This is a genomic window from Streptomyces sp. NPDC028928 (assembly GCF_055564915.1).
In genome coordinates this window covers 1-57,055 of the sequence record NZ_JBVHVI010000003.1, presented here as the reverse complement: position 1 = coordinate 57,055, position 57,055 = coordinate 1, and the positions used below count along the sequence as shown (strand labels likewise).

The window sequence follows — 57,055 nt, the reverse complement described above, 5'->3', positions numbered from 1 at the left end:
ACCGTGCTGGTCAACCTCTCCGGCAGCCCGATCACCGTCGGCCGGGCCGAGGACCGCAAGCTGCTGTGCCGCTCGGCGTCCTCCCGCTGCCTCGCCGCGTACGTCTACGCGGCGGCCGGACTGGGCGAGTCCACCACGGACCTGTCCTGGGACGGGCAGACCATGATCTACGAGAACGGGGTGCTGCTGGCCGAGACCGACCGGTTCCCGCTCGGCGACCAGTACGCGGTCGCGGACGTCGACCTCGACCTGCTGCGGCAGGAACGGCACCGGATGGGGACGTTCGACGACAACCGGCGGGCCCACGCGGCGCGGACCGGGGACTTCCGGACGGTCTCCTTCGAGCTGGACCCGCCGCTCACCGACCTCGGGCTGCGCCGGCGCATCGAGCGCTTCCCGTTCGTGCCCGCCGACCCCGAGCGGCTCGCCCTGGACTGCTACGAGGCCTACAACATCCAGGTCGCCGGGCTCCAGCAGCGACTGGCGGCGATCGGCGGACCCAAGGTCGTCATCGGGGTGTCCGGCGGGCTCGACTCCACGCACGCGCTGATCGTCGCCGCCCGGGCGATGGACCGCGCGGGGCGGCCGCGCAGCGACATCCTGGCCTTCACCCTGCCCGGCTTCGCCACCAGCGACCACACCAAGGACAACGCGCACAAACTGATGCGGGCGCTCGGCGTCACCGCGGCCGAGCTGGACATCACGCCGACCGCGCGGCTGATGCTCCAGGAGATCGGCCACCCGTTCGCCTCCGGCGAGCCGGTGTACGACGTCACCTTCGAGAACGTCCAGGCCGGCCTGCGCACCGACTACCTGTTCCGGCTGGCCAACCAGCGCGGTGGCATCGTCCTCGGCACCGGTGACCTGTCCGAGCTGGCGCTCGGCTGGTCGACGTACGGCGTCGGCGACCAGATGAGCCACTACAACGTCAACTCCGGTGTGCCGAAGACGTTCATCCAGCACCTGATCCGCTGGGTCATCACCAGCGGCCAGTTCGACGACGAGACCGGCAAGATCCTCGCCGCGATCCTGGACACCGAGATCAGCCCGGAGCTGGTGCCGGGCGAGGAGATGCAGTCCACCGAGTCGAAGATCGGCCCGTACGCGCTGCACGACTTCACGCTGTTCCACGTCCTGCGCTACGGCTTCCGCCCCTCGAAGATCGCCTTCCTGGCCTGGCACGCCTGGCACGACCCGGACGCCGGCGCCTGGCCGCCCGGCTTCCCCGAGGCCAAGCGCGGCGCGTACGGCCTCGCGGAGATCCGGCACTGGCTGGAGGTGTTCACCCGCCGTTTCTTCGCGTTCTCCCAGTTCAAGCGCTCGGCCATGCCGAACGGCCCCAAGGTCTCGGCAGGCGGTTCCCTCTCCCCGCGCGGCGACTGGCGGGCCCCGTCGGACGGCAACGCGGAGGCGTGGCTACGGGACCTGGCCCGCTTCGACTTCGACAGCGCGGCCGCGGACCGGTAGCCGGGGCCGGCTCAGGTGTTCCAGGTCTCGTCGTACGGGTCGCGCGGGGCCGGTACCGGTCGCGCGGAGGTGACCTTCAGGTACGGCACCGGGCCGTTGTTGACCGGGTCGCGGGCCAGTCGGGGGGTGTACGTGCCCGTGACCTCCAGCCAGGCGTCCGGGCGGAGGACGGGCGGGAGTTCGCCGGTCAGCGCGATCTTCACCGGCTGGGCGTCCGCCGCACAGCAGTTGAGGGCCATGCGGACCAGGTAGGCGGTGCCCGAGTGGTCCAGGGCGAGGAAGCCGGTGACGCGGACCGGGCGGCCGTGCAGGGAGCGGCCGTGGCCGTAGGCCGCGCGGGAGGCGTAGTCGACGACGGAGAGCGGCACCGGGTCGCCGGCGGGCAACGGGCCGTAGGCGTACGGCTTCTGCAGTGCCGTACCGGAGCGCAGGGCGCTGTAGGAACCCAGGGCCGGCGGGGCGATCAGGATGAGGGCGAGGAGGGGGAGCAGGAGGAGCCACGCGACGCGGGGTTCGGGGTGCTCATGAGACCCGGATCGCCGGTCGCGGCGGCGCTCGTACCAGGCCGTCGCCAGCGCCGCCGCGATCAGGACCGCGCCCGAGGCCAGCAGCAGCGGGCGCAGGCCCGCCTTGACGTACCGCAGGTACAGGTCGGTGGCGCCCGCGTGCAGCAGGGCCGCGCCGAGCAGGAACAGGACGGCCGCCTGCGCCTGGCGGTTCACAGCAGCACCGCCCCGGTCAGTACGGCGCCCGTGACGGCCAGCGCGAAGGTGGCGGGCGCGAAGCGGAGCGCGAAGGTACGGCCGAAGGTGCCGGCCTGCATCGCGAACAGCTTGAGGTCGATCATCGGGCCCACCACCAGGAAGACCAGCTTGGCCGTCGGGGAGAACTGGGTGAGGGAGGCCGCGACGAACGCGTCCGCCTCCGAGCAGATGGACAGCAGGACGGCGAGTACGGCGAGGGCGAGCACCGAGAGCAGGGGCGTGCCGGCGGCCGTGGCCAGCCACTCCGCCGGGACCGCCGCCTTCAGCGTGGCCGCGGCCGTCGCACCGAGCACCAGGAAGCCGCCGGCGTGCATGACGTCGTGCCGGACCGCGTCCCAGAACGCCTCCGCCTTGCTCGCGCCCTCGTACGCGCCGTGGACCGGCGGGCGCAGCCAGTCCGTGCGGCCCAGCCGCTGCCACAGCCAGCCCATCGCGCAGGCCACCAGCAGACTCGCCAGGAACCGGGCCAGGACCATCTCCGGGTGCCCGGGGAAGGCGACGGCCGTGGCGGTCAGCACCACCGGGTTCACCGCGGGCGCGGAGAGGAGGAAGGCGAGGGCGGCGGCGGGGGCCACGCCCCGGCGGACCAGGGCGCCCGCCACCGGCACCGACGCGCACTCACAGCCCGGCAGCACCGCGCCCGCGATGCCGGCCACGGGCACGGCCAGGGCGGGCCGGCGCGGCAGGGCGCGCGCGAAGAAGGACGCCGGGACGAACACCGCGATCGCCGCCGACAGCAGCACGCCGAGCACCAGGAAGGGCAGCGCCTGGACGGTCACCGCCACGAACACCGTCGTCCAGCTCTGCATCGCCGGGGTACCGAGCAGCCCCCGGATGGGCGACTGGGCGAGCACGGCCAACAGCAGGGTGAGCACCAGCACGAGCGGGGAGGTGAGCCGCAGACCGCCCGCACGGTCGGGCGGGGGATCGGAGCGGGGGGCCGAGGGGGACACGGCGCGACGGTCCGGCGAAGGCGTGGGGCCGGGGTCCGGTGGGGGCGCGGCGTGGGGGGCCCGTGGGGTGCCGGAGCCGCGGGTGTCCGTGCCCGGCGGGGCGTCTTCGGTGATGGCCACGGGTGGTTACCTCCGGCTGCTGCTCTCCCTCCCCTCCTCTACGCGCGCCCCGGCGCGACCGTTCAGACCGTTGCTGGAACCATGCATCTCCTTGGGGCACTCTTTCCCCTTGTGGCGAGCGTTCCGTATCAAGGGGGGCCGGGGACCCGGCCGCCGCACATGGTGGTGTGCGGCGACGACGGGCTCGCGCACCGGCTGGCCGCCGAGTTGCGCGGGGTCTACGGCGAACAGGTCACCCTCGTCGTACCGCCGAACGAACGCACCGCACGGCCCCCCGTGGTCGGCCGGGCCCGGGCCGCGTCGGCGGCGCTGTTCGACCGTGTGGTCAGCGCCGCCGTGGGCACCGTCGGCCGGGCCGGCGGGACCGGGCAGCCGCCGGGCACCCCGGCCGGTCAACGGCCCGACGGGGAAGGGGTGCTGGAGGCAGCCGAGCTGACCGAGGCAGTGCTCGCCGAGGCCGGGGTGGCCCGGGCCGCCGCGCTGGCCCTCGTGTACGACGACGACGAGACCAACATCCGCGCCGCGCTGACGGCCCGCCGGCTCAACCCGCGACTGCGGCTCGTCCTCCGGCTCTACAACCGGCGGTTGGGCCAGCACATCGAGGAACTCCTCGATCAGGCGGCCGCATTGGCCGCAGGGGACGACGACGGGGGCGCCCCGGGCGCCGGCGCGGAGGCCTCCACGACCGTGCTGTCCGACGCCGACACCGCCGCACCCGCACTGGCCGCCACCGCCGTCGCCGGCACCAGCCGGGTCGTACAGACCGAGGGGCTGCTGCTGCGGGCGGTGGAACGACCGCTGCCCGGGTACGGGCCCGACGCCGGCGCCGGCCCGGCGGATGCGGGTGCCGGGCTGTGCACCCTGGCCCTGCTGTCGGGCGGCGACCCGGGCGGCCTCGGGGAGCAACCGCGCCTGCTCCCCGACGACGAGGAGGTACGGCAGGCCGCCGGCCGGCAGGCCGTGGTGCTGGAACACGTCTCCTCCGGCACCGGTACGGAGTCCACCGCCCCCACCCGCCGCCTGACCGGCGTCATGCCGCTCGCCTCCCTCTTCTCCCGGCGGCTGCGCTGGTCCCTGGCCGGGCTGGTCGGCTGCGTGGTCGGTCTCGCCGTAGCCCTGTGGCTGGTCACCGGCATCCACCCGCTGCGTGCCTTCTACATCACCCTCCTCGACCTGTTCGCGATCGACGACCCGGCCTTCAAGGAACCCCTCGGCCGCCAGCTCCTGCAACTCCTCTCCGCGCTCGTCGGGTTGCTCCTCCTTCCGATCCTGCTGGCCGCCGCCCTGGAGGCGCTCGGCACCTTCCGCACCGCCTCCGCCCTGCGCCGGCCGCCCCGGGGCCTGAGCGGGCACGTGGTCCTGCTCGGACTCGGCAAGATCGGCACCCGGGTCCTGACCCGGCTGCGGGAGCTGAACATCCCGGTGGTCTGCGTCGAGTCCGACCCGGAGGCCCGCGGCCTCGCCACGGCCCGCCGGCTGCGGGTGCCGGTGGTCCTCGGGGACGTCACCCAGGAGGGCGTTCTGGAGGCCGCCCAGATCCACCGGGCCCAGGCGCTGCTCTCGGTGACCAGCTCCGACACCACCAACCTGGAGGCCGTCCTCTACGCCCGCACCGTCCGCCCCGACCTCCGCGTGGTCCTGCGCCTCTACGACGACGACTTCGCCACCGCCGTCTACCGCACCCTGCGCACCGCGTACCCCCACGCCCTGACCCGCAGCCGCAGCGTCACCCATCTCGCCGCCCCCGCGTTCGCCGGCGCGATGCTGGGCCGGCAGGTGCTGGGGGCCGTCGCGGTGGAACGCAGGGTGCTGCTGTTCGCCGCGATCGACGTCGACGGCCATCCGCAGCTGGAGGGCCGGACCGTACGGGACGCCTTCCGGGCCGGTTCCTGGCGGGTACTGGCGCTGCTGGGACGAACCGACACGTCCGCCGAGCACGTACTGGAGAAGGGGGACCGGGTGGTGGTCGCCGCCACCCGCAGAGGCCTGGCGGAACTCCGCTGACCGGGCGGAGACAGCCTTCGGAAAACCCGTTGCCGAGCTCCCGCCGATCATGGAACAGTGACCGTGCTCTGCGACCCGGCAGAGGAACTCACGGTGAGGAACGACAGCCAATGATTGCGGCGTCCCCGAGCGGCCGCCGTCGGCGCTGAGCGCCGCGCACGCTTCACGCTTCCGCACGGCGGCCCCACGATGCGGTGCCTGACGCACCGCCACTCCTTCCTGCCCCGAACTCGGCGAGACCGAGTTCGTCAGGGCTGCGTTCCGAGACTTCGTGAGGTCACACCCACCATGGACATGCAGGTCCAGAGCTTTGCCGTCGCCAACCTCCGCCGCCGGCCGGTCGTCGTGGAGACCGGCGGTTTCGTCGCCGGCTTCTCCCCCGACACCGACAGCCCCTACCTCAACTACGCGACCCCGCTGCCCGGGGCCGAGCCGACCGGGCGGGACGTCACCGCGCTGATCGGCGCCTTCCGGGAGCGGGGGCTGCTGCCCCGGCTGGAGTTCGCGCCGGAGGCCGCGCCCGCCGTGGCACCGGCTCTGAGGGCGGCGGGCTTCGAGACGGAGGCGGTGCACGAGTACCTCGTCTGCACCCCCGACCGGCTGACGGTCCCCCGGCCCGCCCCGGCCGTTCGGACCCCGGCGACCGACGAGGAGTACGCCGAGCTGGACGCCGCGCTCGCCGAGGCGTTCGGCGGTGTCTTCGCCTCCTCGGCGGAAGGCGCGGCCCGGCTGCGGCACACCCAGGAGGGCGGCGGGGCGGTGCGCTTCGTCCGTGCCCCGCAGGGCGGCTGCGCCGGTGGAGCCTCCTGCTCCGCGCCGGCCGAGGACACCGCCGAACTGTCCGGCGTCGGCACCCGCCCGGCCCACCGCGGCCGCGGCATCGCCGCCGCGGTGACCGCGTCGGTGACCGAGGCGATGTTCGCCCGAGGGGTCGGTTCGGTCTGGCTGGAGTACTCCGGCGAGGGCTCCCGCCGGGTGTACGAACGCGTCGGCTACCGGGCCCGGGGCACGCGCCTGTACGTGTCGCTGCCGCGTCGCTGATCCCGTCCGTTCCTCTGGACCCTCTCAGATGATCATGGTCACCTAGAGTGTGTCCATGTCACGTACACGCACCACCGTTCTCGCCGCTCTCCTCGGCGTCGCCGCCCTCACCTCCTGCTCCTCCAGCGACTCGGGCGACGACGCCGGGAAGCCGATCACGAAGGACCTCAGCCAGGGCGAGATCTCACAGGCTCTGCCGGGCGTCGGCGAGATCCTCCCCGGCTGGGAGCCGTACCACGAGAAGTCGGTGATGGAAGGCCGGTACTGCACGAAGGTGGACGGCCCGAGGGACGAACAGGCCCCCAAGGGCTGGGTGCGCAGCGGTGACGCCGAGTACCTCTACCAGGGCTCCACCGACAACATGATGGACGTGGCGATCTGCCTGTACGACACGCCTGAGAACGCCGCGAGCGCCTACCGGGACTGGAAGGGCTCCGAGAAGAAGAAGGAGCGGACGCCGGACGAGAAGATCGGTGACGAGACCACGTTCGTCGTGAACCCCGGGCTCAGCGAGGACTCGATCCAGGCGTTCAGCCGCTCCGGCAGGGTCGACATCAAGGTGGAGATAGACGGCACCGCGGGCGACACCACCCCCGCCCGGGACATGCTCGCCACCACGCTCAAGCGGCTCCAGCAGGTCCAGGACGGTGAACGGGCCACGGCGACCACCGCGGACGAGACCGCGGAAGACCAGAAGTAGGAGCCCCGCGAAGCCCTCCCGGGCCGGCCCGGGTCAGCCGCTCGGTACCGGTGTCTGTTCCGGCTCCTCCGGCACCAGCCCCAGCGCCGCGTCCCGCTGGAACTCGATCTCCCTGCGCAGCAACCGGAACCACATGAACACCACGAACCCGGCGAACACGAACCACTCGCCGGTGTAACCGAGGTTCTGGAACGCCTTCAGGTCCAGCCCCGTACCGCCCGGCGCCCGGGCCGGTACGGCCTTCATCCCGGCGTCGCCCTTGTCGAGGGTGACCCACGCGTCGTAGAGGCGGTACGGCACCAGGTTGACCAGCGACGCCGAGCTGATCGCCGCGGTCTGCCCGGCAGGCAGCCCGCCCTGTGCGCTCACCCCGTTGTCCCCGGGCGTCTCGGACGCCTGCAGCGCGCCGGTGACGGTGACGTCGCCGGCGGGCGGTGCGGGCGCCTCGGCCGCGTCCGCCGTCCCCGGCAGCCACCCGCGCACCACGGGCAGCGCCTTCCCGGAGTCGGTGCGCAGCAGGGTCAGGACGTAGAACCCGCGCTTGCCGTCCAGCTCCCGCCCGGGCACCAGCAGCTGCTTCCCGTACCGCCCGCTCGCCGTGACCCGCCGCCCCGCCGTGCTCTTGTCGACGGGCAGCATCGAGTCGAGCGGGCGCGCGGCCTCGGTGCGGCCGGACTCGACCCGCTCGGTCACGGTGCGGTGGTCCTGGACCCGGTCCTCGAACCGGCTCAGCTGCCACGACCCCATGAAGACGCAGAACGGGATGGCGAGCAGCACGAAGACGTTGATGCCCCACCAGCGGGGTGTCAGCAGGAAGCGGTACACGCCCTCCACGGTACGGCGCCCGGCTGGGCGGCCCGGCCGCGGGTCATCGTTCCCCGGCCGGCCCTCAGTCCTTCCTCGCCCTCAGCGAGTAGATCAGCGGGATGCGCGGACGGTCCGCCGGGAAGCGGTGGTAGCCGTCACGGACCTCGAAGTTCCTGAAGCGGGGGAAGACCGACACGTCGTGCTCGTGCAGGAACTCCACGCGCAGCCCCGTCGCGGCGAGAGCGGAGACCACGTCCCCGAGGGTGTGCTGCCACTCCACGCTGCGGTTGTGGACGGTGGCGGCGTCCAGGTCGGCGTAGGTGCCCGGCTCCTCGTACACCTGCGCGTCCCGGGTGAAGTAGTCGCGCACGATCCGGCTGCCGGTCTCGTCGTCCAGGGACTCGGTGAGCGGATGGAACTCGGCGAGGTAGAGGAAGCCGCCGGGCGCGACCAGCGAGGCGGCCGTCTCGGCCCAGCGCCGGATGTCCGGCAGCCAGCACAGGGCGCCGAGGCCGGTGTACACGATGTCGTACGACGGCTCGGGTACGGCGGCGGGCGCGTCGTAGACGTCGCTGGTGACGAACGCCGCCCGGTCGGGGCCGTAGCCGAGGTCGGCCGCGAGGGCGCGGGCCGCCTCCACCGCCGGTGCCGAGAAGTCCAGGCCCACGACGCGGGCGGCGCCGCGGTGGGCCCAGGAGAGGGTGTCGGTGCCGATGTGGCACTGCAGGTGCAGCAGCGACTTCCCGGTGACGTCCCCGACCTCGGCCGTCTCGAAGTCCCGCAGGTCGTCCCGGCGGGTGCGGAAGCCGTCGAGGTCGTAGAAGGAGCCGGCGACGTGGACGGGAACCCTCTCGTCCCACATGGCCCGGTTGTCCTCGCGCCAGCCCTCGGGAACGGATGTGGAGGTGACGGAAACGCTCATGGTCGGGAAGTTATCCACAGGCTGCGCACACCCGCCACCCAATTGTCGGCGCGGCCAGGCAATATGGGCGCATGACTGGGGCCATGAGTGAGAGCAGGACGCCGGACACACCGGACATGCCGGACTGGGAGAAGCGCTTCCGGGCGCCACGCGTCTCCCTGCCCGACTGGGCGGAGGACGCGCCGGACCGTTCCCTGTTCGTGTCGAACGCGACGGGGACGTACGAGCTGTACGCCTGGGACAGAGCGACGGGCGAGCAGCGGCAGGCGACGGACCGGCCGAACGGCACGACGGACGGCGTGCTCTCCCCGGACGGCGCCTGGATCTGGTGGTTCGACGACAAGGACGGCGACGAGTTCGGCATCTGGCGCCGCCAGCCCTTCACGGGCGGCCCCGACGAGCCGGCCGTGCCCGGTCTCGCCCCTTCCTACCCGGCCGGCCTGGCCCTGTCCCGCGACGGCCGCACGGCGGTCGTCGGCCGCTCCACGGACGACGACGGCACGACGATCCACGTGGCGCGCGAGGGCGCGGACCCGGTGGAGATCTACCGGCACCGGGAGTCGGCGGGCGTCGGCGACCTGTCGTACGACGGCTCCCTGATCGCCGTCGAGCACACGGAGCACGGCGACGCCATGCACGCGGCGCTGCGGGTGCTCCGCCTGGACGGCACGACGGTCGCCGAGCTGGACGACACCAAGGGCGGCACCGAGGAGCTGGGCCTGGAGGTGCTGGGCTTCGCCCCGGTCGACGGCGACACCCGGCTGCTCATCGGCCACCAGCGCCGGGGCCGCTGGGAGCCGCTGGTGTGGGACGTGGCGACGGGCGAGGAGACGGACCTGGCCCTGGACCTGCCGGGTGACGTCAGCGCCGAGTGGTATCCGGACGGCTCGGCGCTGCTCATCGCCCACGGCTTCGAGGCCCGCAGCGAGCTGTTCCGGTACGACCTGACGGCCCGCGAGCTGACCCGCATCCCCACCCCGCCCGGCACGGTCTCCGGTGCGACGGCCCGCCCGGACGGCAGCGTGGAGTACCTGTGGTCGTCGGCCGCCGAGCCGCCGGCGGTGCGGTCCACGACCGGCGGGGTGGTGCTGGACCCGCCCGGGATGGCGTGCCCGCCGTCGGTGCCCGTGGAGGACGTGTGGGTGGAGGGCCCCGGCGGCCGTATCCACGCCCTGATCCAGAAGCCGGCGGGTGCCACGGGTCCCCTGCCCACCGTCTTCGACCTGCACGGCGGGCCGACCTGGCACGACAGCGACTCCTTCGCGGCGGGCCCGGCCGCCTGGGTCGACCACGGGTACGCGGTGATCCGCATCAACTACCGCGGCTCCACCGGCTACGGCCGCGCCTGGACCGACGCCCTCAAGCACCGGGTCGGCCTGATCGAGCTGGAGGACGTGGCGGCCGTCCGCGAGTGGGCGATCAGCTCCGGCCTCGCCGACCCCGCCCGGCTCGTCCTGACCGGTGCCTCCTGGGGCGGCTACCTCACCCTGCTGGGCCTCGGCACCCAGCCGGCCGCCTGGTCGCTGGGCATCGCGGTCGTCCCGGTCGCGGACTACGTCACCGCGTACCACGACGAGATGGAGGCCCTGAAGGCCATGGACCGCACCCTGCTGGGCGGCACCCCCGAGGAGGTCCCGGACCGCTTCGCGGCGTCTTCCCCGCTGACGTACGTCGACCAGGTCAAGGCGCCCGTCTACATCTCGGCCGGCGTCAACGACCCCCGCTGCCCGATCCGCCAGATCGACAACTACGTCAAGAGACTGGAGTCCCGCGGCGCGGTCCACGAGGTGTACCGGTACGACGCGGGGCACGGCTCCCTGGTCGTGGACGAACGGATCAAGCAGGTGGCCCTGGAACTGGACTTCGCAAGGCGCCACTTGGCCGCCGGCTGAGCCGCCGTGCGCCGGTCGGCGGGTGACGTGCTCGGTCTACGGCACCCGCACCGGCGCCCTGGACCGGCGTCCGAGGGCGCACCCCTGGTGGAGCGTCACGCCCCCGCCAGCACCCCGGTGTAATAGATCGTCCCCGCGCACGCCCCGGACACCACCGCCGTGGCCGAAGGGGATCCGCCCTCCGCCGTGTGGGTGACCGCGATGCTGCCGTCGGCTGTGCCGTCCTCGGTGACGAGCTGGGTGGTGGTGCCGTCCGAGCCGCCGGTGTCGGTGGTGCCGCCGGTGGCGCCGGCGTCCTGGGTGGGGGTCGGGTCCGGTGACGGGCCGCCGGTGCTGGTACCGCCATTGCTGGGGTCGCTGGTGGTGGGGCAGGTCTCCGAGGGGACGAAGGCGAACTTCTCCTCGTACGCGGCGCCGGGCTGCAGGACCAGCGAGGGCACTTCGAGAGACGGGTCGGGCAGGGAGGTCGCCGCGTCCCCGGCCGCGTGCCGGGCGGTGACGATCTTGGCCGGATCGGCGGCGCCCTGGGCGGTCGGGACGATGCTGCCGGGACCGGCGACGGTGCACGCGGTGCCGGAGATGTTGGTGACGCGGAAAACGCCGTAGACGGCCCCCGCGGAGTCGGGCGGGTTCACCGTGCCGGTGGCGGAGCCCAGCTGGGCCGCCGTGCAGAGCGGGGTGCCCGAGGCCTGCGTGGCGGAGGGGTCGGCGCCGCCGGTGGAGCCACCGCCCTTGCTGCCCTTCTCGTCCTTCTCGCCGCTCTCACCGGGCTCCTTGCCCGGCTTGACCGTCGTACTGGCGCTGTCCTTCTTGCCGTCCTTGCCGCCGCCCGTGTCCTTGCCCTGGCCGGTGCCGCCCTGGGTCTGGGAACTCTGGCCGGCCATGGCGGTGTTCGGGTCGGAGCCGCCGGCGTGGGAGACGTGGACGAGGGCCGGGATCGCGGTGCCGATGAACAGGGCCGCCGCGGCCATGCCGACCACGGCCTGCCGCTTGCGGGCGCGCCGCGCGGGGACGGCCCGGCGCAGGTGGTCCAGGGTGCCGGTGCGCGGCTCGATGTCGTCGACCGCCGTGTGCAGCAGCCGGCGCAGGGCCTGTTCGTCGGAGTCGAGGTCGTCCAGCATGTGGACTCCGTCGAGCCTCTCGGGGCCCTTGTCCTCGGGGCCGTGGTTCACAGTTCCGTTCCCAGCGTGCGATGACGTGTGCTGTTGCCCGGCGCGCCCTGTCGGCTCGTGCCAGGCATAGGGCTCGTGGCGTTCGTGGGAGTGCCGCTCATGGGAGTGACCGTCATGGGATTCGCCCCCTTCGGCGTGGTCGCTCATGCCGATGCCTCCATGGACACCCGCAGCGCGGCGATGCCCCGCGAACCGTACGCCTTCACCGAGCCCAGGGAGATGCCGAGCGTCTCGGCGACCTGCGCCTCGGTCATGTCCGCGAAGTAGCGCAGCACGAGCACCTCGCGCTGGCGGCGCTGCAGGCCCTTCATCGCCTTGATGAGGTCGCGGCGCTCCAGCTGGTCGTAGGCGCCCTCCTCCGCGCTCGCCATGTCGGGCATCGGCTTGGAGAGCAGCTTCAGGCCGAGGATGCGCCGGCGCAGCGTGGAGCGGGAGAGGTTGACGACCGTCTGCCGCAGGTAGGCGAGGGTCTTCTCGGGGTCGCGGACGCGCTTGCGGGCCGAGTGGACGCGGATGAAGGCCTCCTGGACGACGTCCTCGCAGGAGGCGGTGTCGTCGAGGAGGAGCGCGGCGAGACCGAGCAGCGAGCGGTAGTGCGCCCGGTAGGTCTCGGTGAGGTGGTCGACGGTCGTCCCGGCGGCCTCGGTCGCCACGGCGCCCGCGGACTCCTCGACGCCGTCACGCTGACTGGGTATGCGGGCGGGCCGCGCTGCGGGCATGGGCGCGATCACCGGCATGCCGCCGGGCGCGCGCCGGGGCGCCGAGCGGGGCCGCAGGGCCGTGCCGCCGCGGGCCACACTGAGTTCGAGTACCTCTGCCACGCCAGTTGGACACGCTTCCCCCCTCGGGGGTTGTACGTGCCGGGCGTCACATGTGCGACAACCGACGGTGCTTCAAATGCCGTCATGCGTCCCGCTCTTCCGTTATGTCCCATTTGAACGGGCGTCCCCACGCCCCGATCACGGCGTCCCCACGCCAGGATCATCACGTCCCCAGGTCCCGCAAGGGTGACCGCAAAGACGCTCCCCGCCTCCGTACGGTTGCGGAAGGCGGGGAGAGAAATCCTCTGCTGCCGGGAGGGACGGTTCAAGTGGATTGGACCATGCTCCCGGCCACAGTTCTTACACAGATCCTACAAAGTTCAACGGCTAGGCGGGGGCGGACGTCTCCGCCGCGATCAGCTCGGCGATCTGCGCGCAGTTCAGCGCGGCGCCCTTGCGCAGGTTGTCGCCGCAGACGAACAGCTCCAGCGCGGTCGGGTCGTCCAGGGCCCGCCGTACCCGGCCCACCCAGGTCGGATCGGTGCCCACCACGTCGGCGGGGGTGGGGAACTCACCGGCGGCCGGATCGTCGCACAGCACCACGCCCGGCGCGGTGGCGAGGATCTCCCGGGCGCCGTCGACGCCGACCTCGCGCTGGAAGCGGGCGTGGACGGTCAGCGAGTGCGTGGTGACCACCGGCACCCGGACACAGGTCACGGCGACCGGCAGCCTCGGCAGGCCGAGGATCTTGCGGGACTCGTCGCGGACCTTCATCTCCTCCGAGGACCAGCCGTCCTCCCGGAGCGACCCGGCCCACGGTACGACGTTGAGCGCGACCGGCTCCGGGAACGGCCCGGTGTCCTCCCCGACGGCCCGCCGTACGTCGCCCGGCTTGGTGCCCAGCTCGGTGCCGGCCACCAGGGACAGCTGGGCCCGCAGCGTGTCCACGCCGGCCCGCCCGGCCCCGCTCACCGCCTGGTACGACGACACCACCAGCTCGCGCAGCCCGAACTCGGCGTGCAGCGCGCCCAGGGCGACGATCATCGTCAGGGTGGTGCAGTTGGGGCTCGCGACGATGCCGCGGGGGCGTGACCGCACCGTGTGCGGATTGATCTCGGGCACCACGAGCGGCACGTCCGGGTCCATCCGGAAGGCGCCCGAGTTGTCCACGACGACCGCGCCGCGCTCGGCGGCGACCGGCGCCCACTCGGCGGCGACCTCGTCGGGGACGTCGAACAGCGCGATGTCGACCCCGGCGAAGGCGTCCTCCGTCAGGGCCGTCACCTCGACCTCCTCGCCGCGCACGGCCAGCTTGCGGCCGGCCGAGCGCGGGGAGGCGATCAGACGGATCTCGCCCCAGATGTCCGCCCGCTGGGACAGGATCTGGAGCATGACCGTGCCGACGGCCCCGGTCGCTCCCACGACCGCGAGTGTCGGCTTCCCGGTCGGTGCCATCAGCGGCCCGTGCCTCCGTAGACGACGGCCTCGTCGGAGTCGGAGTCCAGCCCGAAGGCGGTGTGCACGGCGCGGACGGCCTCCGGCACGTCGTCGGCGCGCGTGACCACCGAGATACGGATCTCGGACGTCGAGATCAGCTCGATGTTCACACCGGCGTTGCTGAGCGCCTCGAAGAACGCGGCGGTGACGCCAGGGTTGGTCTTCATACCGGCGCCGACCAGGGAGATCTTGCCGATCTGGTCGTCGTAGCGCAGCGAGTCGAAGCCGATGCCGGAGCGGTTCTTCTCCAGCGCGTCGATGGCCTTGCGGCCCTCGGTCTTCGGCAGCGTGAAGGAGATGTCCGTCAGACCGGTGGAGGCGGCGGACACGTTCTGCACGACCATGTCGATGTTGATCTCGGCATCGGCGATGGTCCGGAAGATCGCGGCGGCCTCACCCGGCTTGTCCGGCACGCCGACGACCGTGATCTTGGCCTCGGAGGTGTCGTGCGCGACACCGGAGATGATGGCCTGCTCCACCTTCTTGTCCCCAATCGGCTCACTGCTGACCCACGTGCCCTGCAGTCCGCTGAAGGACGACCGGACATGGATCGGGATGTTGTAGCGGCGGGCGTACTCCACACAGCGGTGGAGCAGCACCTTGGACCCGGACGAGGCCAGCTCCAGCATGTCCTCGAAGGAGATCCAGTCGATCTTCCGGGCCTTCTTCACCACGCGCGGGTCGGCGGTGAACACGCCGTCGACGTCGGTGTAGATCTCGCAGACCTCGGCGTCGAGCGCGGCGGCGAGCGCCACGGCCGTCGTGTCGGACCCACCGCGCCCGAGGGTGGTGATGTCCTTCTTGTCCTGGCTGACGCCCTGGAACCCGGCGACGATGGCGATGTTGCCCTCGTCCAGCGCGGTACGGATCCGGCCCGGCGTGACGTCGATGATCCGGGCCTTGTTGTGGACCGAGTCGGTGATGACGCCTGCCTGGCTGCCGGTGAAGGACTGGGCCTCGTGGCCCAGGTTTTTGATCGCCATCGCCAGCAGGGCCATGGAGATCCGCTCTCCGGCGGTCAGCAGCATGTCGAATTCCCGCCCCGCAGGCATCGGAGACACCTGCTCGGCGAGATCGATCAGCTCGTCCGTCGTGTCGCCCATCGCGGAAACGACGACGACAACCTGGTTGCCGTTCTTCTTCGCTTCCACGATCCGCTTGGCGACGCGCTTGATGCCTTCGGCATCGGCTACGGAGGAGCCTCCGTACTTCTGCACGACAAGGCCCACGTGCGCTCCTCGCTCGGTTCGTTTATGTCGGCTCAGTCTAACGAGCGTCCGAATCCCACCACCGTGCTCCCGCATGGTGAGACATCGCCCGCTCGGTCACGAACCCTGCCCAGCGATCGGCGCCGCACTCCGAACGTGCCCCGGCTCACAGCGGCCGGCCCGGCTACTGCCCCGGCCGGATCCCCAGCGGCGCGCCGATCTCCTGCGCCATCACCCGGCCCGCCTCGAACTCCAGCGTCTCGTCGCCCATGGCCGGCTGGTCGGTGTCGAGGCCGTCCAGCTCCTCCAGGGGCTGGTTGAGGCGGACGTGGATGAGGACGGACTGGAGGGCGCGCAGCACGGCGGAGGCCGTCGGACCCCAGTTGGAGAAGTACGAGAACTGCCACCACCACAGGGCCTCGGTGGTGCGGCCCGCACGGTAGTGGGCCATGCCGTGCCGGAGGTCGGTGATGATGTCGGCGAGGTCGTCGGAGATCCGGGCCGGCACCGGCGCCGTACGGGGCTCGTACGGGTCGAAGACCTCGGAGTAGACGTCGATCGGGTCCAGGAGCCGGGCGAAGGTCTCGCGCAGCTCGTCCACGTCCGGCTCGGGGCCCGGGTCGGGCTCGTAGCGCTCCTCGGGGACGATGTCCTCGTGGGCGCCCAGCCGGCCGCCGGCCAGCAGGAGCTGGGAGACCTCAAGGAGGAGGAAGGGGACCGCCGATTCGGGCTCGTCGCCCCTCGCCACCTCCGTGACGGCCACCAGGAAGCTCTCGACCTGGTCCGCGATCTGGACCACGAAGTCGTCCGGGTTCTGCGCCGAGGCGTGCAGTGTGGCGTCAGACATCTAGGAGTCGTCTCCCCTCGAAGGCGCGGCCGAGGGTCACCTCGTCCGCGTATTCCAGGTCGCCACCCACCGGGAGGCCGCTGGCCAGGCGGGTGACCTTCAGGCCCATGGGCTTGATCATGCGGGCGAGGTACGTCGCCGTGGCCTCGCCTTCCAGATTCGGATCCGTGGCCAGGATCAGCTCCGTGACCGTCCCGTCGGCCAACCGCGCGAGAAGTTCTCGTATACGCAGGTCGTCGGGGCCCACGCCCTCGATCGGGCTGATCGCGCCGCCGAGCACGTGGTAACGGCCCCGGAACTCGCGGGTCCGCTCGATCGCCACGACGTCCTTCGGTTCCTCCACCACACAGATGACGGCAGGGTCCCGGCGCGGGTCCCGGCAGATGCCACACAGCTCCTCCTGCGCCACGTTGCCGCAGGTGGCGCAGAAGCGGACCTTCGCCTTGACCTCCAGGAGGGCCTGCGCGAGCCGCTTCACGTCCGCCGGCTCGGCCTGCAGGATGTGGAAGGCGATCCGCTGCGCGCTCTTGGGACCGACGCCGGGCAGCCGCCCCAGCTCGTCGATGAGGTCCTGGACCACGCCTTCGTACAACGGACTGCCTTTCCTGGAGACCTTTCGGTACGTACGGTAGTTGGCTTCCGCCTCCGCTTGGAAGGCGGATGCGTCAGAACGGCAGGCCCGGGATGCCGCTGCCGCCGCCCAGCCCCTGGGCCAGCGGACCGAGCTTCTGCTGCTGGAGCGACTGCGCGTTCTCGTTGGCCGCCTGTACGGCCGCCACGATCAGGTCGGCGAGGGTCTCGGTGTCCTCCGGGTCCACCGCCTTCGGGTCGATCTTCAGGGCGCGCAGCTCACCGGCGCCGGTGACGGTGGCCTTCACCAGGCCGCCGCCCGCCTGCCCGTCGACCTCCGTGTTCGCCAGTTCCTCCTGCGCCCGCTGCAGGTCCTGCTGCATCTTCTGGGCCTGCTGGAGCAACTGCTGCATGTTGGGCTGGCCACCGGGGATCACGATCAGCTCCTCGCCGTCTCCGTCGTTGTCTCCGACGGGTTTTCCGCGTCTCTTCCGCGTCTCTTCCGCGTCGACGTTTTTCTCCGTCGTGACTGAGCCTACGTGGTCCACGCGGCCACTGCCCCGCCACTCTTTCGAGTGAGAACAACGGCGGGCCTATACCTGATCAAGGCCCCCTTCCGGGCGGAAAAGCCGGGAAAGCTCCCTCTCCGCCACCCATTGGGCGGTAGGAAGGTGGCCGCGCGTCGGCAGGGAATGTCACGCTACGTGACCGGTCGTGATCAGTTGGGAGTGCCGGGTGGGTCAGCCGGAGATGCAGCCCGAGGGTCCGCCTCAGGACGGGCGGGGCGAGGGTGCGGCCGGGCTGCGGCCGGGCGACCTGACCGGGCGGTCCTTCCCGCTCGGCGACTGGGAGGAGCCCGCCCAGCGGCTGGACGAGCTGTACCGCTGGGTGGAGCGCCGGGCACTGGAGACGGCGTCCTGGTATCTGCGGGACCGGATCTGGAAGCGGCGCGGCGCGCGCGTGCTGCGGGCCGGGGCGGCCGCCGGAGCGGTGGCCGGGGCGGCCCTGCCCCTGCTGGACCTGACCGGGGTGGCCGGCGGGGTGGCGCCCTGGGGCTGTCTGGCCCTGCTGCTCGCGGTCGCCTGCGTCGGCATCGACCGGTTCTTCGGTGTCACCTCCGGCTGGATAAGGGACGTCGCCACCGCGCAGGCGGTGCAGCGGCGACTTCAGGCGTTCCAGTTCGACTGGGCGTCGGAGAGCGTGCGGGAGGTCCTGGGACCGGCGGAGGGCACGGCGAGCGAGGCGGCCGAGCGGTGCCTGTCCGTACTGCGGCGCTTCTCCGAGGACATCACGGAGCTGGTGCGCACCGAGACGACCGACTGGATGGTGGAGTTCCGCACGGGCTCCGTCCCCCTGGGCATCCAGACGGCGGTGGCGGCGGTACCGCGGCAGGACGCGGGGGGCCCGGGGGGCCGCTTTCCGTTGCCGCCGGCGAACGGGAGCCGGCCCAACATGCCGCGGCAGAGACCTCCGGAGCCACGGTGAGCGCCCCCGAAGGGGCGCGGGCTCACTCCTTGCTGTACGTGAGGCTCTCCCCACCGCTCGCCTTGGCCCGCTTCAGCCGCCCGTCCGGCAGCAGCGCGACCTCGGTGGCCTCGCCCGGGGTGCAGGAGGAGGCCGGTTCACCGGTGGTGACGGTGGACGGCCCGATCTCCAACGGCCCGGCTGCGCCGGGTTCTTCGGTCAGCTCCGCCTCGAAGACACAGTGGTACGACCCTCCGCCCTCGGTCGGCCCGTCCGCGACCAGCGTCAGCACGGTGTCGCCCACCTCGCCCTGCCGGATGGTCAGTTCGCGGGTGTTGGAGCCGCTCGCGTTGTCGATGGTCGTCCGCCAGGTGCCCAGGTAGGCGTCCGGTATCGCCCCGGCGGTGGAGGCGGACGGAGACGGGGAGGGGGACGAGCCGGCCTGTGTGGGCGAGCCCGAGCCGGCCGGGGACGTGGAGGTGGCGGTGGGTGCCGGACCGACCGTGCCGTTCCCCTTGTCGTCGGTCCCGCCGTCCTTCTTCATCAGCGCGTACACCGAGCCGCCCGCGCCCAGCGCGACGACCAGCGCGATCACGACGAGCAGCGCGGTGGACCGCCCGTCGCGCCGCTCCGGCTCCGCCGGCACACCGACGGTCGGCGGCCCGTACGGCGGGGTGGAGCCGAGCCCGCCGGCGTAGGGGTTGTACGACGGCTGCCCCGCGCCCCAGTTCCCCGGCTGCTGCGGGTACCCGTAGGCGGCGGCCTGGGGATGCGGCTGCGGGGCACCGTAGGGCGGCGCCCCGAACCCGGCGGGCGCCGGGGGCACACCGGGCGGCACGCTCGGCGGCGCGCTCGGCGGCGGCGGAGCCTGGGCGGAGACGACGGTGGGCAGATGGTTGACGGGCCCGCCCGGCGCCCCGTCGGAGACGGGCGCGTGCTCGGGCGACCCACCGGCACCACCGGCCCCGGCGCCGACACCGGCCCCGGCACCCGCACCCGCACCCGCACCCGCACCCGCACCCGACGACACCGCAGGAGCCCCGCCGGAGCCCCCCTCCGGATTCTCCACCTCCAGCAGCTGCACGGCGTGCCGTCCCAGCTGCGCGACCAGCGAACTCGGCAGCCAGGGATCCCGGGACCGCCCCCCGGTCACGGTGTCCTCCACCCCGGTCCGCTCCAGAATCGCGTCCAGTGAGGGCCGGGCCTGCGGATCCTTGCGCAGGCAGTCCCGGACCAGGTCGGCGATCCCCTCCGGCACCCCCGTCAGGTCCGGCTCCTCCTGCGCGATGCGGAACATCAGCGCGTGCGCGCCGCTGTCGGCGTTCCCGAAGGGCAGGGCCCCGGTCGCCGCGTACGCCAGCACGGACCCGAGGCAGAAGACGTCGCACGCCGGGGTGATCCGGTCCCCGCGCACCTGCTCCGGCGCCATGAAACCGGGCGACCCGACGAGCGCCCCGGTCCGGGTGAGCCCCTCCCCGCCGGCGGTCGCCGTCTCCAGCGCCCGCGCTATCCCGAAGTCGATCACGCGCGGCCCGTCGATGGTCACCAGCACGTTCGACGGCTTGAGGTCCCGGTGCACGGTCCCGGTCGCGTGGATGTCCTTCAGCGCGTGCGCGAGCCCCGCCGCCAGGATCCGTACCGACCGCTCGGGCAGCGCCCCGTGGTCGTGCCCGACGACCTGCTGCAGGCTCGGCCCGGCCACGTACCCGGTCGCCACCCACGGCACGGCCGCCTCGGTGTCCGCGTCCAGCACGGGCGCGGTCCAGTACCCGCCGACCCGCCGCGCGGCCTGCACCTCCTGCCGGAACCGTGCCCGGAACTCCTCCTGAGCGGCCAGCTCCTCCCGGACCAGCTTCACGGCGACGGTCCGCCCCCGGTCCGACCGGGCCAGATACACGTGCCCCATACCGCCCGCGCCGAGCCGCGCCAGCAGCCGATAGGCCCCGATCTGCTGTGGATCCCCCGGCCCCAGCTTCTCCATCCCCGCGCCGCCTTCCCCCCATAGGTCTGCAACGACCGAGAATAGTGCGGTCGTACGACAGCGGCGCTCCCCCGTCGACAACCTGTCGCGGATTCGGGTCGTCCACGGAACAAGACGCCGATATGCCTTCCGCATCGCGGACATTTACCCTCACCGGCATGACCCCTCAGCCCAGCCCCGAAGCCGGCACCGCGGTGAAGGCCGCGGACCGTGCGCACGTCTTCCACTCCTGGTCCGCCCAGGACCTCATCGACCCCCTCGCCGTCGCCGGCGCCGAGGGGTCGTACTTCTGGGACTACGACGGCACGCGGTATCTGGACTTCACCAGCGGACTCGTCTTCACCAACATCGGCTACCAGCACCCCAAGGTCGTCGCGGCGATCCAGGAGCAGGCGGCGAAGCTGACCACCTTCGCGCCCGCGTTCGCCGTCGAGGCCCGCTCGGAGGCGGCCCGGCTGATCGCCGAGCGGACCCCCGGCGACCTGGACAAGATCTTCTTCACGAACGGCGGAGCGGACGCCGTCGAGCACGCGGTGCGCATGGCCCGGCTGCACACGGGCCGCCCGAAGGTGCTCTCGGCGTACCGCTCGTACCACGGCGGCACCCAGCAGGCCGTCAACATCACCGGTGATCCGCGCCGCTGGGCGAACGACTCCGGCTCGAACGGTGTCGTCCACTTCTGGGCGCCGTTCCTCTACCGCTCCCGCTTCTACGCCGAGACCGAGGAGCAGGAGTGCGCCCGGGCGCTGGAGCACCTGGAGACGACGATCACCTTCGAGGGCCCCGGGACGATCGCCGCGATCATCCTGGAGACCATCCCGGGCACCGCCGGGATCATGGTCCCGCCGCCCGGCTACCTGGCCGGCGTGCGCGAGCTGTGCGACAAGTACGGCATCGTCTTCGTCCTGGACGAGGTCATGGCCGGCTTCGGCCGGACCGGCGAGTGGTTCGCGGCCGACCTGTTCGGTGTCGTACCCGACCTCATGACCTTCGCCAAGGGCGTGAACTCGGGCTACGTCCCGCTCGGCGGTGTGGCCATCTCGCAGAAGATCGCGGAGACCTTCGGCAAGCGCCCCTACCCCGGCGGCCTCACCTACTCCGGCCACCCGCTGGCCTGCGCCGCCGCCGTCGCCACGATCAACGTGATGGCGGAGGAGGGCGTGGTCGAGAACGCCAGGCTGCTCGGTGAGACCGTCGTCGGCCCCGGCCTCACCGAGCTGGCCGAACGGCACCCGAGCGTCGGCGAGGTGCGCGGTGTCGGCATGTTCTGGGCGCTGGAGCTGGTGAGGAACCGGGAGACCCGCGAGCCGCTGGTGCCGTACAACGCGGCCGGCGAGGCCAACGCCCCGATGGCCGCGTTCACCGCCGCCGCCAAGCGCAACGGCCTGTGGCCCTTCGTGAACATGAACCGCACCCACGTCGTCCCGCCGTGCAACGCGACCGAGGCCGAGCTGAAGGCGGGCCTGGCCGCGCTCGACGCCGCGCTGAGCGCCGCCGACGAACACACGGTGTGACCGTACCGCGGCTGCCGCCGGGCCGATCCGAACGCGTAAGGTGACGTGCTCGTAAGCACAAGGGACGCGCGTCGACCGCGCGTCCGTACGAGTACGTCACCCGGACGTGTGAGGAGAGGCACGCAGCATGCCCGGCAACGGCACCGTGACGCGCAGCACCCTGCGCCAGCAGATCGCGGACGCGCTCCGTGACGAGGTGCTGGCGGGGCGGCTGCGCCCGGGCCGGGCGTTCACCGTGAAGGAGATCGCCGACCAGTACGGCGTCTCCGCCACCCCCGTCCGCGAGGCGCTGGTCGACCTGTCCGCCCAGGGCATCCTGGAGGCCGACCAGCACCGCGGGTTCCGCGTGCCCGAGTACTCGCTCACCGACTACCGGAACATGATCGAGGCCCGCAGCCTGGTCACCGACGGCATGTTCCAGGCCCTCACCACCGGTCACCCCGCCTTCCGCACCCCGCCCGAGGACCCGCGCACGGCGGCGGCCCTGGCGACCGTACGGCGCCGCGGCGAGGAGGCCCAGCGGGCCGCGACCGCCGGCGACCTCACGGTGCTGATCGGCTACGACCTCCGCTTCTGGCGCGAGCTGAGCGCCCTCTTCGGCAACCCCTACCTCGGCGACTTCCTGCACCGGCTGCGCGTGCAGTCCTGGGTCTGCGCGGTGCAGCACCTGCTCCGCCTGCCCGACCTGCGTGGCCGGCTCTGGGCCGGGCACACGGACCTGGTGGACGCACTCGCCCGGCGCGAGGCCGAGACGGCCCGCGCGATCGTCGCCGCCGCCAACTCCCACTCGCTCGCCCTGCTGGAAGACCTGACCGAGGGGTAAGTGGCCGAGTACGGCCGCCGGATCCGTACGAGGGGAGCCGCCCCGGGGCCGTACCGACTACCCTTCCCTGACCACCTGCTGCCGTGCGTGACCACGCGCCTGCCGTACGAGGAGCCCTCTTTGGCCTGTGACCTGTGGCTGGTACCGCTCGTGGACGTGTTGTGCCACACCCCGGACAACCCCTTCGCCGAGGAACTCGCGCAGTACAACAAGGCGCTGGCCGAGGCCGGCCTGCCGCCGGTGCCGGTGTACCAGTACATGCCGGGCCTGTCCGGCGACGTCGCCCCGGTCGCCGGTTTCGACTACGACGCCCTCCATTTCCTGCGCCGGGCCTACCTGCTCCAGGTCTGCGGCCTGCCGGTCACGCCGGTCGACGAACTGGGCGGCGACTACGAGCAGTTGCTGGAGATGTTCGAGTCGACGGCGCAGCAGTCCCACCTGGTCTGGCACTACGACCACGCGGGCGCCTACGTCCCCGTGGACTTCCCGCACCCGCTCTCCAACGACGAACTCCTGGCGGGCGGCGGCCCGCTGGGGTCCTCCCAGACCCTCCTGCGCGAACTCCAGTACGTGGCCCCGACGATCGGCATCGACCCGGCCAACCCCCCGGCGGCGCCGTCCCCGCCCACGGCCCCCACCGAGCTGGAGGAACCGGCCGTCCCCGCCCCGTACGACCCCAGTCCCTTCGCCCGCGAACGCCACGTCTGGCTGGGCCTCCACGCGGCGGCGACCCGCTCCCTGGCCCAGGGCTCGATGATCGTCTTCAGCTGACCCTCAGGCCGGGGCGGGGCGGCGGCCGATGAGCCGGATCTCCGGCGGCCAGAGCACCCCGCTCGCGAGCAGCAATGCGGGTCCCAGATGCACCGGGCACACCTGCAGCGGTGGTCGGTTGTGGCGGGCGACCTCGAAGACCGCGGGGTCGGAGCAGTCCGTGCCGTCGGCCTGGTGGCCCTCACCGCCGTACGGGCCCCGGCATCGTGCGGTCCGGTGGACGCCCATGGGTCCATTGTCCACCGGGTGTGGACACGGAACCGCCCGCCGGCCCGCGCCCGGGGAGGGCGGGACCGGCGGGCGGTGTCGCGAGGTGCCTACAGGAACGAGTTGATCTCGATCGTCTCGTCCCGGCCCGGGCCCACGCCGATCGCGGAGATCGGGGCGCCGGACATCTCCTCCAGCGCCTTGACGTACGCCTGGGCGTTCTTCGGCAGGTCGGAGAAGGTCTTCGCCTTGCTGATGTCCTCGGACCAGCCCGGCAGCATCTCGTAGACCGGCTTCGCGTGGTGGAAGTCGGTCTGCGAGTACGGCAGCTCCTCGACGCGCTTGCCGTCGATCTCGTACGCCACGCAGACCGGGATCTGCTCCCAGCCGGTGAGCACGTCGAGCTTGGTGAGGAAGAAGTCGGTCAGGCCGTTCACGCGGGTCGCGTAACGGGCGATGACCGCGTCGAACCAGCCGCAGCGGCGGTCACGGCCGGTGGTGACGCCCCGCTCGCCGCCGATACGGCGCAGCGCCTCGCCGTCCTCGTCGAACAGCTCCGTCGGGAACGGGCCCGCGCCGACGCGGGTCGTGTAGGCCTTCAGGATGCCGATCACACGGCTGATCTTCGTCGGGCCCACGCCCGCGCCCGTGCAGGCGCCGCCCGCGGTCGGGTTGGAGGAGGTGACGAAGGGGTACGTGCCGTGGTCGATGTCCAGCAGCGTGCCCTGGCCGCCCTCGAAGAGCACGACCTTGTCGTCCTCCAGGGCCTGGTTGAGGATCAGCACCGTGTCGGCGACGTACGGCTTGATCTGCTCGGCGTAGCCCAGCAGCTCCTCGACCACCTGCTCGGCGGCGATGGCGCGCCGGTTGTAGAGCTTGGTGAGGATCTGGTTCTTGACGTCGAGAGCCGCTTCCACCTTCTGCTGGAGGATCGACTCGTCGTACAGGTCCTGGACCCGGATGCCCACGCGGTTGATCTTGTCGGCGTAGGTCGGGCCGATACCGCGGCCGGTCGTGCCGATCTTGCGCTTGCCGAGGAAGCGTTCCGTCACCTTGTCGACGGTCACGTTGTACGGCGTGATGATGTGCGCGTTACCGCTGATCAGGAGCTTGGACGTGTCGACGCCACGCTCGTTCAGACCGCTCAGCTCGGAGAGCAGGACCGACGGGTCGACGACGACGCCGTTACCGATGACCGGCGTACAGCCGGGCGACAGGATCCCGGAAGGGAGCAGGTGAAGGGCGTACTTCTGGTCGCCCACGACTACCGTGTGGCCGGCGTTGTTGCCGCCTTGGTAGCGCACCACGTAGTCGACGGATCCACCGAGCAGGTCCGTCGCCTTTCCCTTGCCTTCGTCACCCCACTGAGCACCGAGCAGCACAAGTGCGGGCACGCGCGTACACCCCTTCCGGGCGGGGCATGTCCAAGGTCGGGGGCGTGGGCGTAAGGTTCACCGCCGCGTACCACCGCGACCGCCGTTGGTCGCACAACCGTCGGACCGGATGCCCCGGAATAGACGAAGCCCCTGGCGCAATAGCGCAAGGGGCTCTTGCACAAAGATGCTACCCGAGGAAGCGAGGCAGGACCGAGGTGGCGACTTTCGCGACGTCCGATCAGCTGCTGGTGATCATCGATCCGGTCGCACGGCAGACGGACGGCGAGTCCGTACGCATCGCGAAAGACGTGCTCAGCGCGGGTGCGGCCGCCAAGGTGTGCCTGCCGGAGGATCCGGAGGAATTCGCCCGCGCGCTGGGCCGAAGGGGGTCCCGGCGGCCGGTCGTGATCGGTGACGACCGGGCGCTGGTGCGCGCCGTCACGCTGCTGCACCGGCAGCGGGAGCTGGCCGGATGCACGCTGTCGGTGGTGCCGGTGGGGGACAGTGCGCTCGCCGAGTCGCTCGGGGTGCCCGGCGGGACGGTGGCGGCGGCGCGGGCGGTGCTGGACGGCGCCGGGCGGCGGATGGATCTGCTGGTCGACGACAGCGACGGGGTGGTGCTGGGCGCGCTGGGCATTCCGCCGGCGCCGCTGCGGGCGGCCGTCGCCGAGCCGGTGCCGGTCGCCCCGGGCCGGCCCTGGTACCGCTCCCTGGTCCGCACCCTCGCCCCCCGGCCCACCCGGCTGGCCGCCGTGCCCGGCGTGACCCGGCTGCGGGTGGAGGTCGACGGCCGGACGGTGGTGGACCTGGACCAGCCGGTGGAGACGGTGTCGGTGGCGCCGGGCCCGGACGGGGTGGCCTCGGTGGAGGTACGGCCGCTGTCGGTGGGCGCGGAGGCGACCCCGCTGCTGGCCTCCGGCCGCACGGTGACCGTCACGGGCGAGGCCTTCCGCTACCGGGCGGACGCGGCGGTCTCCGGGCCGGTACGGCGGCGCACGTGGCGGGTGGCGGAGGGCGCCTGGAGGCTCACCCTGCCCGCCGCCCACTGATCCTCACCGACCTCCCCGCAGGCCTCTAAAGGTCTGGTGACACATATTTAACCGTGCCGACCCCTTCCCGGGTGCGTCCTTCGTCCACCATCCTGCTCCATCAGGACCCACGGACTGAAACAGGGAAGGGGCCACCCGATGGCTGTGGACGAGGGTGTCGCGCCGACGACGGGCGCGGAGGACGGCGGGCCCGTTCACCGGCTGAAGCCCAACGCCGTGGGGTTGCTCGGGGTGGTGTTCATGGCCGTCGCCACCGCCGCGCCGATCACCGCGATGACCGGCAACGTGCCCTTCATGGTGGCGTCGGGCAACGGCGTCGGAGCGCCCGCGAGCTACCTCGTGGCAATGGTCGTCCTGGCAATCTTTTCCGTCGGTTTCACCTCGATGGCGAAGCACATCACGTCCACCGGCGCCTTCTACGGCTTCATCTCCTACGGGCTCGGCCGGACCGTCGGACTCGCCTCCGGGCTGCTGGCCACCTTCGCGTACGTCGTCTTCGAACCCGCGCTGATCGGGATCTTCTCCACCTTCGCCACGACGACGCTCAAGGACCAGACGGGGCTGCACGTGCCCTGGTGGGCCTTCGCCGTCCTGATGCTCGCCGTCAACGCCACCGGCACCTGGTTCGGGATCAGCGTCGCCGAGAAACTGCTGGTGGCACTGCTGGCCACCGAGGTGACCGTGCTCGCGGCCATGGCGGTGTCCGTGGCCCTGCACGGGGGCGGACCGCACGGCTTCACCTTCGCGCCGGTCGACCCCGTCAACGCCTTCAAGGGGACCTCGGCCGGCCTCGGCCTCTTCTTCGCCTTCTGGTCCTGGGTCGGCTTCGAGTCGACGGCGATGTACGGCGAGGAGTCCCGCGACCCGAAGAAGATCATTCCCAAGGCCACGATGATCAGCGTGCTCGGCGTCGGCGTCTTCTACGTCCTCGTCTCCTGGATGGCCATCACCGGCAACGGTGAGGCGGAGGCCGTGCGGGCCGCGTCCTCCGCCAACCCGCTCGCGATGTTCTTCAACCCCACCGAGCGCTACGTCGGCCACTGGGCGGTCGACGTCATGCAGTGGCTGATGATCACCGGCTCGCTCGCCTGCGGCATGGCCTTCCACAACTGCGCCGCCCGCTATCTGTACGCCCTGGGCCGGGAGGGCGTCCTGCCCTCGCTGCGGGACACCGTCGGGCGGACCCACGCCCGGCACGGCTCCCCGCACATCGCCGGCCTGGTGCAGACCGCCGTCAGCGCGGTGCTGATCGGCGCCTTCTGGGCCGCGGGCAAGGACCCCTACACCGGTACGTACGTCCTGCTCGCCATCCTCGGCACCATGGCGATCCTCGTCGTCCAGGCCGTGTGCTCCTTCGCGGTGCTGGTGTACTTCCGCTCCCACCACCCCGAGAGCCGGCACTGGTTCCGCACCTTCACCGCGCCGCTCGTCGGGGGCGTCGCGATGCTCGCCGTCGTCGTGCTGCTGGTCTCCAACATGGGCGTGGCGGCCGGGCCGGAATCCGGCTCACTGGTGCTGAAGGCGACCCCGTGGCTGGTGGCCCTGGTCGCGGCGACCGGCCTCGGCTACGCGCAGTACCTCAAGCGCCGCTCGCCCGAGCGGTACGCGCTGCTGGGGCGGACGGTGCTGGAGGAGACGAAGGAGCGGTGACGCCCGGGCCGCCTGGTCAGCCCGCCTCCACGCGCAGGCCCTTCAGTCCCCGGATCACGAAGTTCGGCTTCCGCTCCGGTTCCGCCGCCAGGGTCAGGGCCGGGGCCCGCCGGAGGAGGGCCGCCATGGAGGCCGCCAGCTCGATACGGGCCAGGGGGGCGCCGATGCAGTAGTGGATGCCCGCGCTGAAGGAGATGTGCGGATTGTCCCCGCGGGCGAGGTCCAGGCGGCCGGGGTCCGTGAAGACCGCCGGGTCGTGGTTGGCGGAGCCGAAGAGCATGGCGATCTCCGAACCCCTCGGGATCGTCGTGCCGTCGATCTCGATGTCGTCCAGCACCCAGCGTTCGAAGAGCTGGAGCGGGGTGTCGTAGCGCATCAGCTCCTCGATCGCGGAGGGGATCAGGGAGTGGTCGGCGCGCAGGGCCGCCAGCTGGCCCGGGTTGCGGAACAGGGCCCACCAGCCGTTCACGGTGGCGTTGACGGTCGCCTCGTGACCGGCGTTGAGCAGCAGCACCGCCGTGGAGATCATCTCCTGCTCGGTGAGACGGTCCCCTTCGTCATGGGCGGCGATCAGCCCCGAGACCAGATCCTCGCCGGGCTCCTTACGGCGGGCCGCGATCAGCTCCCGCAGGTACTCGGAGAACTCCACCGAGGCCCGCACCGCCCTCGCGGCCGTCTCCTCCGACGGGTTCAGCTCGTACATCCCGCAGATGTCCGCCGACCAGGGGCGGAGCTGCCCCCGGTCGGCCTCCGGAATGCCCAGCATCTCGGCGATCACCGCCACCGGCAGCGGCTCCGCCACGTCGGTCAGCAGATCACCGCCGCCGTCGCGGACGAGGCCGGCCACCAGCTCGTCCGCCAGCCCCTCGACGTACGGCTTCAGCCGCTCCACCGTGCGCGGGGTGAACGCCTTCGACACCAGGCGCCGGATCCGGGTGTGGTCCGGCGGCTCCAGGTCGAGCATCCCGTGGTCGTTGAGGGTGTGGAACGGCTCGTGCTCCGGCGCGGGCGGGGTACGGCCGAACTCCTCGTGCGAGAAGCGGTGCCGGTACGTCCGCCCCAGCCGGCGGTCCCGGAGCAGCGCCGAGACGTCCGCGTGGTGCGGGACCAGCCACTGGTCGGTCGGCTCGTACCGGACCACCCGACCACGGGCCCGCAGCTCCGCGTAGGCCGGATACGGGTCGGCGACGAACGCCGGGTCCCAGGGATCGAACGCGAGGTCGCTGGAGCCTGCCATGCGGGGACGCTAGCGCGCCGAACGACGCCTGACCAGGGGGACCTGCCCGCACGGTTCAGACCACCACGCCTCAGACGACGGGCTCGGCACTGACCAGGACGTAGTCGTAGTACAGGGGGTCGCCCTCCTCGTCCACGGGGTACTCGAACGAGCTGTTGTTGGCGAAGGACACCCTCAGCTCGGGCAGGGCGTGGATGCCCGGGTCGCCGTCGTACAAGACGGTGTGGCCACGCTCCTCCAACTGCTCGACCAGCTCCTCGCTGGGCGTGCGGAACACGTCCAGCTTGTCGAACGTGACAGTGATGTCCGCTGCCTCCTCACGGAAACGCCACAGCTCGATGCCGGTGAGCGTGCCGCCTTCGGGGAAGGACAGGACGTACTGGAACGCGGAGTCGTCGAAGTTCACGACGTACTTGCCCGGGGGCCGCTCGGCTCCCGGCCGGTGGCTGACACGACCCAGCGTCGGGGCGATCTCCATGGCCTCGTCGAACGGCATACCGAACCGGAACGGCCCGACGCCGGCGTGCGGACGGATCTCGACGTTCATGTGCGCTCAGATCTGCTGCGCGACGAGGACATAGTCGTAGTACAGGGGGTCGCCCTCCTCGTCCACCGGGTAATCGTGGCTGCTCTGGTTCGCGAGGATCACCTTCAGCTCGCGCAGGGCGTCGAAGCCAAGGTCGTTCTCCTCGATGGTGTGGCCCCGTGCCGCCAGTTGTTCGAAGAGGTCCTCACTCGGGGTGCGGAAGACATCGAGCCCGTCGAGCAGCACCCGGACGTCGGCGTCCTCCTTCCGGAAACGGATCAGCTCCACTCCGCTCAGGGTGCCTTTGCTGAAGCCGAGCACGATGTCCATCTGGGAGTCGTCGTGCGTGAGGACGATCTGGCCCGGCTCCTCGTCGCCGGCGACGGTCCGGAAAAGACCCCACTCCTCCACTGCGGCGCGCGCCTCATCGACCGACATGCCGAGCCGGAAACGCCCGACGCCGACGTGCGGCACCAGTTCCAGTTCCATGTTCACTCCCTCGATCACGCACCCCGGATCCTTACGCCAGCAGGGCGCTCTCGTCGATGGTCCAGCCTCGCTTCTTGAGCATGTCCTGAAGGGGCTTGTTGTGCTTCAGGCTGGCCACCATCTCCTCGATGTGCCGATCGTACTTACCGGGGAACCGCCGCTTGATGTCGTCGATGTCCATCCGCATGGCTTCGGTGATGCGGCCCTGGTTGATCAGCTCACGCTGATACTGCTGCCAGGCCTGGGCCTGTAGGTGGTAACCCGTGCTGTAGAGCTGCTCGTGGTCGGCCTGCTCCATACGGATGGCCGGTCCATTGTTGACCTTCTGCTTCTTGTGGGGCTTGTTGGCTATGTAGAAGCCAGGCTCGATGACGTCTTTGTACGCGGACTTGGCCGGGATGTGATTGACCTCCATCTTCTGCGGGTACTTCTGGCCGTTCGCCATCCGGTTCGAGGGAAGCAGTCCGCCGTACCATCCGCCGTCCTGCGTGCACCCCTTGGCGACCAGACCCTCCGGGTCCATCCACGTGTAGGGGTTGACGACGTACGCGGCCGGGTTCGGGGCGGGTACGAGGCCCAACGGGTCCGCCGAGACATAGCGGGCCGTCTCGGGGTCGTAATGCCGGTTCAGGTTGTAGTGCAGGCCCGTCTCCGGGTCGGCGTACTGGCCGGGGAAGCGCAGCGGCGTGTGGGCCCGCGCGTCGCGGTTGCGGGCCGTGATGCCCCAGACCGTGGAGCGCTTGTACCAGGCGACGTCGCCCTGCTCGTCCACGAGTTCGGTCGGGGTGCCGATGACGTCGGTGACGATGGCGAAGAACCGGCTGTCCACCTCGCTCTGACCGGCGTCGTCCGGAAGCCGGCGCTCCAACTGGGCCATCGGCTGCGACCCCTCGTACTCCCAGGTCAGGGTCACGCCGGTGGCCGTGTCGGTCTCCTCGGCCAGTTGCGTTCCGTCCCAGGCGAAGCGGACCGTGGCCGCGATGCCCTGCCCGTCGGAGCGCATGCGGTGCTTGGCGGTGCGGCGGCCCAGCGCGTCGTAGGTGTAACGCCACACGGTGCCGTCGGGAGTGGAGCAGGAGACCAGGCGGTCCTCCGCGTCCCAGGTGTAGCGCCAGGTGTCGGGCTTGCGGGACAGGCGCCGCTTCCGGCGCAGCACGACGCGCCCCGCGGCGTCGTACTCGTAACGCACGCCGTCCCCGCCGAGCAGCCGGGTCCCGTCATAGGTCCGCGCGCCGCGGCTCTCGGGATGCCGTGCCCGGTCGGGCCAGTGGGCGTCCGTCTGGTTCCCCACGGCGTCATAGGCGTAGCGCTCCGACCAGTCGCCGACGGTGACGCCGAGCGGGCGCCCCACCGGGTCGAGGTCGATGTGCCAGGCCGGCCCGCCCTGCCCGTCCGTGATCTCCGTCAGGAAACCGTCGGCCCGGTAGCCGTAGGAGCGGTCCCGGAGCGTGCCGCGGGGCGTGGTCAGCGACCGGGCGGCGAGGCGGCCCATCACGTCCCACTGGGAGGTGAGCGTCACGGGCGCCGGCCCGGAGCCGACCGTGCGCCGGGTCTCGCGGCCCAGCGGGTCGTGGGTGAAGCCGAGCGTGTGCCCGGCGAGGTCCACGCGGACCCGGTTGCCCGCGCTGTCGTACGCGTACGACGTCGTGGCCCCGGTCGGGGTCGTGCGGGAGACCAGTTCGCCGTGCCGGTCGTAGTCGAACCGCATGCTGCGCCCGTCGACGGTCTCCGCCAGCAGGCGGCCCAGGGCGTCGCGTTCCAGGGTGAGCGAGGAGGTCGGGGAGACGGCGGAGACCAGTCGGTCGGCGTCGTCGTAGGTGTAGCGGGTGACCACGCCGTCGGCGTCCTTGGCCAGCACATTGCCCACCGCGTCAAAGGTGAAGGCGATACGCCGGCCGAGCGGCGTCGTCCGGGCGACGAGGCGGCCAGCGGCGTCGTACTCGTAGCGGGTGACGCGTCCGTCGAAGTCGGTCTCGGACTCGGTCAGCCCCGACGGGCCGTACCGGTACGTCCACGTCTTCCCCTGCGGGTTGCCGACCGTGCTGATCCGCAGCTCGGTGTCGTACGTGAACTCGTACCGCGCCCCGTCCTTGCCCGTGCGGGCGGCGAGCAGGTCGAACCATGTGTACTCGAAGCGGGTCACACCGCCGAGCGGGTCGGTGTGGGTGAGGCAGTTGCCCTCTTCGTCGTACGTCCACGACTCCGTGGCCCCGTCCGGTGCGGTGCGCCGGGTCAGCCAGCCGTCCGCCGTCCATTCCAGGCGGGTCACGGAACCCGCCGGGTCGACCGACTCGTACGGCCGGCCGAAGGCGTCCCGGCGCACCGTGTAGGTGGCACCCCGCGGGTCGGTGACCGAGAGGGTCAGGCCTGCCTCGTCGTGGGTACGGGTCTCCGTCTCGCCGGTCGCGAACGTGACCGTCGCTACGGCGCCCGTCGCGTCGTGGGTGAACGTGGTCGCGGTGCCGTCCGGCGCGACGACCGCGGTGCGGTTGCCCCGCTCGTCGAAGACGTTGCGCCACACGGTGCCGTCCGGGCCGGTCGTCGTCTCCGGCAGGTGCAGCGCGTTGTACGTGGTCGAGGCCCGGCGCCCGTCCGGGTAGTGGACGGTGAGGAGGTTGCCGGCGTCGTCGTACGTGAACCGGGAGGTGTGCCCCAGCTCGTCGGTGCGGGACAGCAGGTTGTCGTAACGATCCCACTCGAAGTGCACGGTGTTGCCGAGCGGGTCGGTCTCGCTGATCGTCTGGCGGAGCTGGTTGAAGCGGGTGACGGTGACCGCGCCGGTGGAGTCGGTGAAGCGGGTCTCGCGGGCGGCGGTGTCGTAGGCGAAGCGCGAGGAGAGCGCGCCGTCGGGGCCGATCGTCTCCACGACCCGGCCGGCCGCGTCGTACACATAGCCGTAGGTGTTGCCGTTGCGGTCGGTCCAGGAGGTGACGCGGTGCTCGTCGTCGTAGGTGAACCGCAGGGGCACGCCCCGGGAACCCGACACGCCCACAAGGTCGTGGTGCTCGTCGTAGGAGAACGAGGCGACCCGGACCGGGCCCTCGGGGGTCTCCAGGTCAAGTGCCGTGACCCGGGTGAGATCCGGGTGACGGGTGACGCGCACCCGGTAACCGCCCTCGTGGACGAACGCCGTGGGCAGGCCGTCGTCGTCGCGGACGAACCGCACGCCGTTGCCGTTGCGGTCCTCCGGCAACAGGTACGGCCGTGCAAGAGCTGATGACCGGTCAGCCCGGCGTCACCAGGCGGGCCTCGTAGGCGAACACCGCTGCCTGGGTGCGGTCGCGCAGGCCCAGTTTGACCAGGATGCGGCTCACGTGGGTTTTGATCGTCGACTCCGCCACCACCAGGCGGCCGGCTATCTCGGCGTTCGACAGGCCCTGGGCGATCAGGATCAGTACCTCCGTCTCGCGTTCCGTCAGTTCTCCGTAGGCCGCCTGGGCCGCCGGCACCAGGCGGGGGGTGTCCGCCAGGCGGGAGAACTCCGTGATCAGGCGTCGGGTGACCGAGGGGGCGAGGAGGGCCTCGCCCGCCGCCACCACCCGCACGCCGTCGGCCAGCTGACGCGCCGAGGCGTCCTTGAGGAGGAAGCCGGAGGCTCCCGCGCGCAGCGCCTGGTACACGTACTCGTCCAGGTCGAACGTGGTCAGCACCAGCACCTTCGCCGTCTCGTCCGCGGCGACGATCTCCCGGGTCGCCTCGATCCCGTTCAGCTCCGGCATGCGGATGTCCATCAGGACGACGTCCGGGGAGAGTTCGCGGACCCGGTCCACCGCCTCCCGGCCGTTGACCGCCTCGCCGACGACCTCGATGCCCGGCATCGCGTTCAGCAGCACCGAGAAGCCCTCGCGGACCATCATCTGGTCGTCCGCGATCAGTACGCGGATCGTCATGCCTCGCCCTCGATCGCAGCAGCCGCCGCCGGCACCGGCAGGAACACCGTCACCTCGTACCCTCCCTCGGCCGTGGGGGCCGCCGTCATCTCGCCGTTCAGCATCGAGACACGCTCCCGCATACCGGTGATGCCGTGTCCGGCGCCGGGAGACGGCTTCAGCAGACTCGGCGCCGGGGGCGGGCCGTTGACTATGCGGACGCCCAGGCCGCCGAGGACGTAGCCGATCTCCACCCGGGCACTCGCGCCGGGCGCGTGGCGCAGGGTGTTGCTCAGCGCCTCCTGCACGATCCGGTACGCCGACAGCTCCACCCCCTGCGGCAGTTCGCGCACCGCGCCGGTCACCGCCTTCTCCACCGTCAGGCCGGCCTCGCGCACATTGGCGAGCAGGCCGTCCAGGTCGGCGAGGGTGGGCTGCGGGGCGTCCGGGGCCTCGTAGTCCTCCGCGCGGACCACCCCGAGGACCCGGCGCAGCTCGGTCAGGGCCGCCACCGCGTTCTCCCGGATGGTGGCGAACGCCTTCTCCAGCTCCGGCGGCGGGTTCTCCACGCGGTAGGGCGCGGCCTCCGCCTGGATGGCGACCACCGACATGTGGTGGGCGACCACGTCGTGCAGCTCACGGGCGATCGTGGTGCGCTCCTCCAGCAGCGTGCGCCGCGAGCGCTCGTGCTCGGTCACCGTCTGCTGGGCGGTCACCTCCTGCTCGGCCTCCCGGCGTATGTGCCGGACCGTGACGACCAGCAGGGCGAGCGCGGACACCACCAGCAGGGGGGCGGTGTCGGTGTCGTAGTGCCCGTAGCCGAAGGCGGTCTCGGCCCAGAAGCCGTACAGCGCGGTCAGCAGCCACATCCAGGCCGCCGTGCGCGGGCGGGTGCGGATCGCCACCACCGTGAGCACCAGCAGGTGGGAGACGAGGCTGCCCGGCAGCCAGGGCCAGCTGCCCCAGTTGCTGCCGAGGACCGAGCTGGCCGCCGTCGCCGCGAACGACAGCCAGAACGCGCCGACCGGACGCACCAGGGTCAGCAGCACCGGCGCCAGGGCGAGCAGCCCGCACAGCAGCGCCGGCGCGCCGGCGTCGGCGCCCGTCATGCCGGCGGCCAGCGCCACGAGTCCGCCGGCCGCCACCACGGCGTGCGGGGTCCAGGCCGCGTAGGCCCGCAGCCGGCCGGAGAGGTGGCGGGTGAGGGGGCCGTCCACCGCCATGCGGGGCAGCGGCCGGTAGGCGAAGGCCTGGTGGAACAGGTCCTGCCGCAGCCCGCGCAGGGCGTCCGCGGCCAGCCGGAACTCGGGGCTGCGCGTCCGGCCGGCCGGGCCCGGCGGGGTCGTCTGCGTGTGCGTCGTCTCGGTCACGGTCAAAACGGTAGGCGGGAACAGGGTCACGGTCGTCCCCTTGGAGAGGGGTCCTGCGGGGTCCCTCTCAGGTACTACGGGTAGGGCAGGGTCAGCGGCCTCCGGGGCGGACCACGCCCGACTCGTAGGCGAACACCGCCGCCTGGGTGCGGTCGCGCAGGCCCAGCTTCACCAGGATCCGGCCCACGTGGGTCTTCACGGTCTGCTCGGCCACGACCAGCCGCTCGGCGATCTCCGCGTTCGACAGGCCCTGCGCGATCAGCGCCAGCACCTCCGTCTCCCGCTCGGTGAGGTCGCCGACGCGCCGCTTGAGCGGGGCGCGGCCGTTGCCGTCCAGGCGGGAGAACTCGGCGATGAGCCGACGGGTGATGCCGGGGGCCAGCAGGGCGTCGCCCGCGGCCACCACCCGCACCGCCTCGGCCAGCTTGTCCGCGGAGGCGTCCTTGAGCAGGAAGCCGGAGGCCCCGGAGCGCAGCGCGTCGTACACGTACTCGTCCAGGTCGAACGTGGTCAGCACCAGCACCTTGACGTGCGGGTGGTCCTCGGTGATCCGGCGGGTCGCCTCGATGCCGCCCAGCGCCGGCATCCGGATGTCCATCAGCACCACGTCCGGGGACAGTTCGGCGGTCCGGGCGATCGCGTCCCGGCCGTCCACCGCCTGCCCGATCACCTCGATGTCCGGCTGGATGTCGAGCAGCACGGTGAAGCCCTGCCGCACCATCTGCTGGTCGTCGGCGATGAGTACCCGGATGCTGCCGGTACCGCTCGTCATGGGGTCTGTTCTCCTGTCGGGGACTGGTCGGGCGGGTTCGTGGGGACGTCCCCGGGGAGGTGGGCCGTGACGCTGAAGCCGCCGCCCGAGGTGCGCTCCGCGAGGACATGGCCGCCGAGCATCGCGGCGCGCTCACGCATGCCGAGCAGCCCGTGTCCGGCGCCCGGGGAGGGCGGGACGGGGCGCTGCGGCGGGGAGTTGGTCACCCGCAGGTGCAGGCCGTCCGGGACGTGCCCGACCTCGACGTGCACCCGGGACCCCGGCGCGTGCCGCAGGGCGTTGCTCAGCGCCTCCTGGACTATGCGGTACGCCGACAGCTCCACGCCCGGAGCGTACGGCCGGACCTCGCCGACGACCTCCGCGGTCACGTCCAGCCCGGCCGCGCGCGTGTTCTCGATCAGTCCGTCGAGCCGGGCGAGCGTGGGCTGGGGGGCGTCCGGGGCGGCGCCGGTGCCGGGAGCACCCAGGCCGTAGGGGTCCTCGGGGTTCTCGGAGCGCAGTACGCCGAGCACCCGGCGCAGCTCGGTGAGCGCCTCCAGCGCGTTGCCGCGGATGCCGGCCAGGTTCTCCAGCAGTTCCTCGGAGGGGTCCTTCACGAGATGGGGGGCCACCTGGGCCTGGATGGAGATCACCGACATGTGGTGGGCGACCACGTCGTGCAGTTCACGGGCGATGCGGCTGCGCTCCTCCAGCAGGGTCCGGCGGGCCCGTTCCTCGGCGGTGATCGTCGTCTGCTGGACCAGTTCGGTACGGGCCTCGCTGCGGCTGCGCAGGGTGCCGCCGATGGCGGTGGCGATGCCGAACAGAGCCACGGCGACCGTGCCGGTGCCGGAGAAGTGCCCCACGGCCACACCGGCGCGCAGGAGGTAGGTGACGACCGTGGTCACGGCGAGCACGGTGAGTGTGCCGCCGAGGCGGACCCGCAGCGCGAGGAGCAGGAGCACGGTCATGTGGGCCAGCAGCGCCGGTGTCGACCAGGGCCAGTTGGGGCCGGGGGCCGGGACCGACTCCAGGTGCGGGCGGACGATCAGGGCGGTGACGGTGGCGGCGGCCAGGGACAGGGCCCAGGCCGGGACGGGACGCCGGACGGCCAGGACGATGGCGGCGGCCTGGAGCGAGGTGGTGAGCAGTCCGACGGAGAAGCGGAGACCGTAGGAGTCGGCGACCTCGGCGCCGCCGCCGAGGGCGATGGCCAGGGCCGTCCAGCCGATGAGGAGATACGTGACGAGGCGGGCCCAGCGGTACCGGGAGAAGGGCGGCGAGTTACGGGTGGGAGCCTCGCCCAGCCAGCCGCGCAGGCGCCGGCGGAGGGGAGCGGTGCCGTCCGACGGGAGGTGACTGCCCTCGGCTGGAGCGGTGTGGGGAGTGGGGGTGGTGGTCGGGCTCGGGTCCGCGGGCGTCACGAGGTCAACATTAGGCATGATGGGGGGATTTCGTCGGCCGGAGGTGGCGGTGGACCACCTTGGAGGGGCGGTTGCGGGGACGGCGCGGACCCTGCTCGTGGTGGCGGAAGGCCGCCCGGCACAGGGTCAGCGCCAGGGCGAACAGGGGGAGCCAGGCCAGGCGGTACGCCACCCAGGTCAGTGAGTCGGGTGAGGTGTGCAGGCCGGGCAGGCGGCCGGCCAGGAGACCCGTGGCGGTGGTGGCCATCATGGCCGTCTGGTGCCAGAGGAATATCGTCATCGCCGAGAGGTTGACGAGCGCCACGGCCGCCCACGCGAGCGGGCGGGCCGTCGTACGGCGCAGCCGGTCGCGCAGCAGGAGCGCCAGGCCGCACTGGGCCAGGCCGAACGTGACGGCCGCCAGGGTCGGGGGGTTGAGGTTGGAGACCGCGCTGCCGGGGACGCCGACCATGGACGCCGGGTAGCCCGCCCACCCGACGAGGACCGCGGTGGCCGCCGTACCGCCGAGGAGGAGGGCCCACGCCGAGCGCCGGCTGTGCAGCTCGCCCCGGGCCCAGGCCGCGCCCAGGGTGTAGGGGACCAGCCAGCCGGCGGCCAGGTTGGTCCAGCCGAGCCAGGACGGGCCGAGGTGCAGGCCGAAGCGGAGGACGTCCACGTGCAGGACGACGGCGAGCGGCCAGAGCGGGTTGAGGCGGGCGACGAGCGGGGTGACGGCCGTCAGCGCGGCGAGGACCAGCAGGAACCACAGGGGGGACAGCGCCAGTTTGCACAGGGTGTGGATGGTGGCCAGGGGTGTGCCGGTGAGCAGCAGGGCCGTGCCGGCCACCGTCCACAGGGCGAGGAGCGCGGCGACCGGGCGGAGCAGCCGGGTCAGGCGGGCGCGCAGCCAGCTGCCGTAGGAGTCGCCCCTGGCCCGGGCCGTGCCCAGGCTGCGCGTGGCCACATGACCGCCGACGAGGAAGAACACGGCCAGGGTCTGGAAGAGCCAGGAGACCGGGGCCAGCCAGGGCATGTGCTGCAACGGGCTCGCCGTGTGCAGACCGCCGTCCTCCGCGACCAGGGCGGTGACCAGCCAGTGGCCGAGGACGACACCGAGGATCGCCGCGGCGCGCAGGGCGTCGACGGCGCGGTCCCGGGAGGCGGGGGTGGCGGCGTCCACGCGGTGGGCTGCGCGACGGAGGGCGCGGAGGGCGTGGTGCGCGGCGTGGGTGCGGGTGCGCGGGGCGTGGGTGCGCGGGGCGCGGGCGGTCGGGGACGGCTCAGCCACGGGTTACCTCCCGGGGGTGGTCGAGGGTGATCCGGGCGAGGTTGGCGAGGGAGGGCGAGCCCGGGGTGAAGTAGCCGCTGTGGTCGGCGTCGGCCGCGTCGAAGACCCGGGCGCCGAAGGCGGCGGAGACGGGGTCGGTGCCGAAGCCGACGGTGGTGCCGAAGAGGCCGGCACGGACGTGCGGGACGTGCGCCACCCAGTCGTCGCCGCCGCGGGCCGCCCAGACGCGGGCGCGGGTGTGGAGGGCGGCGACGGAGTCCGCGCCGGTGCCGGGGCTGCCGACGAGGGCCATGTCGTCCGCGTCCAGGCCGGGGGCGGCTCGGCCGCAGACCACGGAGCCGTAGGAGTGGCAGAGCAGGGAGACGTGCGTACCGGCGGGGGCCAGGGTGCGCAGCCGGCGTACGAACGCGCGCAGGCGGGGGGCGGCTTCGTCGGCGCGGGTGGGCGTGGTCACCGTGGTACTGACCGTGGCCGGGGTCTCGTAGCCGAGCCAGGCGACGACGGCGACGCGGGTGTTCCGGGCGGCGCGGTGGCTGAGGTCCCTGTACAGAGCCGTGGCGGCCCCGTGGAAGCGGGCGTAGGTGTCGAGGGTGGTGTCCGAGCCGGGGACGAGTACGGCGATGTGGTCGGCGTGGGTGAGGTCGCCGAGGACCTCTGTGGCCTGGCCGGTGCCTCGGCCGTCGAAGGCGAGGAGACGGCTCGACGGGGCGGCGAGGGCGCGGTCCGCCGCGGCGCGGTGCGTGTCGCCGTGGGCGGCGGCCATGCGGGCCGCCTCGGTGGCGTTCTCCCGGTTCGCCTCGTACACGGAGGGGAGGGTGGACGGGGTGAGGGGGGCGGCGAGGGTGGCGGGGGCTGGGGCGGGGATCTGCGGGCGGGCCGCGCCGGCGAGGGGGGTGATGACGGCGGCGGCGAGGAGGGCGGCGAGAAGGCCCCGGCGGAGGCGGGTCGTCCGGGAGCGCGGCTGGGGCCGGCTCACCGCCGGCGACTGCCGGGCATCGTCGCTGCCGGAACCTGCTGACGTGCGGCGGACGTCGGTGCGCAGGGCGTGCCCCATGGTCGGCTTCCTTCCCGTTCGCCCGGCCATCGGGCTCGACTGGGAAGGAAGTTACGGAGCGGGGGCGGTCGTCCGCGTCCCGCCAGGGAGCTGTCCCGGCGGGTAGCTCTCAGGTATTACGGGTATCACCGGGTCCCGCCCCGGAAGGGCCTGAACCCGCTGCTCACCAGGCCAGTTGGGCGATCTCCTCCGCCACCACCGCACACGCGTCGGCCGCCGGATCGATCAGCGGGAAGTGGCCCACGTCCTCCAGCAGCGTCAGCCCGACCATCTCCCCCGCCTTCGCGGCCGCCACCGCGTACGACTCGGCCACCTGCTGCGGCACCTCCAGGTCGCTACGGCCCTGGACCAGGGTCGTGGCGATGCCCGTCGGCAGCAGCAGCACCGGGTCCGCGTACGGGCGGCGCTCGGCGAAACCGTCCTGCCCGCCGAGGAGTTGCAGCGACGCGTGCTCGCAGACGTCCAGCTTCTCCGCCACCTCGAAGTCCGCGATCGGCGCGAGCGCGACGACACCGCGCAGCGGCGCCGGGCCGTCCGTGCGCCAGGGGGCGTCCGCGGGCAGGACATGGCGGGCCGCCGCCCACAGGGCCAGGTGGCCGCCCGCCGAGTGGCCGGTCAGGACCGTACGGCGGGGATCCGCCTGCGGCAGCGCCTCGCGGACCAGGGCGGGGAGGGCGTCCAGCGCCGCCGCGACGTCGTCGAAGGTGTCGGGCCAGCGGCCGGCCGGCGGTGTGCCGTCCGCCGCGGCACCCTCGGCGCCACCCCGTCTGTACTCCACGTTCGCCACCGCGAAGCCCCTGCGGGCCAGGTAGTCCGCGAAGGGCGTGATGTGGCGGCGGTCGTAGCGGGCGCGCCAAGCGCCGCCGTGGAGGACCACCACCAGCGGGGCGGGCGACGTGGAGTCCGGGCCGGGACGGGGGGCGTAGAAGTCGATCACCTGGTCGGGGTGGTCACCGTATGCGGCGGTCACGTCAGGATCGACCGGGGCGTGCGAGAAGGCCGACTCCTCTTCGGCGGCGGCGCGGGCTGCTGCGGCGTCGTCCGGCATGCTCCAACCTCTCAGCTACAGAACGGGGTTTGGCGGACCAGGTGGGAAATCGGCCGTTGGCGGGGACGGTATCAGGCCGGTGACGTGCGGGGATACGGGGATGTCACGCACGGTGAGGGTTGAACGGTTCTTTGGGGCGGGATGCCCAGGGCCCCGCGCCGCCCGGCGCGGGGCCCACGCACCACCGGTGCTAGGCCAGCTCCTCCCCCAGCACCCGGGCCGCCCGTTCCACGTCCCGGAAGCCCACGTACAGCGGGGTGAAGCCGAAGCGGAGGACGTCGGGGTGGCGGAAGTCGCCCACCACGCCCCGGGCGATCAGGCGCTTCATCACCTCGCCCGCGTCCGCGCAGCGCAGCGCGATCTGGCTGCCCCGCTCCGCGTGCCGCTGCGGCGTCACGCACTCCACCCGGCCGGGCTCGGTGTACTCGGCCACGCACCGCAGGAAGAAGTCCGTCAGCGCCAGGGACTTGGCGCGTACGGCGGTGAGGGACACCCCGTCCCAGACGTCGAGGGCGGCGTCCAGCGCCAGCAGGGAGAGGATGTCCGGCGTACCGACCCGGCCGCGCACCGCGCCCGCCGCCGGGGTGTAGGCCGGGCTCATGCCGAAGGGCTCGGCGTGCGAGTTCCAGCCGGGCAGCGGGGAGTCGAAGCGGTCCTGCAGCGACGTACGCACGTACAGGTACGCCGGTGAACCCGGGCCGCCGTTCAGGTACTTGTAGGTGCAGCCGACCGCGAGGTCCACGCCGTGCTCGTCCAGGCCGACCGGCAGGGCGCCCGCGCTGTGGCACAGGTCCCAGACCGCGAGGGCACCGGCGGCGTGGATCGCGGCGGTGAGCGCGGGCAGGTCGTGCAGCCGGCCGGTGCGGTAGTCGACGTGGTTGAGCAGCACGGCGGCCGTGCGGTCACCCAGCGCCGCCGGCACCTCGGCCGGGGTCACCGGGCGCAGGGTGCGGCCGGTGAGCCGGGCCGCCGACTCGGCGATGTAACCGTCCGTGGGGAAGGTCGTCGCGTCCACCAGGAGTTCGTCCCGGCCGTCACCCGCCATGCGGATCGCGGCCACCAGCGCCTTGAAGACGTTGACGCTGGTGGAGTCGCCGACGACGATCTGGCCGGGCGCCGCGCCGACCAGCGGGGCGATCCGGTCGCCGATCCGCTCGGGCGCCGTCCACCAGCCGCTCTCCTCCCAGGAGCGGATGCGCAGTTCACCCCACTGGCGACGGATGACGTCCGCCACCCGGTCGGGGACGTTCGCGGGGAGGGCGCCCAGGGAGTTGCCGTCCAGGTACACGCCCGCGGCGTCAGCCGCATCATCGGACGCGGTGTCGAGGACGAAGCGGTCGCGCAGGGGCGCCAGTTCGTCGGACTCGTCCAGCTTCCGCGCGAGCAGGGGCAGCTCAGACATGGGACCTCGCCGTCCACAGCTCGGGGAACACGTTCTTGCGGGCGCGCTTCTCCAGCCAGGCCACGCCGGCGGAGCCGCCGGTGCCGGCCTTGGCGCCCATCGCACGCCGGGTGGCGACCAGGTGGTCGTTGCGCCAGCGCCAGACCAGCTCGGCGACGTCGGTCAGCGCCTCGCCGAGCCGGGCGAGTTCGTCGCTCTCGTCGCCCGCGTAGACCGCGGTCCAGGCGGCCTCCACGGCGTCCGACGGCTCGTAGCGCCGGGACACGTCCCGGTGCAGCACGGCGTCGGGGACGGCGTGGCCGCGGCGCGCGAGGAGCCGTACCACCTCGTCGTACAGGCTCGGCTCGTGCAGCGCCTTCTCCAGTTCCGCGTGGACGCGCGGGGCGCCGCGGTGCGGGACGAGCATGGACGCGGACTTCTCGCCGAGCAGGAACTCCAGGCGCCGGTACATCGCCGACTGGAAGCCGGAGCCCTCGCCGAGCGCGCTGCGGTACGCGTTGAACTGCGCCGGGGTCAGCTGGCCGAGCGGCTTCCAGGAGGCGTTCAGGGCCTCCAGTTCCCGCACGGAACGTTTCAGCGCGGCGATCGCGGTGGGCACGTCGTCCGAGCGGAGCGCCTTGGCGGCGGTCTCCCACTCGTGCACGATGACCGTGAACCACAGCTCCATGACCTGGGTGGTCACCAGGAAGACCATCTCTCCGGGGTCGTCGGAGAGGGTGTGCTGGAGGTGGGTGAGTACGTCCGCCTTGACGTAGTCCTCGTACGGCGTCGTCCCCGCGAAATCGAGATTCGGGGTCTCGGGCTCAGCGGCCTCAGGAAGGGGGTGAGCCTGTTGGGACATCGCTGTCTCCTGTTGTTACTCCGGGTAGCGGTCCGCCCCTGCCGATGCCGGCACGGGGGCCCCGGTCCCCACCCCGCAATCCTCCGCAATGCCTCCGGCTACGGCAAGGCCCGCCTGCTGCCAGACGGGCCACACCGGTGACTCCCTCCACGGGTCAGCCCAGGGTCTGGGCCGCCGTCGGCGAGGAGTCCTTCAGGAACTGCGTGCAGCGCTCGTACTCCTCCTGCTCGCCGATCGCCTGCGCGGCGCGGGCGAGGGCGTGCAGGGCGCGCAGGAAGCCACGGTTCGGCTCGTGCTCCCACGGGACCGGGCCGTGCCCCTTCCACCCGTTGCGCCGCAGGGCGTCCAGGCCGCGGTGGTAGCCCGTACGGGCGTACGCGTACGACTCCACGACCGCGCCCCGCTCGAACGCGTCGTCCGCCAGCTGGGCCCAGGCGAGGGAGGAGGTGGGGTGCTTGGCGGCGACATCCGCGGGCGCGGTGCCGTCCGCCAGCGCCTGCCGGGGCTCCGGGTCGTCGGGGAGGTGGGTGGGGGGCGGGCCGCCGAGGAGGTTCTCGTGAATCGTCATGGGTTCAGTTTGGCCTACGGGTACGAGGGGCGGCTCGGCGTGGGGTGCGGGGGCGACCGCAACCCCCTGGGGGCGTGGGGAACCGCGCGAACGGCCCACCGCCAGCGGCTAACGGCGGGGCTCGCCCTCCAGCGGCGGAGCCGTCACGTTGCCGTGGGTCCGGCACTCCGGGCGGCGGCAGTCCGGGGGTGGGCGGCGGACCAGGGTGAAGGCCAGGGCCGAGCCCAGCAGCAGCGTCCCCGCGCAGAGGGGCATCGCCCGGTCGAACGCCGCGTCGAACGCCGTGGGCGACCGGTACGCCTCCGGGCCCATGCCCGCCAGGAGGGGGAGGGCGGCCACCGCCACCAGGCCCGCCGCACGGGCCGCCGCGTTGTTGATGCCGCTGGCCAGGCCCGCCCGGGCGGTGTCGACCGAGGCGAGGACGGTGGCCGTCAGGGGCGCCACCAGCGTGACCATGCCGGCGCCCATCACCAGCAGCGCGGGCAGGACGTCCGTGAGGTAGTCGGCACCGGCGCCCACCCGCAGCATCAGCAGCATCGCCGCCGCGCACAGCAGCGGCCCGGCCGTCAGCGGCAGGCGCGGGCCCGTGCGGTCGGCGAGGGCGCCGGAGCGGGAGGAGAACAGCAGCATGAGGGCCGTGGTGGGGAGGAGGGCCGTACCGGCGGCCAGGGGCGAGTAGCCCGCCACCACCTGGAGCTGGAGGGCGGTGAGGAAGAAGAAGCCGCCGAAGGCCGCGTACACGCACAGGGTGACCAGGTTGACGGCGGTGAACTGGCGTGAGGCGAAGATGTCCGGCGGGAGCATCGGGTCGGGGCGGTGCCGCTCGACGTGGACGAAGGCCAGCGCCGACGCCAGGCCCGCCGCCGCCGTCAGGGCCACCGCCAGGGTGCCGGCGCGGGCCTCGATGAGCGCGTACGTCAGGAGGGCGAGGGACAGGGCGCCGAGGGCCGCGCCGAGGACGTCGAAGCGGCCGTGGGTACGCTCGTCCGCCGACTCCGGTACGTGCCGCAGGGCGACCGGCACGCACAGCAGGGCCAGCGGCACGTTGAGCAGGAACACCCAGCGCCAGCCGGGGCCGGCCACCAGCCAGCCGCCGAGGAACGGGCCGACGGCGGCGCCGATCCCGCCGAAGCCGGACCACAGGCCGACCGCCCGGCTGCGGTCGTCGCGGTGGAACGAGGCCTGGATGAGCGCGAGCGAGCCGGGGGTGAGGAGGGCGCCGCCGACGCCCTGCAGGGCCCGCGCGGCGATCAGCATGACGGCGTTCGCCGCGAGCCCGCACAGCAGGGAGGCGGCGGCGAACCAGACCACCCCGAGCAGGAAGATCCTGCGGCGGCCGTAGCGGTCGCCGAGCGAGCCGCCCAGCAGGATCAGGCCGGCCAGCGTGACCATGTACGCGTTGACCGTCCACTGCAGGGCGGCGAGGTCGGTGTCCAGGTCGTGGCCGATGCGCGGCAGGGCGACGTTGACGACGGTGGAGTCCAGCATCGCCATGCCGGAGCCGAGGACCGTGGTGAACAGGGTCCACCTGCCCTGGGGCGAGGCCAGCCGGACATCGGGCATGCCCCCAGGTATACAGCGGGCCCGGCGGCATGGACAGCCGCCGGGCCCACCGGGCGCCGTGGCGCTTACTTGATCCTGTTGCCCGCCGAGCGCAGGTTCTGCGTGGCCTGGACGACACGCGCGGCCATGCTCGCCTCGGCCAGCTTGCCCCAGGTGCGCGGGTCGTAGGCCTTCTTGTTGCCGACCTCGCCGTCGACCTTCAGGACGCCGTCGTAGTTCTGGAACATGTGACCGGCGACCGGGCGGGTGAAGGCGTACTGGGTGTCCGTGTCGATGTTCATCTTCACCACGCCGTTCTCCAGCGCGGTCAGGATCTCCTGCTCGGTGGAGCCGGAGCCGCCGTGGAAGACGAAGTCGAACGGGGCGGCCTTGCCGAACTTGGCGGCGACGCCCTCGTTCAGCTCCTTCAGCAGCTCGGGCCGGAGGACGACGTTGCCCGGCTTGTACACGCCGTGCACGTTGCCGAAGGAGGCGGCCAGCAGGTAGCGGCCCTTCTCGCCCAGGCCCAGGGCCTCGGCGGTGCGGATCGCGTCGTCGACGGTGGTGTACAGCTCGTCGTTGATCTCGTGGGTGACGCCGTCCTCCTCGCCGCCGGTCGGGGTGATCTCGACCTCGAGGATGATCTTGGCGGCGCTGGTGCGCTCCAGCAGCTCCTGGGCGATGGCCAGGTTGTCGGCGAGGGTCTCGGCGGAGCCGTCCCACATGTGCGACTGGAACAGCGGGTTGCGGCCGGCCTTGACGCGCTCCTCGGAGATCGCGATCAGCGGACGCACGTACCCGTCGAGCTTGTCCTTCGGGCAGTGGTCGGTGTGCAGCGCGATGTTGACCGGGTACTTCTCGGCGATGATGTGCGCGTACTCGGCGAGCGCGACCGCGCCGGTCACCATGTCCTTGCTGTACTGGCCGCCGAGGAACTCGGCCCCACCGGTCGAGATCTGGACGATGCCGTCGCTCTCCGCCTCCGCGAAACCGCGCAGGGCGGCGTTCAGGGTCTGCGAGGACGTGACGTTGATGGCCGGGTAGGCGAACTTGCCTGCCTTCGCCCGGTCGAGCATCTCGTTGTAGACCTCGGGGGTTGCGATGGGCATCTGTCCGCTCCTTGAGTTGCGGGTTGGCGTTCTGCGTTACGGCCCTGACCTAGACCTGGGGGTTCGACGTCGTCGTCGGCCCCATCTTTCCAGACCCGACCGCATGGTCGGCGTCTCGGTCAAGTCCAGGTCAAAGGCGCGCGTCAGTCCAGACCCAGTTCATCCTTCGAGAAGGCGAACAGGTACGGAACGCCCGCGCCGGCCTCGATCTTCTCGGCGGCGCCGGTCGCGCGGTCCACGATGGTCGCGACGGCGACGACCTCGGCACCGGCCTCGCGGACGGCTTCCACGGCGGTCAGCGGGGAACCGCCGGTGGTGGAGGTGTCCTCGACGACCAGGACGCGGCGGCCGGTGATGTCGGGGCCCTCGACGCGGCGCTGGAGCCCGTGCGCCTTGGCCGCCTTGCGGACGACGAACGCGTCCAGCCGCCGCCCGCGCGCGGCGGCGGCGTGCAGCATGGCGGCGGCGACCGGGTCGGCGCCCATGGTGAGTCCGCCGACCGCGTCGAACTCCAGGTCCGCGGTCAGGTCGAGCAGCACCTGGCCGACCAGCGGGGCGGCCTCGCCGTCGAGGGTGACGCGGCGCAGGTCGACGTAGTAGTCGGCCTCCAGACCGGAGGAGAGGGTCACCTTGCCGTGCACCACGGCCTTGTCCTTGATCTGCTGCAGCAGCGCGCCACGTACGTCCGTCATGCCGACCAGCTTAGAGCCGCCGCCAGCTCCAGGTGGTCGTCGCCTCCAGCGGGTCCAGCGGGGTGACCAGGCGCGGGAGGGTGTTCAGCCCGTTCGGCGGACCGGTCTGCGGTTCGACGCAGACGGCCTCGGCCTGCTCGTCGTAGACCACCACCCACTCCTCGCGGCTGGTCACCTTCAGCTCCAGCTGCCCGGGCCAGGTGAGGGTGACGTCGACGCCGCCGGGCATGCCGAAGCAGTCGTCCCAGGGGCCCGGCCGCGGGTCGATGCGGTTCCCGGTGGGCAGGTGGTCGGCGCCGCGCTCCTCCTGCCAGGCGGGCTTGAAGTCCAGCTGGACGTCCTCGCCGCCGAGGTTGCGGTGGAACCAGGGGTGCCAGCCGAGCTGGGCCGGGAAGGAGTCGTCGTACGTCTCCACGGACATCGTCAGTGTCAGGGCGTCCTCGGCGAGCGCGACGACCTGGGTGACGCGGGCGGGGTGCGGCCAGGGGTCGGTCAGCTCGTACGTGATCACCGCCTCGTTCTCCGTGACGCGCGCGGTGCGCCAGGCGCCGTCGCGTGCGGTGCCGTGGATGGCGTGCGGCGGGGAGTTGAGCGGCATCTGGCGGACGGTTCCGCCGTCCAGGAAGCGGCCCTCCCTCGTCCGGCCGCACCAGGGCACCATCGGGAAGCAGCCGTAGCGGGGCCCTTGCCTCAGCAGTTCCAGGGAGCCGGTCCTCAGGCTGCTGATGCGGCCGCCGTTGGCCGGGCTGACGCGTACTTCCGCCTCGCCCGCGGTCAGCGTGATGTCTTCGTTACTCACGGGACGACAGTACTGGGGGCGGGTCCGGTTGTGGGCGGGTCCGGTCGGGCGTCTCGTCAGCGGCGCTTGCGCAGGGCCCTGCCCACGACGATCGCGGAGGCCAGCGCCAGCGCCGCTGCCGGTGCCGCCCAGCGCAGGGCCGGGTTGCCGACGACGGTCTGGGGGGCCGGTACGGGGGCGTAGCGGCCGCGGGGCGGGGCGTGGTCGACCTCCTCGGCGCTGCGGCCGATCATCGTGCGGCGCGCGTGCGCGGCCTCGGCGGGGGGTTCGCCGGTCTCGGCGAAGTCCCGGTCCAGGGAGGGCGGGGGGACCTCGGTCTCGAAGACGGAGGTGCGGGTGGCGTCGGTGTCGCTGTCGGTCTCGGCGTCGGCGTCCGCGTCGGCGGGGGGCGTCGGCCGTTCGGCGCCGTTCGCCGCCAGGGCCTCCAGGAACCGGGTCAGCAGCCTCGTCGCCGCCGTGGTCACCGTCTCCGCCGGGAGTTCCGCGATCCGGCCGGTCGCGTCCGCCGTGCCCTCGGCCGTGACGGTGCAGCCGCCCTCGGTGTCCGTGAGGCGCAGGGTCAGGGCGAGCTTGACCGAGCCGGTGCCGCGGGCCTCGGTGGCGTCGGCCTCGATGGCGTACCCGCCGTCCTCGTGGGGCGTGACGTGTGCCGTGCCCCGGTAGGTGACGGAGTGTCCGCCGACGCGGAGTTTCAGGCGGCCGTTGATCGGTTCGGCACCGGCGTCCTGTTGCAGGCCGGGGACGGCGCGGGCCACGCGGGCCTGGTCGGCCAGGGCGGTCCGGAGCTGTTCGGCGGGGGCCGGGAGGAAGACCTGGTGCTCCATGGTGCGGGAGCCTACCCAGTTGTGGCCGGAACTCACCCGGGCGACTCGGCCGGCCCGGCAGCGGGCGGGTGACCCCTCAGTACCTCGGATGCACCAACGTCGACGCCGCCAGCCCCTCCACCCGCGTCCCCTCCGCCGCCCGCGCGTCCGCCGCAAGTTCCCCCTGCGTCAGCCCCCCGGAGTGGCCGGGAGGCACCCGCAGGACCGGTGGCGCGGTCCCCGGCGCCGCCAGCAGGAACCCCCAGTCCCTGGGTGCCCGGGACGTGTCCGTCGAGCGGTCGGGGCCGGCCGCGAAGCCGGAGTCGTGACCGAGGACGCGGTAGGGGGAGACGGCGAAACCGGCGGTGTGCAGGGTCGCGGCGACGGTCCAGAAGGCGCGGGGGCGGGTGGTGACGGGTCCCGCGTGCACCACGAGGCGGCCGTCCCGGGCCAGGACGCGGCGGGCCAGGCCGTAGAACTCCTGGGAGTACAGCTTGGTGCTGGCGGTGATGCCGGGATCGGGGAGGTCGGCGATGACGACGTCGTACGCCGGTCCGCGCGGCTCCCGCAGCCAGGCGAGCGCGTCGGCGGTGGTGATGTGCACGCGCGGGTCGGCGAGGGCGTGCCCGTTGGCGGCGGACAGGCCGGGGTCGCGGCGGGCCAGGTCCACCAGGCCGGGGTCGAGTTCGACGATGTCCACCCGGCGCACCCCGCGGTGGCGCAGCGCCTCGCGGGCGGCCAGGCCGTCGCCGCCGCCGAGGATGAGGACGCGCGCGTGCGGGCCGGTCAGGGCGGGCCGGACCAGGGCCTCGTGGTAGCGGTGTTCGTCGTGGCCGCCGACGCGGAGGCGGCCGTCGAGGAAGAGGTCGAGGGGGCGGCCGCCGGTGCCGCCGGAGAGGACCACCTCCTGGACGCCGGTCCGCACGGCCACCCGGACGTCGGTGCCGTACACCGCGTGCCGGGCGGCGCGTTCGAAGTCGCCGGCGAGGGCGGCGGCGGAGGCGAGGACACCGAGGACGGTGAGGCCGGTGAGGAGGAGGGTCCAGCGGGCGCGGCGGCTGAGGTCGCGGCGGAAGAGGCCGAGGACCAGGGCGCCGCCCGCGACGACGTTGACCGTTCCGGTCAGCAGGGCGCCCGTCAACTGGCCGAGGAACGGCAGCAGGAGGAAGGGGAAGGCGAGGCCGCCGACCAGCGCGCCGACGTAGTCCGCGGCGAACAGGTCGGCCACCGCGCCGCCCGCGTCCTGCCGGCGGATGCGCTGGATCAGCTCCATGAGCAGCGGGACCTCGGCGCCGATCAGCAGGCCGATGGCGAGGGAGAAGGCGACCAGGAGGCAGCGCGGTCCCTCCGCCCACATCCCGCCCCAGCCGGCGGTCCAGGCGAAGACGGCGTACAGGGCCATGGCGCTGCACCCGCCGACCAGGGCGAGGGCGGACTCGACGGCACCGAACCCGGCCGCCGCGTGCCAGCGCAGCCGTTTGGCGCCGAGGGAGCCGATGCCCATCGCGAACACCATGACGGACAGCACCACGGAGGCCTGGGTGACCGAGTCGCCGATCAAGTAGGAGGCGAACGCGACGAGTTCGAGTTCGTACACGAGTCCGCAGGCGGCGCAGACGAAGACGCACACGAGGACCAGGAACCGCCCGGTGCCGGGCCGGACGGGCAGCCGTGCGGGGCCTGTCCAGGAGGGCGGGGCACCCGGGGGCGCGGGGGCGTGCGGTTCGATCACGCTGCGACGTTACGTCACATCCTCGGCACGCTTCGTCACCCACACGTGTGGATCTGGGGGCAGTTGACGCATGGCGGGTTTATGTCGCCGCATGCTGGTGAGCCGCCGCCCTCGTCCGTGCCCCGACCCGGGTCCGGGTGGCCACCAGCTGGCCGTCCTGCGGGTAGGCGTGCCAGGTGCGCCAGTGCACCTGGCCCTCGTGCCGCTGGGCCAGCATCGCGGTGAAGGCGTGCGGACTGCCGGGGAAGACCCCGGCGAGGCCGTGCGGATGGTCGGAGACGAGGGCGAGCAACTCCTGGGCGCGGCCCGCGAAGGAGCCGGGGGTGAGGATCTCGACGCGGGCTGCGAACTCGTACTCCCAGTCGCCGACCCGCTTGGCGACACCCAGCGGCAGCGGGGTGCTGGAGCCGGGGATGCACGCGACCGTCTCCGAACAGCTGCCCCGCTCCTCCTCCAGGAGCACCTGATGGGAGGCGCCGAGCAGCCGCAACTGGAGTTTGGCGCCGGTGAGTTCCAGATCGAGGGTGGCCAGGGCGGGCAGCGGTTCGCGTCCCAGGGCCCAGGCCAGGTCGGCAGCGCGCGTATCGGTGTACGTGGTGTTCAGGGTCGTGAGCATGGATCGGCTCCGCTAACACGCAAATGAGGGGGAGATCGGCCATGTCAGCCCAGCCGGCCCGGCCGGTGTGGGGAGTCTGGGGACGTCCGAGGGGCTGCGTTGGCGATTTAGAGGGAATCATGAACAGTGGCGACGCCACAGCGTTTTTACCCAACTTCGTGGGGTTTCCATCCCTCAGAGGGCTCCACAGCTCAACTGTTCAACCATGGCGTGCGCCCGGCGCGGGATCGGAACGGCCGGGCGCCCGCCGGACGGTCTGTCCGGCGGGCGCCCGGTGGGTGCGGCCCGGATGCGGTTCCCCCTGCTCCGGAAAGCTCAGCTGCCCCGTGTCAGCTGCCTCCCCCGCATCCGCCCCCGCCGCCGCCGCACGACGATCCCCCGCCGCACGACGAACCGCCACCGCAGGAGTGGCTGCTCCCGCAGGAGTGGCCCCCGTGGTGCCCGCCGTGGTGCCCGCCGTGGTGCCCCGACGAGCCGGAGTCCCCGCCGCCGGCCCACCAGCTGCTCGAACCGTCCCCCACCGCGTAGGACGCGGACGACGAGGACGACGAGGACGAGGACGAACGGTACGGCCGGTTCCGCCCGCGCCCGGACCTGCTCAGCGACAGCCGGGCGTTCCTGCTCCTGCGGGACTGCCCCGCCGCGAGGAGCACCACCACGATCACCGCCAGGATGATGCCTACGACCATGGCGTCACCCTCCTTCCGTTCCCCCGAAGCGGCCCCCCGTGGGCGCCTCGCCTGTTGCCGCGTCTCGCGCGGTGCCGGGGGGATTCCCGGCCGCCGCTTGCCGCAAAGCAGAGTTGAGGAACTCCAGAGCTTGAGCGCAGGATGACCGGCATGACCTCCAGCGCACGTCCTCACCTCAACCGTCGGCTCGCCGCGTTCGGGACGACGATCTTCGCCGAGATGTCGGCGCTCGCCGTGGCGACCGGGTCGATCAACCTGGGCCAGGGCTTCCCTGACACCGACGGCCCCGAGGAGATCCGGGAGGCCGCCGTGCGGGCGCTGCGCGACGGCCGCGGCAACCAGTACCCGCCCGGCCCCGGCGTCCCCGAGCTGCGCACCGCGATCGCCGCGCACCAGCAGCGCCGCTACGGCCTGTCCTACGACCCCGACACCGAGGTGCTGGTCACGGCGGGCGCCACCGAGGCGATCGCGGCCTCGCTGCTGGCGCTGGTCGAGCCGGGGGACGAGGTGGTGGCACTGGAGCCGTACTACGACTCCTACGCGGCGAGCATCGCGATGGCGGGCGGCACCCGGGTGCCGGTGACCCTCAGGCCGCACGACGGCAGCTTCCGGCTGGACCTGGACGAGCTGCGCGCGGCGGTCACCGACCGCACCCGGCTGCTGCTGGTCAACACCCCGCACAACCCGACCGGTACGGTCCTCACCCGCGCGGAACTGGCCGCGATCGCCGAGCTGGCGGTGGAGCGGGACCTGCTGGTGCTGACCGACGAGGTCTACGAGCACCTGGTCTTCGACGGCGCCGAGCACCTGCCCCTGGCGACGTTCCCCGGGATGCGCGAGCGCACACTGAGCATCGGCTCGGCCGGCAAGACGTTCTCGTTCACCGGCTGGAAGGTCGGCTGGGTGACCGGCTCTCCGGAGCTGGTCAGCGCGGTGCGCTCGGTGAAGCAGTTCATGACGTACGTCGCCTCGGGCCCCTTCCAGTACGCGGTGGCCGAGGCTCTCGCCCTGCCCGACTCCTATTTCGAGGAGTTCCGCCGGGGCATGCTGGCCCGCCGGGACATCCTGGCGGAGGGGCTCACGGCGGCGGGCTTCGAGGTGTTCCGGACGGCCGGCACGTACTTCATCACCACCGACATCCGGCCCCTCGGCGAGAAGGACGGGTTCGCCTTCTGCCGGGCCCTGCCGAAGCGGGCGGGGGTGGTGGCCATCCCGAACGCGGTGTTCTACGACGACCGGGAGGCGGGAGCGCCCTTCGTGCGGTTCGCCTTCTGCAAGCGCGAGGACGTGCTCCGCGAGGCGGCGCAGCGGCTGCGGGCCATGTGAGCGCGGCGGCCGCGGCGCGGGCGGGCGCGGTGGACCCGGTCCGGGAGCGGACGCCCCCGGACCGGCCGGGGCCGGTTACTCCCCGTCGTCCTCGGGCTTCTCGGAGTCGTTGACCTCCTGCTCCAGGCCGAGCTGCTCGACCAGCCACTTGTCGAACTCGATCGCGGCCCGCACCCAGCTGACCGTGGACGAGACGAAGTGGTTGATGTCGACGCCCGTGCCGATCAGCATCTGGGCCTCGCCGATCAGACGGACGGTGCCGTCGTCGTGGGTGTGGGTGTACACCTTGGGCCACAGGGTGCGGCGGTTCCACTCGTCGATGGACTCCAGCAGCTGGTGCCGCTCGTCGATCTTGTGGGGGCGGTCGTAGAAGGTCCGCACCGAGAAGATCGCCTGTTCGGCCTCACCCCGGAACATGAAGTACGTGCGGAACTGCTCCCACGGCGCGGCGAGGTCACCCTCCTCGTCGACGACGTACTTCAGCTCCATCTGGTCGAGAAGCTGCTTCACCAGGTCCTGATCCGGGAGGACGGGGCCCGCCGGTCCTTGGGGCTGCGGTTCGGGCTGGCCCCCGAAATTCGGAATCGAGGACGGGTCGATGCTCACCGTGTTTTTCCCTTCATGCGGATGCCGCCATCCTCCCCCATGCGGGGAGGGGGGAGGCAAGCCCCGACGCCCGCCTGTCCGCCGTCGGCTGACATGATTCCCGCGGCCGGACGGATGGGGGACAGGTGACGGGTGTGACGGGACGGGGTCGTACCCGGTGGGGGCTGGTCGCGGCGATCACGGCACTGCCCGCGCTGGTCCTGGCGCGACTGGCTGGAGACCGCCTATCCGGTCGCGTCGGAGCCGAAGACGCGGTACTGCTACCCGGACTCCGTCGACCTGTGTCTGCACCTGGAGTTCCAGGCGGGTTCCGCGGACTACGCCGGGCTGTTCCCGGGCCTGTCCGACCCGGGTTTCGGCGCGTACGCGGCGGACGCCGAGAACCGTACGAGGGCCCGGACCGGGCCCTCGTACGGTTCTCGGCGTTCACCACATGAGCGTCAGAACCTGAGCGTCAGAACCTGAGCGTCACAGCGTCTTCCCCGTCGCCGGGCCCACCAGCAGGCCCTCGCCGAAGCGGTCGACGCGGACCGTGTCGCCGTCCTTGACCTCGCCGGCGAGGATCTCCTTGGCGAGCCGGTCGCCGATGGCGGTCTGCACCAGGCGGCGCAGCGGCCGGGCGCCGTAGGCCGGGTCCAGTCCCTCCTCCGCCAGCCACGCCAGCGCCTCGGGGGTGACGTCCAGCGTGAGCCGCCGCTCGGCCAGCCTCCTGCCCAGCCGCTCGATCTGCAGCCGGGCGATCCGCTCCAGCTCGGGCTTGGTCAGCGCCGAGAAGACGACCAGGTCGTCCAGCCGGTTGAGGAACTCCGGCTTGAAGGAGGACCGGACGACCTCCAGCACCTGCTCCTTCTTCTGCTCCTCACTGGTCAGCGGGTCCATCAGGAACTGGCTGCCCAGGTTGGAGGTGAGCACCAGGATGGTGTTGCGGAAGTCGACCGTACGGCCCTGACCGTCCGTCAGCCGGCCGTCGTCCAGCACCTGGAGCAGGATGTCGAAGACCTCCGGGTGGGCCTTCTCCACCTCGTCCAGCAGGATCACGCTGTACGGGCGCCGGCGCACGGCCTCGGTCAGCTGGCCGCCCTCCTCGTAGCCGACGTAGCCGGGGGGCGCGCCGACCAGCCGGGCCACGCTGTGCTTCTCGCCGTACTCCGACATGTCGATGCGGACCATGGCCCGCTCGTCGTCGAAGAGGAAGTCCGCGAGCGCCTTGGCGAGTTCGGTCTTGCCGACACCGGTCGGGCCGAGGAAGAGGAAGGACCCGGTGGGCCGGTCGGGGTCGGCGATCCCGGCCCGCGACCGCCGTACGGCGTCGCTGACCGCCTGTACGGCCTCGTTCTGCCCGATGAGCCGCCGGCCGATCTCCTCCTCCATGCGCAGCAGCTTCTGCGTCTCGCCCTCCATCAGCCGCCCGGCGGGGATGCCGGTCCAGGCGGCGACGACGTCGGCGATGTCGTCGGCGCCGACCTCCTCCTTGACCATGGTGTCCGTGGTGGCCTCCTCCTCGGCGGCGGAGGCGGCCTCCAGCTCCTTCTCCAGCTGCGGGATCTCGCCGTACAGCAGCTTGGCCGCGGTGTCGAAGTCGCCGTCGCGCTGCGCGCGTTCGGCCTGCCCGCGCAGGTCGTCCAGCTTCTCCTTCAGCTCACCGACGCGGTTGAGGGACTGCTTCTCCTTCTCCCAGCGGGCGGTGAGGCCGCGCAGCTCCTCCTCCTTGTCGGCGAGGTCGCGGCGCAGCTTCTCCAGCCGCTCGCGGGAGGCCGGGTCGGTCTCCTTGCCGATCGCCAGCTCCTCCATCCTCAGCCGGTCGACGGCGCGCTGGAGTTCGTCGATCTCCACGGGCGAGGAGTCGATCTCCATCCGCAGCCGCGAGGCGGCCTCGTCCACGAGGTCGATGGCCTTGTCCGGCAGGAAGCGCGAGGTGATGTACCGGTCGGACAGGGTGGCGGCGGCCACCAGCGCGCTGTCCGCGATCTGCACCTTGTGGTGGGCCTCGTACCGCCCCTTGAGCCCGCGCAGGATCGCGATGGTGTCCTCCACCGTGGGCTCGGCGACCAGCACCTGCTGGAAGCGGCGCTCCAGGGCGGCGTCCTTCTCGATCCGCTCCCGGTACTCGTCCAGCGTGGTCGCACCGACCATGCGCAGCTCACCGCGGGCGAGCATGGGCTTGAGCATGTTGCCCGCGTCCATGGCCGAATCCCCGCCGGCACCGGCGCCCACCACGGTGTGCAGCTCGTCGATGAAGGTGATGATCTGCCCGTCGGAGTCCTTGATCTCGGCGAGGACGGCCTTCAGCCGCTCCTCGAACTCGCCGCGGTACTTGGCGCCGGCCACCATCGCGCCGAGGTCGAGCGCGACCAGCCGCTTGTCCTTGAGCGACTCGGGCACGTCCCCCTTCACGATCCGCTGCGCGAGCCCCTCGACCACGGCGGTCTTGCCGACGCCGGGCTCACCGATGAGCACCGGGTTGTTCTTCGTCCTGCGGCTCAGCACCTGCACGACCCGCCGGATCTCCTGGTCCCGCCCGATGACCGGGTCGAGCCGGCCCTCGCGGGCGGCGGCGGTGAAGTCGGTGCCGAACTTCTCCAGGGCCTTGTACTGGCCCTCCGGGTCGGCGGTGGTCACGCGGCGTCCTCCCCTGGCCTTCCTGAAGGCCTCCAGCAGCTTCTTCGCCTCGGCGCCCTGCCGGGTGAGCAGCTCACCGGCGGCACCGCCCTTGGCGGCGATGCCGATCAGCAGGTGCTCGGTGGACAGGTACTCGTCACCCAGCTCCTTGGCGCGCTCGCCCGCGTCGGCGATCACGGCCAGCAGCTCGCGGTTGGGCTGCGGCGGCGCGACGGTGGACCCGGTCACGCTGGGCAGCGAGGCCAGGATCTTCTCGGCGCCCGCGCGCACGGCGGCCTGGTCGGCGTCGACGGCCGCGAGCAGGTCGGTGATGTTCTCGTTGTCCTGCCCCTGGAGCAGAGCCAGCAGCAGGTGAGCGGGGGTGAGGTCCGGGTGCCCCTCGGTCACGGCACGGTTGCTGGCCGCGTTGATCGCGTCCCGGCTCCTGTTGGTCAGCTCGGCGTCCACGGTGTCCGTTCTCCTCCTCGACCACTGTCCACTGCTGACTTAACCAGCATACGCAAACTTGAGTCTATTCCACTCAAGGTTCCGGGCGGGAGCGCTTCGGGGCTAGGTTTCCGCGCATGGACGAGCCGTACCTCGCCTTCTGGCGCGAACGACACCTGTGCACCCTGACGACCCTGCGCCCCGACGGCAGCCCGCACGTGGTGCCGGTGGGCGTGACGTACGACGCCGAGGCCCGGCTGGCCCGGGTGATCACCAACGGAACGAGCGCGAAGGCCCGGCACATACGCGCGGCCGGACCCGAGGGCGCCCGGGTGGCGGTGTGCCAGGTGGACGGCCGGCGCTGGGCCACGCTGGAGGGGCGGGCGCGGGTGCGGACCGAGCCGGAGCGGGTGGCGGAGGCGGTGCGGCGGTACGCCGACCGGTACGAGCGGACGCCGTCGCCGAACCCGTCCCGGGTGGTCATCGAGATCGAGGTGGAGCGGGCGCTCGGGAAGGGCTGAGCACCGGCGGTTTTCAGCCACCGTGAGATCCGGCGAAACTGCGCCCATACCCTGAAATATCCCCGAAAACTGCAGCGGGGGGGGGGGGGTGGGGGGGGGGGGGGGGGGGGGGGGGGGGGGGGGGTAGGGGGGGTGGGGGGGGGGGGGGGGGGGGGGGTGGGGCGGGGGG

At 72.5% G+C, this 57,055-nt stretch carries 51 protein-coding genes (1 of these 51 cut by a window edge); 13 read left to right on the top strand and 38 right to left on the bottom strand.

What is annotated here, in order from left to right:
- Positions 1-1,467 carry the 3' portion of an NAD(+) synthase gene (locus ACZ4U1_RS09295; protein WP_467901560.1) on the top strand. It extends 600 nt beyond the left edge of the window, so only the last 1,467 of its 2,067 coding nucleotides appear in the window; its start codon lies beyond the left edge, outside the window; its stop codon occupies positions 1,465-1,467.
- Between the two features lie 11 nt (positions 1,468-1,478).
- On the opposite strand, the gene ACZ4U1_RS09290 is transcribed toward ACZ4U1_RS09295, so the two are convergent.
- Entirely contained in the window at positions 1,479-2,189 is a 711-nt protein-coding gene (locus ACZ4U1_RS09290) for a TIGR03943 family putative permease subunit (RefSeq protein WP_467901558.1), read from the bottom strand.
- On the bottom strand, positions 2,186-3,184 hold the full coding sequence (locus ACZ4U1_RS09285) for a permease (RefSeq protein ID WP_467902249.1): 999 nt from the start codon (positions 3,182-3,184) through the stop codon (positions 2,186-2,188). The genes ACZ4U1_RS09290 and ACZ4U1_RS09285 overlap by 4 nt, the downstream gene beginning before the upstream one ends.
- Before the next feature lie 279 nt (positions 3,185-3,463).
- Between ACZ4U1_RS09285 and ACZ4U1_RS09280 the strand changes: the two genes are divergently transcribed.
- The 3 genes from ACZ4U1_RS09280 to ACZ4U1_RS09270 all read left to right on the top strand — a co-directional run bounded on the left by ACZ4U1_RS09280 (position 3,464) and on the right by ACZ4U1_RS09270 (position 7,049).
- Positions 3,464-5,308 carry an NAD-binding protein gene (locus tag ACZ4U1_RS09280; protein ID WP_467901556.1) on the top strand — a complete coding sequence of 615 codons (1,845 nt, stop codon included), beginning with the start codon at positions 3,464-3,466 and terminating at the stop codon, positions 5,306-5,308.
- Positions 5,309-5,596: 288 nt separating this feature from the next.
- Entirely contained in the window at positions 5,597-6,349 is a 753-nt protein-coding gene (locus tag ACZ4U1_RS09275) for a GNAT family N-acetyltransferase (protein ID WP_467901554.1), read from the top strand.
- Positions 6,350-6,404: 55 nt separating this feature from the next.
- Positions 6,405-7,049, top strand: coding sequence for a hypothetical protein (locus tag ACZ4U1_RS09270; protein WP_467901552.1), 645 nt, complete (start codon positions 6,405-6,407; stop codon positions 7,047-7,049).
- Positions 7,050-7,082: 33 nt separating this feature from the next.
- Here the strand turns inward: ACZ4U1_RS09270 and ACZ4U1_RS09265 are convergent, their stop codons facing one another.
- The gene (locus tag ACZ4U1_RS09265; protein ID WP_467901550.1) at positions 7,083-7,874 is read right to left on the bottom strand and encodes an SURF1 family protein; all 792 of its coding nucleotides are present in this window, start codon (positions 7,872-7,874) and stop codon (positions 7,083-7,085) included.
- Between the two features lie 64 nt (positions 7,875-7,938).
- Entirely contained in the window at positions 7,939-8,778 is an 840-nt protein-coding gene (locus ACZ4U1_RS09260) for a class I SAM-dependent methyltransferase (RefSeq protein ID WP_467901548.1), read from the bottom strand.
- Positions 8,779-8,861: 83 nt separating this feature from the next.
- Between ACZ4U1_RS09260 and ACZ4U1_RS09255 the strand changes: the two genes are divergently transcribed.
- Entirely contained in the window at positions 8,862-10,670 is a 1,809-nt protein-coding gene (locus ACZ4U1_RS09255) for a S9 family peptidase (protein ID WP_467901546.1), read from the top strand.
- A gap of 95 nt (positions 10,671-10,765) precedes the next feature.
- Here the strand turns inward: ACZ4U1_RS09255 and ACZ4U1_RS09250 are convergent, their stop codons facing one another.
- The 7 genes from ACZ4U1_RS09250 to ACZ4U1_RS09220 form a co-directional block, all read right to left on the bottom strand.
- Complete coding sequence (locus ACZ4U1_RS09250) at positions 10,766-11,842, bottom strand: hypothetical protein (RefSeq protein ID WP_467901545.1); 1,077 nt, start codon at positions 11,840-11,842, stop codon at positions 10,766-10,768.
- A gap of 143 nt (positions 11,843-11,985) precedes the next feature.
- Positions 11,986-12,579, bottom strand: coding sequence for a SigE family RNA polymerase sigma factor (locus tag ACZ4U1_RS09245; RefSeq protein ID WP_388327756.1), 594 nt, complete (start codon positions 12,577-12,579; stop codon positions 11,986-11,988).
- Positions 12,580-12,990: 411 nt separating this feature from the next.
- Complete coding sequence (locus ACZ4U1_RS09240) at positions 12,991-14,058, bottom strand: aspartate-semialdehyde dehydrogenase (protein ID WP_467901543.1); 1,068 nt, start codon at positions 14,056-14,058, stop codon at positions 12,991-12,993.
- Positions 14,058-15,329, bottom strand: a complete 1,272-nt coding sequence (locus tag ACZ4U1_RS09235; protein ID WP_356151568.1) for an aspartate kinase — start codon at positions 15,327-15,329, stop codon at positions 14,058-14,060. The genes ACZ4U1_RS09240 and ACZ4U1_RS09235 overlap by 1 nt, the downstream gene beginning before the upstream one ends.
- Positions 15,330-15,492: 163 nt before the next feature.
- On the bottom strand, positions 15,493-16,155 hold the full coding sequence (locus ACZ4U1_RS09230) for a DUF5063 domain-containing protein (protein WP_467901542.1): 663 nt from the start codon (positions 16,153-16,155) through the stop codon (positions 15,493-15,495).
- Positions 16,148-16,747 carry a recombination mediator RecR gene (gene recR / locus ACZ4U1_RS09225; RefSeq protein WP_467901540.1) on the bottom strand — a complete coding sequence of 200 codons (600 nt, stop codon included), beginning with the start codon at positions 16,745-16,747 and terminating at the stop codon, positions 16,148-16,150. The genes ACZ4U1_RS09230 and recR overlap by 8 nt, the downstream gene beginning before the upstream one ends.
- 73 nt (positions 16,748-16,820) lie before the next feature.
- Positions 16,821-17,162, bottom strand: coding sequence for a YbaB/EbfC family nucleoid-associated protein (locus ACZ4U1_RS09220; protein WP_467901538.1), 342 nt, complete (start codon positions 17,160-17,162; stop codon positions 16,821-16,823).
- Between the two features lie 298 nt (positions 17,163-17,460).
- On the opposite strand from ACZ4U1_RS09220, the gene ACZ4U1_RS09215 reads away from it, so the two are divergent.
- Positions 17,461-18,210, top strand: coding sequence for an SLATT domain-containing protein (locus ACZ4U1_RS09215; RefSeq protein ID WP_467901537.1), 750 nt, complete (start codon positions 17,461-17,463; stop codon positions 18,208-18,210).
- Between the two features lie 22 nt (positions 18,211-18,232).
- Here ACZ4U1_RS09215 and ACZ4U1_RS09210 read toward each other — a convergent pair whose 3' ends face one another.
- Positions 18,233-20,170: a serine/threonine-protein kinase gene (locus tag ACZ4U1_RS09210; protein WP_467901535.1), complete on the bottom strand. Its 1,938-nt coding sequence runs from the start codon at positions 20,168-20,170 to the stop codon at positions 18,233-18,235.
- A gap of 158 nt (positions 20,171-20,328) precedes the next feature.
- Here ACZ4U1_RS09210 and ACZ4U1_RS09205 point away from each other — a divergent pair, with 158 nt between their 5' ends.
- From ACZ4U1_RS09205 to ACZ4U1_RS09195, 3 genes are all read left to right on the top strand, one after another.
- Positions 20,329-21,684, top strand: coding sequence for an aminotransferase class III-fold pyridoxal phosphate-dependent enzyme (locus ACZ4U1_RS09205; protein WP_467901534.1), 1,356 nt, complete (start codon positions 20,329-20,331; stop codon positions 21,682-21,684).
- Between the two features lie 127 nt (positions 21,685-21,811).
- Positions 21,812-22,507: a GntR family transcriptional regulator gene (locus ACZ4U1_RS09200; protein WP_467901532.1), complete on the top strand. Its 696-nt coding sequence runs from the start codon at positions 21,812-21,814 to the stop codon at positions 22,505-22,507.
- A 120-nt stretch (positions 22,508-22,627) separates the two neighbouring features.
- The gene (locus ACZ4U1_RS09195) at positions 22,628-23,278 is read left to right on the top strand and encodes a hypothetical protein (RefSeq protein ID WP_467902247.1); all 651 of its coding nucleotides are present in this window, start codon (positions 22,628-22,630) and stop codon (positions 23,276-23,278) included.
- Between the two features lie 3 nt (positions 23,279-23,281).
- Here the strand turns inward: ACZ4U1_RS09195 and ACZ4U1_RS09190 are convergent, their stop codons facing one another.
- Positions 23,282-23,506 (bottom strand): hypothetical protein, encoded by a 225-nt coding sequence (locus tag ACZ4U1_RS09190; RefSeq protein ID WP_467901530.1) that lies wholly within the window; start codon positions 23,504-23,506, stop codon positions 23,282-23,284.
- Between the two features lie 89 nt (positions 23,507-23,595).
- On the bottom strand, positions 23,596-24,879 hold the full coding sequence (locus ACZ4U1_RS09185; RefSeq protein ID WP_467901528.1) for an adenylosuccinate synthase: 1,284 nt from the start codon (positions 24,877-24,879) through the stop codon (positions 23,596-23,598).
- 197 nt (positions 24,880-25,076) lie between these two features.
- On the opposite strand from ACZ4U1_RS09185, the gene ACZ4U1_RS09180 reads away from it, so the two are divergent.
- Together ACZ4U1_RS09180 and ACZ4U1_RS09175 are read left to right on the top strand one after the other, a co-directional pair.
- A complete protein-coding gene (locus tag ACZ4U1_RS09180; protein WP_467901527.1) occupies positions 25,077-25,910 on the top strand; it encodes a diacylglycerol kinase family protein in 834 nt (277 codons plus the stop codon).
- Positions 25,911-26,048: 138 nt separating this feature from the next.
- Positions 26,049-27,560, top strand: coding sequence for an APC family permease (locus tag ACZ4U1_RS09175; protein ID WP_467901525.1), 1,512 nt, complete (start codon positions 26,049-26,051; stop codon positions 27,558-27,560).
- 16 nt (positions 27,561-27,576) lie between these two features.
- Here the strand turns inward: ACZ4U1_RS09175 and ACZ4U1_RS09170 are convergent, their stop codons facing one another.
- From ACZ4U1_RS09170 to ACZ4U1_RS09065, 22 genes are all read right to left on the bottom strand, one after another.
- Complete coding sequence (locus ACZ4U1_RS09170; protein ID WP_467901524.1) at positions 27,577-28,797, bottom strand: cytochrome P450; 1,221 nt, start codon at positions 28,795-28,797, stop codon at positions 27,577-27,579.
- A 70-nt stretch (positions 28,798-28,867) separates the two neighbouring features.
- Positions 28,868-29,344: a hypothetical protein gene (locus tag ACZ4U1_RS09165; RefSeq protein WP_467901523.1), complete on the bottom strand. Its 477-nt coding sequence runs from the start codon at positions 29,342-29,344 to the stop codon at positions 28,868-28,870.
- A 6-nt stretch (positions 29,345-29,350) separates the two neighbouring features.
- The gene (locus tag ACZ4U1_RS09160) at positions 29,351-29,830 is read right to left on the bottom strand and encodes a hypothetical protein (protein WP_467901522.1); all 480 of its coding nucleotides are present in this window, start codon (positions 29,828-29,830) and stop codon (positions 29,351-29,353) included.
- Between the two features lie 13 nt (positions 29,831-29,843).
- Positions 29,844-33,005, bottom strand: coding sequence for an RHS repeat-associated core domain-containing protein (locus tag ACZ4U1_RS09155; protein ID WP_467901521.1), 3,162 nt, complete (start codon positions 33,003-33,005; stop codon positions 29,844-29,846).
- Positions 33,006-33,036: 31 nt separating this feature from the next.
- On the bottom strand, positions 33,037-33,702 hold the full coding sequence (locus ACZ4U1_RS09150) for a response regulator (RefSeq protein ID WP_467901520.1): 666 nt from the start codon (positions 33,700-33,702) through the stop codon (positions 33,037-33,039).
- The gene (locus ACZ4U1_RS09145) at positions 33,699-35,051 is read right to left on the bottom strand and encodes a sensor histidine kinase (RefSeq protein WP_467901518.1); all 1,353 of its coding nucleotides are present in this window, start codon (positions 35,049-35,051) and stop codon (positions 33,699-33,701) included. Before ACZ4U1_RS09145 ends, ACZ4U1_RS09150 begins: the two co-directional genes overlap by 4 nt.
- 91 nt (positions 35,052-35,142) lie before the next feature.
- Positions 35,143-35,823, bottom strand: coding sequence for a response regulator (locus ACZ4U1_RS09140; RefSeq protein ID WP_467901516.1), 681 nt, complete (start codon positions 35,821-35,823; stop codon positions 35,143-35,145).
- Positions 35,820-37,226 (bottom strand): sensor histidine kinase, encoded by a 1,407-nt coding sequence (locus ACZ4U1_RS09135; protein WP_467901515.1) that lies wholly within the window; start codon positions 37,224-37,226, stop codon positions 35,820-35,822. Before ACZ4U1_RS09135 ends, ACZ4U1_RS09140 begins: the two co-directional genes overlap by 4 nt.
- A gap of 10 nt (positions 37,227-37,236) precedes the next feature.
- Entirely contained in the window at positions 37,237-38,493 is a 1,257-nt protein-coding gene (locus ACZ4U1_RS09130; protein WP_467901513.1) for an acyltransferase family protein, read from the bottom strand.
- On the bottom strand, positions 38,486-39,547 hold the full coding sequence (locus ACZ4U1_RS09125; RefSeq protein ID WP_467901512.1) for an alpha/beta hydrolase: 1,062 nt from the start codon (positions 39,545-39,547) through the stop codon (positions 38,486-38,488). Before ACZ4U1_RS09125 ends, ACZ4U1_RS09130 begins: the two co-directional genes overlap by 8 nt.
- A gap of 163 nt (positions 39,548-39,710) precedes the next feature.
- A complete protein-coding gene (locus tag ACZ4U1_RS09120; RefSeq protein ID WP_467901510.1) occupies positions 39,711-40,595 on the bottom strand; it encodes an alpha/beta hydrolase in 885 nt (294 codons plus the stop codon).
- A gap of 190 nt (positions 40,596-40,785) precedes the next feature.
- Positions 40,786-41,997 carry a kynureninase gene (kynU, locus tag ACZ4U1_RS09115; protein WP_467901509.1) on the bottom strand — a complete coding sequence of 404 codons (1,212 nt, stop codon included), beginning with the start codon at positions 41,995-41,997 and terminating at the stop codon, positions 40,786-40,788.
- The gene (locus ACZ4U1_RS09110; protein ID WP_467901507.1) at positions 41,990-42,838 is read right to left on the bottom strand and encodes a tryptophan 2,3-dioxygenase family protein; all 849 of its coding nucleotides are present in this window, start codon (positions 42,836-42,838) and stop codon (positions 41,990-41,992) included. Before ACZ4U1_RS09110 ends, kynU begins: the two co-directional genes overlap by 8 nt.
- Positions 42,839-42,992: 154 nt before the next feature.
- The gene (locus tag ACZ4U1_RS09105; RefSeq protein ID WP_467901506.1) at positions 42,993-43,406 is read right to left on the bottom strand and encodes a DUF3151 domain-containing protein; all 414 of its coding nucleotides are present in this window, start codon (positions 43,404-43,406) and stop codon (positions 42,993-42,995) included.
- Positions 43,407-43,514: 108 nt separating this feature from the next.
- Entirely contained in the window at positions 43,515-44,969 is a 1,455-nt protein-coding gene (locus ACZ4U1_RS09100) for an MFS transporter (protein ID WP_467901505.1), read from the bottom strand.
- 65 nt (positions 44,970-45,034) lie between these two features.
- Positions 45,035-46,057, bottom strand: coding sequence for a class II fructose-bisphosphate aldolase (gene fbaA, locus ACZ4U1_RS09095; protein WP_467901503.1), 1,023 nt, complete (start codon positions 46,055-46,057; stop codon positions 45,035-45,037).
- Positions 46,058-46,200: 143 nt separating this feature from the next.
- Complete coding sequence (gene pyrE, locus ACZ4U1_RS09090) at positions 46,201-46,749, bottom strand: orotate phosphoribosyltransferase (RefSeq protein WP_467901501.1); 549 nt, start codon at positions 46,747-46,749, stop codon at positions 46,201-46,203.
- 10 nt (positions 46,750-46,759) lie between these two features.
- A complete protein-coding gene (locus ACZ4U1_RS09085) occupies positions 46,760-47,548 on the bottom strand; it encodes an aldose epimerase family protein (RefSeq protein ID WP_467901499.1) in 789 nt (262 codons plus the stop codon).
- Between the two features lie 56 nt (positions 47,549-47,604).
- Positions 47,605-48,372 carry an SRPBCC family protein gene (locus ACZ4U1_RS09080; RefSeq protein WP_467901498.1) on the bottom strand — a complete coding sequence of 256 codons (768 nt, stop codon included), beginning with the start codon at positions 48,370-48,372 and terminating at the stop codon, positions 47,605-47,607.
- 76 nt (positions 48,373-48,448) lie between these two features.
- Positions 48,449-50,083 (bottom strand): polyamine aminopropyltransferase, encoded by a 1,635-nt coding sequence (locus ACZ4U1_RS09075; protein WP_467901496.1) that lies wholly within the window; start codon positions 50,081-50,083, stop codon positions 48,449-48,451.
- 79 nt (positions 50,084-50,162) lie between these two features.
- Positions 50,163-50,699, bottom strand: a complete 537-nt coding sequence (locus ACZ4U1_RS09070; RefSeq protein WP_467901494.1) for a DUF2617 family protein — start codon at positions 50,697-50,699, stop codon at positions 50,163-50,165.
- A 329-nt stretch (positions 50,700-51,028) separates the two neighbouring features.
- Entirely contained in the window at positions 51,029-51,388 is a 360-nt protein-coding gene (locus ACZ4U1_RS09065) for a hypothetical protein (protein ID WP_467901492.1), read from the bottom strand.
- A 141-nt stretch (positions 51,389-51,529) separates the two neighbouring features.
- Between ACZ4U1_RS09065 and ACZ4U1_RS09060 the strand changes: the two genes are divergently transcribed.
- Positions 51,530-52,714, top strand: a complete 1,185-nt coding sequence (locus ACZ4U1_RS09060) for a pyridoxal phosphate-dependent aminotransferase (RefSeq protein WP_467901491.1) — start codon at positions 51,530-51,532, stop codon at positions 52,712-52,714.
- A 75-nt stretch (positions 52,715-52,789) separates the two neighbouring features.
- On the opposite strand, the gene ACZ4U1_RS09055 is transcribed toward ACZ4U1_RS09060, so the two are convergent.
- Together ACZ4U1_RS09055 and clpB are read right to left on the bottom strand one after the other, a co-directional pair.
- Positions 52,790-53,320 (bottom strand): YbjN domain-containing protein, encoded by a 531-nt coding sequence (locus tag ACZ4U1_RS09055; RefSeq protein ID WP_467901489.1) that lies wholly within the window; start codon positions 53,318-53,320, stop codon positions 52,790-52,792.
- Positions 53,321-53,788: 468 nt separating this feature from the next.
- Positions 53,789-56,386, bottom strand: coding sequence for an ATP-dependent chaperone ClpB (gene clpB, locus ACZ4U1_RS09050; protein WP_467901487.1), 2,598 nt, complete (start codon positions 56,384-56,386; stop codon positions 53,789-53,791).
- A gap of 116 nt (positions 56,387-56,502) precedes the next feature.
- Between clpB and ACZ4U1_RS09045 the strand changes: the two genes are divergently transcribed.
- Complete coding sequence (locus ACZ4U1_RS09045; RefSeq protein WP_467901485.1) at positions 56,503-56,886, top strand: pyridoxamine 5'-phosphate oxidase family protein; 384 nt, start codon at positions 56,503-56,505, stop codon at positions 56,884-56,886.
- Positions 56,887-57,055 lie beyond the last annotated feature (169 nt).

Excerpts from the sequence above, each read along its gene's own strand:
- ACZ4U1_RS09280 (WP_467901556.1), top strand. The coding sequence starts at position 3,464 with ATGGTGGTGTGCGGCGACGACGGGCTCGCGCACCGGCTGGCCGCCGAG.
- ACZ4U1_RS09275 (WP_467901554.1), top strand. The coding sequence starts at position 5,597 with ATGGACATGCAGGTCCAGAGCTTTGCCGTCGCCAACCTCCGCCGCCGG.
- ACZ4U1_RS09270 (WP_467901552.1), top strand. The coding sequence starts at position 6,405 with ATGTCACGTACACGCACCACCGTTCTCGCCGCTCTCCTCGGCGTCGCC.
- ACZ4U1_RS09260 (WP_467901548.1), bottom strand. The coding sequence starts at position 8,778 with ATGAGCGTTTCCGTCACCTCCACATCCGTTCCCGAGGGCTGGCGCGAG.
- ACZ4U1_RS09255 (WP_467901546.1), top strand. The coding sequence starts at position 8,862 with ATGAGTGAGAGCAGGACGCCGGACACACCGGACATGCCGGACTGGGAG.
- ACZ4U1_RS09245 (WP_388327756.1), bottom strand. The coding sequence starts at position 12,579 with ATGCCGGTGATCGCGCCCATGCCCGCAGCGCGGCCCGCCCGCATACCC.
- ACZ4U1_RS09240 (WP_467901543.1), bottom strand. The coding sequence starts at position 14,058 with ATGGCACCGACCGGGAAGCCGACACTCGCGGTCGTGGGAGCGACCGGG.
- ACZ4U1_RS09230 (WP_467901542.1), bottom strand. The coding sequence starts at position 16,155 with ATGTCTGACGCCACACTGCACGCCTCGGCGCAGAACCCGGACGACTTC.
- ACZ4U1_RS09210 (WP_467901535.1), bottom strand. The coding sequence starts at position 20,170 with ATGGAGAAGCTGGGGCCGGGGGATCCACAGCAGATCGGGGCCTATCGG.
- ACZ4U1_RS09205 (WP_467901534.1), top strand. The coding sequence starts at position 20,329 with ATGACCCCTCAGCCCAGCCCCGAAGCCGGCACCGCGGTGAAGGCCGCG.
- ACZ4U1_RS09200 (WP_467901532.1), top strand. The coding sequence starts at position 21,812 with ATGCCCGGCAACGGCACCGTGACGCGCAGCACCCTGCGCCAGCAGATC.
- ACZ4U1_RS09190 (WP_467901530.1), bottom strand. The coding sequence starts at position 23,506 with ATGGGCGTCCACCGGACCGCACGATGCCGGGGCCCGTACGGCGGTGAG.
- ACZ4U1_RS09175 (WP_467901525.1), top strand. The coding sequence starts at position 26,049 with ATGGCTGTGGACGAGGGTGTCGCGCCGACGACGGGCGCGGAGGACGGC.
- ACZ4U1_RS09170 (WP_467901524.1), bottom strand. The coding sequence starts at position 28,797 with ATGGCAGGCTCCAGCGACCTCGCGTTCGATCCCTGGGACCCGGCGTTC.
- ACZ4U1_RS09165 (WP_467901523.1), bottom strand. The coding sequence starts at position 29,344 with ATGAACGTCGAGATCCGTCCGCACGCCGGCGTCGGGCCGTTCCGGTTC.
- ACZ4U1_RS09150 (WP_467901520.1), bottom strand. The coding sequence starts at position 33,702 with ATGACGATCCGCGTACTGATCGCGGACGACCAGATGATGGTCCGCGAG.
- ACZ4U1_RS09140 (WP_467901516.1), bottom strand. The coding sequence starts at position 35,823 with ATGACGAGCGGTACCGGCAGCATCCGGGTACTCATCGCCGACGACCAG.
- ACZ4U1_RS09125 (WP_467901512.1), bottom strand. The coding sequence starts at position 39,547 with ATGGGGCACGCCCTGCGCACCGACGTCCGCCGCACGTCAGCAGGTTCC.
- ACZ4U1_RS09120 (WP_467901510.1), bottom strand. The coding sequence starts at position 40,595 with ATGCCGGACGACGCCGCAGCAGCCCGCGCCGCCGCCGAAGAGGAGTCG.
- kynU (WP_467901509.1), bottom strand. The coding sequence starts at position 41,997 with ATGTCTGAGCTGCCCCTGCTCGCGCGGAAGCTGGACGAGTCCGACGAA.
- ACZ4U1_RS09110 (WP_467901507.1), bottom strand. The coding sequence starts at position 42,838 with ATGTCCCAACAGGCTCACCCCCTTCCTGAGGCCGCTGAGCCCGAGACC.
- ACZ4U1_RS09105 (WP_467901506.1), bottom strand. The coding sequence starts at position 43,406 with ATGACGATTCACGAGAACCTCCTCGGCGGCCCGCCCCCCACCCACCTC.
- ACZ4U1_RS09100 (WP_467901505.1), bottom strand. The coding sequence starts at position 44,969 with ATGCCCGATGTCCGGCTGGCCTCGCCCCAGGGCAGGTGGACCCTGTTC.
- fbaA (WP_467901503.1), bottom strand. The coding sequence starts at position 46,057 with ATGCCCATCGCAACCCCCGAGGTCTACAACGAGATGCTCGACCGGGCG.
- pyrE (WP_467901501.1), bottom strand. The coding sequence starts at position 46,749 with ATGACGGACGTACGTGGCGCGCTGCTGCAGCAGATCAAGGACAAGGCC.
- ACZ4U1_RS09080 (WP_467901498.1), bottom strand. The coding sequence starts at position 48,372 with ATGGAGCACCAGGTCTTCCTCCCGGCCCCCGCCGAACAGCTCCGGACC.
- ACZ4U1_RS09070 (WP_467901494.1), bottom strand. The coding sequence starts at position 50,699 with ATGCTCACGACCCTGAACACCACGTACACCGATACGCGCGCTGCCGAC.
- ACZ4U1_RS09065 (WP_467901492.1), bottom strand. The coding sequence starts at position 51,388 with ATGGTCGTAGGCATCATCCTGGCGGTGATCGTGGTGGTGCTCCTCGCG.
- ACZ4U1_RS09060 (WP_467901491.1), top strand. The coding sequence starts at position 51,530 with ATGACCGGCATGACCTCCAGCGCACGTCCTCACCTCAACCGTCGGCTC.
- ACZ4U1_RS09045 (WP_467901485.1), top strand. The coding sequence starts at position 56,503 with ATGGACGAGCCGTACCTCGCCTTCTGGCGCGAACGACACCTGTGCACC.